This is a genomic window from Alcanivorax sp. HI0007 (assembly GCF_001635525.1).
Classification (GTDB): domain Bacteria; phylum Pseudomonadota; class Gammaproteobacteria; order Pseudomonadales; family Alcanivoracaceae; genus Alcanivorax.
This window is the reverse complement of the sequence record NZ_LWEJ01000243.1, coordinates 1-57671: the sequence shown is the minus strand read 5'-3', so window position 1 is coordinate 57671 and position 57671 is coordinate 1. Positions and strand designations below refer to the sequence as shown.

Annotated in this window: 52 protein-coding genes, 1 tRNA gene and 1 other RNA gene (1 of these 54 running past the window's edge); 22 read left to right on the top strand and 32 right to left on the bottom strand. The window is 60.0% G+C overall.

Annotation, left to right across the window (positions count from 1 at the left end):
- Window positions 1–1504, bottom strand: partial view of a DNA gyrase subunit A gene (gene gyrA / locus A3714_RS12655; protein WP_063509412.1) — the 5' portion only. It extends 1253 nt beyond the left edge of the window; only the first 1504 of its 2757 coding nucleotides appear in the window; the start codon lies at window positions 1502–1504; its stop codon lies beyond the left edge, outside the window.
- 326 nt (window positions 1505–1830) lie between these two features.
- Between gyrA and A3714_RS12650 the strand changes: the two genes are divergently transcribed.
- The 7 genes from A3714_RS12650 to A3714_RS12620 all read left to right on the top strand — a co-directional run bounded on the left by A3714_RS12650 (window position 1831) and on the right by A3714_RS12620 (window position 9514).
- Window positions 1831–3174 carry a TRZ/ATZ family hydrolase gene (locus tag A3714_RS12650; RefSeq protein ID WP_062817693.1) on the top strand — a complete coding sequence of 448 codons (1344 nt, stop codon included), beginning with the start codon at window positions 1831–1833 and terminating at the stop codon, window positions 3172–3174.
- 13 nt (window positions 3175–3187) lie between these two features.
- Window positions 3188–3886 carry a bifunctional 2-polyprenyl-6-hydroxyphenol methylase/3-demethylubiquinol 3-O-methyltransferase UbiG gene (gene ubiG / locus A3714_RS12645; protein ID WP_062817725.1) on the top strand — a complete coding sequence of 233 codons (699 nt, stop codon included), beginning with the start codon at window positions 3188–3190 and terminating at the stop codon, window positions 3884–3886.
- Between the two features lie 162 nt (window positions 3887–4048).
- Window positions 4049–4729 carry an HAD-IA family hydrolase gene (locus tag A3714_RS12640; protein ID WP_063509411.1) on the top strand — a complete coding sequence of 227 codons (681 nt, stop codon included), beginning with the start codon at window positions 4049–4051 and terminating at the stop codon, window positions 4727–4729.
- Window positions 4726–5502: a YciK family oxidoreductase gene (locus tag A3714_RS12635; protein WP_063509410.1), complete on the top strand. Its 777-nt coding sequence runs from the start codon at window positions 4726–4728 to the stop codon at window positions 5500–5502. The genes A3714_RS12640 and A3714_RS12635 overlap by 4 nt, the downstream gene beginning before the upstream one ends.
- A gap of 329 nt (window positions 5503–5831) precedes the next feature.
- Complete coding sequence (locus A3714_RS12630; RefSeq protein WP_063509409.1) at window positions 5832–7001, top strand: putative solute-binding protein; 1170 nt, start codon at window positions 5832–5834, stop codon at window positions 6999–7001.
- Between the two features lie 110 nt (window positions 7002–7111).
- Window positions 7112–8194 (top strand): putative solute-binding protein, encoded by a 1083-nt coding sequence (locus A3714_RS12625; protein WP_063526734.1) that lies wholly within the window; start codon window positions 7112–7114, stop codon window positions 8192–8194.
- Between the two features lie 144 nt (window positions 8195–8338).
- Window positions 8339–9514, top strand: coding sequence for a putative solute-binding protein (locus tag A3714_RS12620; protein WP_062817688.1), 1176 nt, complete (start codon window positions 8339–8341; stop codon window positions 9512–9514).
- 232 nt (window positions 9515–9746) lie between these two features.
- Here A3714_RS12620 and A3714_RS12615 read toward each other — a convergent pair whose 3' ends face one another.
- Window positions 9747–11108 (bottom strand): AarF/ABC1/UbiB kinase family protein, encoded by a 1362-nt coding sequence (locus A3714_RS12615; protein ID WP_082810925.1) that lies wholly within the window; start codon window positions 11106–11108, stop codon window positions 9747–9749.
- Window positions 11109–11283: 175 nt separating this feature from the next.
- Between A3714_RS12615 and A3714_RS12610 the strand changes: the two genes are divergently transcribed.
- The 6 genes from A3714_RS12610 to A3714_RS12590 all read left to right on the top strand — a co-directional run bounded on the left by A3714_RS12610 (window position 11284) and on the right by A3714_RS12590 (window position 17334).
- Complete coding sequence (locus tag A3714_RS12610) at window positions 11284–12312, top strand: hypothetical protein (RefSeq protein WP_062817687.1); 1029 nt, start codon at window positions 11284–11286, stop codon at window positions 12310–12312.
- Window positions 12313–12374: 62 nt separating this feature from the next.
- Window positions 12375–13388 carry a putative solute-binding protein gene (locus A3714_RS12605; protein ID WP_063525765.1) on the top strand — a complete coding sequence of 338 codons (1014 nt, stop codon included), beginning with the start codon at window positions 12375–12377 and terminating at the stop codon, window positions 13386–13388.
- A 206-nt stretch (window positions 13389–13594) separates the two neighbouring features.
- Entirely contained in the window at window positions 13595–15907 is a 2313-nt protein-coding gene (locus A3714_RS12600) for a TRAP transporter large permease subunit (RefSeq protein WP_369799178.1), read from the top strand.
- Between the two features lie 188 nt (window positions 15908–16095).
- On the top strand, window positions 16096–16248 hold the full coding sequence (locus A3714_RS17745; RefSeq protein WP_156478304.1) for a hypothetical protein: 153 nt from the start codon (window positions 16096–16098) through the stop codon (window positions 16246–16248).
- Window positions 16249–16253: 5 nt separating this feature from the next.
- Window positions 16254–16616: a PilZ domain-containing protein gene (locus tag A3714_RS12595; protein WP_062817683.1), complete on the top strand. Its 363-nt coding sequence runs from the start codon at window positions 16254–16256 to the stop codon at window positions 16614–16616.
- The gene (locus tag A3714_RS12590; RefSeq protein WP_062817682.1) at window positions 16609–17334 is read left to right on the top strand and encodes a class I SAM-dependent methyltransferase; all 726 of its coding nucleotides are present in this window, start codon (window positions 16609–16611) and stop codon (window positions 17332–17334) included. The genes A3714_RS12595 and A3714_RS12590 overlap by 8 nt, the downstream gene beginning before the upstream one ends.
- Before the next feature lie 132 nt (window positions 17335–17466).
- On the opposite strand, the gene A3714_RS12585 is transcribed toward A3714_RS12590, so the two are convergent.
- The 5 genes from A3714_RS12585 to rnd form a co-directional block, all read right to left on the bottom strand.
- Window positions 17467–17922, bottom strand: coding sequence for an HIT family protein (locus A3714_RS12585; protein ID WP_062817681.1), 456 nt, complete (start codon window positions 17920–17922; stop codon window positions 17467–17469).
- Entirely contained in the window at window positions 17919–18266 is a 348-nt protein-coding gene (locus A3714_RS12580) for a hypothetical protein (RefSeq protein ID WP_231866072.1), read from the bottom strand. Before A3714_RS12580 ends, A3714_RS12585 begins: the two co-directional genes overlap by 4 nt.
- 77 nt (window positions 18267–18343) lie before the next feature.
- Window positions 18344–18796, bottom strand: a complete 453-nt coding sequence (locus A3714_RS12575) for a YcgN family cysteine cluster protein (RefSeq protein ID WP_063508793.1) — start codon at window positions 18794–18796, stop codon at window positions 18344–18346.
- Complete coding sequence (locus A3714_RS12570; RefSeq protein ID WP_062817678.1) at window positions 18789–19094, bottom strand: YcgL domain-containing protein; 306 nt, start codon at window positions 19092–19094, stop codon at window positions 18789–18791. The genes A3714_RS12575 and A3714_RS12570 overlap by 8 nt, the downstream gene beginning before the upstream one ends.
- Window positions 19094–20167, bottom strand: a complete 1074-nt coding sequence (rnd, locus tag A3714_RS12565; RefSeq protein WP_062817677.1) for a ribonuclease D — start codon at window positions 20165–20167, stop codon at window positions 19094–19096. The genes A3714_RS12570 and rnd overlap by 1 nt, the downstream gene beginning before the upstream one ends.
- A gap of 235 nt (window positions 20168–20402) precedes the next feature.
- On the opposite strand from rnd, the gene gpmA reads away from it, so the two are divergent.
- Window positions 20403–21149 (top strand): 2,3-diphosphoglycerate-dependent phosphoglycerate mutase, encoded by a 747-nt coding sequence (gpmA, locus tag A3714_RS12560; RefSeq protein ID WP_062817676.1) that lies wholly within the window; start codon window positions 20403–20405, stop codon window positions 21147–21149.
- 245 nt (window positions 21150–21394) lie between these two features.
- Here the strand turns inward: gpmA and A3714_RS12555 are convergent, their stop codons facing one another.
- Genes A3714_RS12555 through A3714_RS12530 form a run of 6 tightly spaced genes read right to left on the bottom strand, consistent with a single transcriptional unit; the run spans window position 21395 to window position 30284 of the window.
- A complete protein-coding gene (locus tag A3714_RS12555; protein WP_063508792.1) occupies window positions 21395–24679 on the bottom strand; it encodes an efflux RND transporter permease subunit in 3285 nt (1094 codons plus the stop codon).
- Entirely contained in the window at window positions 24676–25839 is a 1164-nt protein-coding gene (locus A3714_RS12550; RefSeq protein WP_063508791.1) for an efflux RND transporter periplasmic adaptor subunit, read from the bottom strand. The genes A3714_RS12555 and A3714_RS12550 overlap by 4 nt, the downstream gene beginning before the upstream one ends.
- Window positions 25836–26795, bottom strand: a complete 960-nt coding sequence (locus A3714_RS12545; protein WP_063508790.1) for a hypothetical protein — start codon at window positions 26793–26795, stop codon at window positions 25836–25838. Before A3714_RS12545 ends, A3714_RS12550 begins: the two co-directional genes overlap by 4 nt.
- Window positions 26792–27883, bottom strand: a complete 1092-nt coding sequence (locus A3714_RS12540; protein ID WP_063508789.1) for a hypothetical protein — start codon at window positions 27881–27883, stop codon at window positions 26792–26794. Before A3714_RS12540 ends, A3714_RS12545 begins: the two co-directional genes overlap by 4 nt.
- A complete protein-coding gene (locus A3714_RS12535; protein WP_063508788.1) occupies window positions 27880–29496 on the bottom strand; it encodes a GH3 auxin-responsive promoter family protein in 1617 nt (538 codons plus the stop codon). Before A3714_RS12535 ends, A3714_RS12540 begins: the two co-directional genes overlap by 4 nt.
- Before the next feature lie 14 nt (window positions 29497–29510).
- On the bottom strand, window positions 29511–30284 hold the full coding sequence (locus tag A3714_RS12530) for a hypothetical protein (RefSeq protein WP_231866073.1): 774 nt from the start codon (window positions 30282–30284) through the stop codon (window positions 29511–29513).
- 295 nt (window positions 30285–30579) lie between these two features.
- Here A3714_RS12530 and A3714_RS12525 point away from each other — a divergent pair, with 295 nt between their 5' ends.
- Together A3714_RS12525 and A3714_RS12520 are read left to right on the top strand one after the other, a co-directional pair.
- Complete coding sequence (locus A3714_RS12525) at window positions 30580–31500, top strand: AraC family transcriptional regulator (protein ID WP_231866074.1); 921 nt, start codon at window positions 30580–30582, stop codon at window positions 31498–31500.
- A gap of 113 nt (window positions 31501–31613) precedes the next feature.
- Window positions 31614–32606 (top strand): putative solute-binding protein, encoded by a 993-nt coding sequence (locus A3714_RS12520; RefSeq protein ID WP_063508114.1) that lies wholly within the window; start codon window positions 31614–31616, stop codon window positions 32604–32606.
- A gap of 149 nt (window positions 32607–32755) precedes the next feature.
- Here A3714_RS12520 and A3714_RS12515 read toward each other — a convergent pair whose 3' ends face one another.
- From A3714_RS12515 to ffs, 5 genes are all read right to left on the bottom strand, one after another.
- A complete protein-coding gene (locus tag A3714_RS12515) occupies window positions 32756–33898 on the bottom strand; it encodes an acyl-CoA dehydrogenase family protein (protein WP_063508115.1) in 1143 nt (380 codons plus the stop codon).
- Between the two features lie 236 nt (window positions 33899–34134).
- Window positions 34135–34734 (bottom strand): recombination mediator RecR, encoded by a 600-nt coding sequence (recR, locus tag A3714_RS12510; RefSeq protein WP_063508116.1) that lies wholly within the window; start codon window positions 34732–34734, stop codon window positions 34135–34137.
- A 13-nt stretch (window positions 34735–34747) separates the two neighbouring features.
- Window positions 34748–35065, bottom strand: a complete 318-nt coding sequence (locus tag A3714_RS12505) for a YbaB/EbfC family nucleoid-associated protein (RefSeq protein WP_063508117.1) — start codon at window positions 35063–35065, stop codon at window positions 34748–34750.
- Window positions 35066–35108: 43 nt separating this feature from the next.
- Window positions 35109–36968 carry a DNA polymerase III subunit gamma/tau gene (dnaX, locus tag A3714_RS12500; RefSeq protein WP_063508118.1) on the bottom strand — a complete coding sequence of 620 codons (1860 nt, stop codon included), beginning with the start codon at window positions 36966–36968 and terminating at the stop codon, window positions 35109–35111.
- Between the two features lie 155 nt (window positions 36969–37123).
- Window positions 37124–37220, bottom strand: an RNA gene (ffs, locus tag A3714_RS12495) — signal recognition particle sRNA small type.
- A 171-nt stretch (window positions 37221–37391) separates the two neighbouring features.
- Between ffs and gap the strand changes: the two genes are divergently transcribed.
- Window positions 37392–38408 carry a type I glyceraldehyde-3-phosphate dehydrogenase gene (gene gap / locus A3714_RS12490; RefSeq protein WP_063508119.1) on the top strand — a complete coding sequence of 339 codons (1017 nt, stop codon included), beginning with the start codon at window positions 37392–37394 and terminating at the stop codon, window positions 38406–38408.
- A gap of 91 nt (window positions 38409–38499) precedes the next feature.
- On the opposite strand, the gene A3714_RS12485 is transcribed toward gap, so the two are convergent.
- From A3714_RS12485 to A3714_RS12465, 5 genes are all read right to left on the bottom strand, one after another.
- Window positions 38500–39018 (bottom strand): hypothetical protein, encoded by a 519-nt coding sequence (locus A3714_RS12485; RefSeq protein ID WP_063508120.1) that lies wholly within the window; start codon window positions 39016–39018, stop codon window positions 38500–38502.
- 233 nt (window positions 39019–39251) lie between these two features.
- Window positions 39252–39701 (bottom strand): Hsp20 family protein, encoded by a 450-nt coding sequence (locus A3714_RS12480; RefSeq protein WP_062817964.1) that lies wholly within the window; start codon window positions 39699–39701, stop codon window positions 39252–39254.
- A 164-nt stretch (window positions 39702–39865) separates the two neighbouring features.
- Window positions 39866–41917 carry a carboxypeptidase-like regulatory domain-containing protein gene (locus A3714_RS12475; RefSeq protein ID WP_063508121.1) on the bottom strand — a complete coding sequence of 684 codons (2052 nt, stop codon included), beginning with the start codon at window positions 41915–41917 and terminating at the stop codon, window positions 39866–39868.
- Complete coding sequence (locus tag A3714_RS12470; RefSeq protein ID WP_062817966.1) at window positions 41866–42531, bottom strand: 2OG-Fe(II) oxygenase; 666 nt, start codon at window positions 42529–42531, stop codon at window positions 41866–41868. The genes A3714_RS12475 and A3714_RS12470 overlap by 52 nt, the downstream gene beginning before the upstream one ends.
- A gap of 24 nt (window positions 42532–42555) precedes the next feature.
- Window positions 42556–43023, bottom strand: a complete 468-nt coding sequence (locus A3714_RS12465; RefSeq protein ID WP_062817967.1) for a YbjN domain-containing protein — start codon at window positions 43021–43023, stop codon at window positions 42556–42558.
- 170 nt (window positions 43024–43193) lie between these two features.
- Here A3714_RS12465 and A3714_RS12460 point away from each other — a divergent pair, with 170 nt between their 5' ends.
- The 5 genes from A3714_RS12460 to A3714_RS12440 all read left to right on the top strand — a co-directional run bounded on the left by A3714_RS12460 (window position 43194) and on the right by A3714_RS12440 (window position 47054).
- Window positions 43194–43880 carry a hypothetical protein gene (locus tag A3714_RS12460; RefSeq protein ID WP_063508502.1) on the top strand — a complete coding sequence of 229 codons (687 nt, stop codon included), beginning with the start codon at window positions 43194–43196 and terminating at the stop codon, window positions 43878–43880.
- Between the two features lie 279 nt (window positions 43881–44159).
- Window positions 44160–44708 (top strand): PadR family transcriptional regulator, encoded by a 549-nt coding sequence (locus A3714_RS12455; protein ID WP_062817969.1) that lies wholly within the window; start codon window positions 44160–44162, stop codon window positions 44706–44708.
- Window positions 44705–45511, top strand: coding sequence for a DUF1853 family protein (locus tag A3714_RS12450; RefSeq protein WP_063508501.1), 807 nt, complete (start codon window positions 44705–44707; stop codon window positions 45509–45511). The genes A3714_RS12455 and A3714_RS12450 overlap by 4 nt, the downstream gene beginning before the upstream one ends.
- Complete coding sequence (locus A3714_RS12445) at window positions 45508–46542, top strand: DUF2804 domain-containing protein (RefSeq protein ID WP_063508500.1); 1035 nt, start codon at window positions 45508–45510, stop codon at window positions 46540–46542. Before A3714_RS12450 ends, A3714_RS12445 begins: the two co-directional genes overlap by 4 nt.
- Window positions 46536–47054, top strand: a complete 519-nt coding sequence (locus A3714_RS12440; RefSeq protein WP_062817972.1) for a DUF4282 domain-containing protein — start codon at window positions 46536–46538, stop codon at window positions 47052–47054. Before A3714_RS12445 ends, A3714_RS12440 begins: the two co-directional genes overlap by 7 nt.
- A 145-nt stretch (window positions 47055–47199) precedes the next feature.
- On the opposite strand, the gene A3714_RS12435 is transcribed toward A3714_RS12440, so the two are convergent.
- From A3714_RS12435 to A3714_RS12395, 9 genes are all read right to left on the bottom strand, one after another.
- Window positions 47200–49353, bottom strand: coding sequence for an acetyl-CoA hydrolase/transferase C-terminal domain-containing protein (locus tag A3714_RS12435; protein ID WP_063508499.1), 2154 nt, complete (start codon window positions 49351–49353; stop codon window positions 47200–47202).
- Window positions 49354–49375: 22 nt separating this feature from the next.
- Window positions 49376–49705 (bottom strand): multidrug efflux SMR transporter, encoded by a 330-nt coding sequence (locus tag A3714_RS12430; RefSeq protein ID WP_062817974.1) that lies wholly within the window; start codon window positions 49703–49705, stop codon window positions 49376–49378.
- An 8-nt stretch (window positions 49706–49713) separates the two neighbouring features.
- Window positions 49714–50712, bottom strand: coding sequence for a GTP-binding protein (locus A3714_RS12425; RefSeq protein WP_231866003.1), 999 nt, complete (start codon window positions 50710–50712; stop codon window positions 49714–49716).
- A 3-nt stretch (window positions 50713–50715) separates the two neighbouring features.
- Window positions 50716–51750, bottom strand: a complete 1035-nt coding sequence (gene pyrC, locus A3714_RS12420) for a dihydroorotase (protein ID WP_063508497.1) — start codon at window positions 51748–51750, stop codon at window positions 50716–50718.
- Between the two features lie 265 nt (window positions 51751–52015).
- Window positions 52016–52105, bottom strand: a tRNA-Ser gene (locus tag A3714_RS12415).
- 103 nt (window positions 52106–52208) lie between these two features.
- Window positions 52209–52397 (bottom strand): carbon storage regulator CsrA, encoded by a 189-nt coding sequence (csrA, locus tag A3714_RS12410; RefSeq protein WP_062817490.1) that lies wholly within the window; start codon window positions 52395–52397, stop codon window positions 52209–52211.
- A gap of 386 nt (window positions 52398–52783) precedes the next feature.
- Window positions 52784–54010, bottom strand: a complete 1227-nt coding sequence (locus A3714_RS12405; protein ID WP_063508496.1) for an aspartate kinase — start codon at window positions 54008–54010, stop codon at window positions 52784–52786.
- A gap of 93 nt (window positions 54011–54103) precedes the next feature.
- Window positions 54104–56704: an alanine--tRNA ligase gene (gene alaS / locus A3714_RS12400; protein ID WP_063508495.1), complete on the bottom strand. Its 2601-nt coding sequence runs from the start codon at window positions 56702–56704 to the stop codon at window positions 54104–54106.
- Between the two features lie 260 nt (window positions 56705–56964).
- Window positions 56965–57671 (bottom strand): sulfite exporter TauE/SafE family protein (locus tag A3714_RS12395; RefSeq protein ID WP_063527188.1); only part of this gene is annotated, 707 nt, incomplete at its 5' end.

Below are 57671 nucleotides of genomic sequence, written 5' to 3'. Positions count from 1 at the left end.
CCTGCATCAGGCGCTGCGGGTCCGCCAGGATCAGCATCAGCTCGGCAATCTGCTCCAGCAGCTCCTGATAATCACTGATCAGTTTTTCCCGCTCCAGGCCCGTCAGCTTCTGCAGGCGCAGATCCAGGATCGCCTGGGCCTGTTCCGGGCTCAGGTAATACAGGCCCTCACGCAGGCCGTACTGCTCGTCCAGGCCATCCGGACGGGCCGCATTTTCACCACCGGCACGTTCCAGCATTTGCATCACGTCGCCGGGAGTCCAGCCCTTGGCCAACAACTTCTCTTTGGCTTCCGCGCCGCTGGGAGAGCCCTTGATCAGCTCGATCACCGGATCGATGTTGCTCAGAGCGACCGCCAGACCTTCCAGCAGGTGGGCCTTTTCCCGGGCCTTGCGCAGTTCGAATACAGTACGACGGGTCACCACTTCCCGGCGGTGACGGATAAAGGCATCCAGCAATTCGCGCAGGTTCAGGGTCTTCGGCTGGCCATCGACCAATGCCACGGTGTTGATACCGAAAACCGTCTCCATCTGGGTCTGCTGATAGAGATTGTTCAGCACCACTTCCGCGTTTTCGCCACGTCGCAGCTCGATCACGATGCGCATGCCTTCCTTATCGGACTCGTCACGCAGCTCGGTGATGCCTTCGATCTTCTTGTCTTTCACCAGCTCGGCGATCTTCTCGATCAACCGTGCCTTGTTCACCTGATAGGGGATCTCGTGAACAATGATGGCTTCCTTGCCACTCTTGTCAGTCTGTTCGATTTCGGCGCGGGCGCGCATGTACACGCGGCCACGGCCGGTGCGGTAGGCCTGCACAATCCCGGCGCGGCCATTAATGATGCCGGCGGTGGGGAAATCCGGGCCCTTGATGTATTCCATCAGGTCGTCCGGCGTCAGGCTGTCGTCATCGATCAACGCCAGACAGCCATCCACCACTTCGCCCAGGTTATGGGGCGGAATATTGGTGGCCATGCCCACAGCAATACCGGAGGAGCCGTTTACCAGCAGATTGGGCACCCGGGTGGGCATCACATCGGGAATCTTTTCCGTGCCGTCGTAGTTGTCGACGAAATCCACGGTTTCCTTGTCCAGATCGGCCAGCAGTTCGTGGGCGATCTTGGCCATGCGCACTTCGGTGTAACGCATGGCGGCAGCGGAATCCCCGTCAATGGAACCGAAGTTACCCTGGCCGTCCACCAGCATATAGCGCAGGGAAAACGGCTGCGCCATCCGCACGATGGTGTCGTACACGGCGGAGTCACCATGGGGGTGGTATTTACCGATTACGTCACCGACCACACGGGCAGACTTCTTGTAGGGCTTGTTCCAGTCGTTGTTCAGCTCGTGCATGGCGAACAGCACCCGGCGGTGCACCGGCTTGAGGCCGTCGCGCACGTCCGGCAGTGCCCGTCCCACAATCACGCTCATGGCGTAATCCAGGTACGACTGCTTGAGTTCGTCTTCGATGTTGACCGGGGTAACTTCTCTGGCGAGATCCGTCATAGCGATCCTTACTTTCCACAAGTATCGGAAAAGCCCCTGCGGCTTTCCCAAGCCGGCCCCGGATCGGGGCCGATTTCACAGCGTGCCCATGGCACCCTGTGCAGTCTGTTCTTATAGCAGCCCGCTCGCTGCCGACAGCGGCGGACCGGGCGTACATTCCCGCTTCTGGCACGAAGCCCGGAAAAGCCCCGGATGATAGCACACCCGGAGGGCTTCGGCGCCATAGTCAGACGCCATTGATGCAGAGGCGACCAAACAAGGGCAAGAGCGCCTCTGACACGCTATACTGCGGCGAAAATTGCCCCACCCTCTTCAAGGAGTTGTGCATGAGCGACAATCAGGCTGACCTGATCGTCCACGCCCGCTGGATTGCCCCGGTTGCGCAGAATCAGGCGCCCCATGCCGAGGTACTGGAACACCATGCCCTGGTCGTCCGTGATGGCCAGATTGTCGACCTGCTGCCCAGCGCACTGGCCAATGAGAAGTGGCAGGCCGAGACAGTCCAGCGGCTGGACAGTCACCTGCTGATTCCGGGCCTGATCAATGCCCATACCCATGCGGCCATGAACCTGCTGCGTGGCATCGCCGATGACCTGCCGCTGATGACCTGGCTGGAAAAGCATATCTGGCCGGCGGAAGGCCAGTTCGTCAGCGAACAGTTTGTCTTCGACGGCACCCGGCTGGCAGCGGCGGAAATGATCCGCTCCGGTACCACCTGCTTTGCTGATCAGTACTTCTTCCCGGCCAGCGCCGCCCGCGCCACCGTGGAAGCCGGGCTGCGCGCCAGCCTGTTTTGCCCGATCCTGGATTTCCCCACCCCCATGGGCGGCGGCCCGGAGGACTACCTGCGCCTGGCCACCGATGCCATGGACGAGTGGCGCCATGATCCGCGCATCCAGATCGGTTTCGGCCCCCATGCGCCCTATACCGTGTCCGATGGCCCCCTGCAGAAGGTGCTGACCCTGGCCGAGGAACTGGACGTGCCGATGATGATGCACGTGCACGAAACCGCCGGAGAGATCCAGATGGCGGTGGGCAACACCGGTGAGCGGCCACTCACTCGCCTGAAGAATCTGGGCCTGCTGTCGCCGCGCCTGCTGGCGGTGCATATGACCCAGCTTACCGAAGACGAAATTGCGCTGGTGGCAGAAACCGGCACCCAGGTGGTGCACTGTCCGGAATCCAACCTGAAGCTGGCCAGCGGTTTTGCACCGGTGGAAACGTTGCGCAGGGCCGGTGTCAATGTGGCCCTGGGCACCGACGGTGCCGCCAGCAACAACGACCTGGACATGATCGGCGAGGCCCGCACCGCCGCCTTTCTGGGCAAGGGTGTGAGTCTGCAGGCGGATGCCCTGCCCGCCAGCGAGATACTGCAAATGGCTACCCTGAACGGCGCCCGAGCCCTGGGCCGGGACGACCAGCTCGGTTCACTGGAAATTGGCAAGCAGGCGGATATGGTGGCCGTGGATCTGAACCGTCTGGAGACCCAGCCGGTCTATGATCCGGTGGCACAACTGATCTATGCGGCCAGCCGCGATCAGGTAACCCATACCTGGGTTGGAGGCCGTTGCCTGATGGACAACCGCAAACTCACGACCCTGAACGAAGCCGTGATTCTCAAGAATGCCCAGCAGTGGCAGGAAAAAATTGCCGGAGCCAACAGTGACTGAACAACAACCGCAGATTCCCAATGTAGACGCTGGCGAGATCGCCAAATTCAACGCCCTGGCGGAACAGTGGTGGGATCCCAATTCCGAGTTCCGGCCGCTGCATGACATCAATCCGCTGCGATTGAACTACATCGACGAACGCGTCAGCCTGCCCGGCAAGAAAGTCATCGATATCGGCTGCGGTGGCGGCCTGCTTTCCGAGGGCATGGCCCGGCGCGGCGCCGAGGTGACCGGCATTGATATGGGGGAAGCGCCCCTGGCAGTGGCACGCATCCATGCCGAACAGGCCGGCGTGCCCGTGGAATACCGGCAGATTCCCGCGGAGCAGATCGCCCAGGAGCGGCCCGCCCAGTACGACGTGGTGACCTGTCTGGAAATGCTGGAACACGTGCCCGACCCGTCATCCGTGATTCGCGCCTGTGCGGCTCTGGTGAAACCCGGCGGACAGATTTTCTTCAGCACCATCAACCGCAATCCCAAGGCCTTCCTGTTTGCCATCGTCGGTGCCGAATATGTGCTGCGATTGCTGCCTCGCGGTACCCACGAATACGCCAAGCTGATCAAACCCTCGGAGCTGGCGGGCTGGGCCCGGGACGCAGGCCTGGAAGTGAAAGACACCACCGGTATGGTCTACAACCCGCTGACCCAGGTGTACAAGCTGAACCGGGATGTGTCGGTGAACTACCTGATGCACGCTGTCAAAGGCGAATAAATTTCTCCCTGCAGGAGCGCCGCTTGAGGCGCAAAGCGAGTAACGAGGTTCGAGTTGCGAAAAGCAAAACCGGTTGCGCTTTTCGCAACTCGTTACTCGTACCTCGAAACTGTTTTTTCGCGCCTCAAGCGGCGCTCCTACAGGGGGCTGTAGAGAGAATGTATGAACAAGCTTGAAGCCGTTTATTTTGATCTGGACGGTACTTTAATTGATACCGCACCGGATTTTTATACGGTGCTCAATACCCTGCTGAAACAACATGGCCGGCCTGAGGTCAGCTATTCTGCGGTACGCGCCAATGTGTCCAATGGCGCCCGTGCCCTCACCGAACTGGGATTCGGCGTGGGACCCGAGGATGCGGAATTCCCCCCGCTACTGGAGCAACTGCTGGACGCCTACGAACAGCACCTGGCCGTGGACACCTGCCTGTTTCTGGGCATGGCGGAAACCCTGGACTGGCTTGAGGCCAATGGCTTGCCCTGGGGCATTGTCACCAACAAGCCTTCACGGTTCACCGGGCCGGTGCTGGCCGGGCTTGGCCTGGCACAACGTGTCGGCGCGGTCATCTGCCCGGACCATGTCAAACAGCGCAAGCCGGACCCCGAGGGTCTGTTAATGGCGGCCCGGCGGGACGGGGTCAATCCGGCCCATTGCCTCTACGTGGGCGATCACCTGCGTGACATCCAGGCCGGCCAGAATGCCGGCATGGCCACCGCCGTGGCAGCCTTTGGCTATATCGACGCGGACGATGACCCCCACGGCTGGCAGGCGGACTATTATCTGGAACAGGGCAGCGATCTGCTGCCCCTGCTACAAACCATGAACACTGGGAGTACGGCATGAGCGAGCTGTCATCCGTGAATGCACAGGCACTGGCTTACCAGTGCCCTGCCGATGCCTTCAAGGACCGCATCATTCTGGTTACCGGCGCCGGCGCCGGCATTGGGCGCTGCGCCGCCCTGACCCTGGCCCGCCACGGCGCCACTGTCATCCTGCTGGGTCGCACCCCGGAAAAGCTGGAAAAGGTCTATGACGAGATCAAGGCCGCGGGCGGCCCGGAACCGGCCCTGGCGCCAGTCAACCTGGCGGTGGCCCGGCCGGAGGACTTCCAGGAACTGGCGGGACTGTTCGACAAGGAATTCGGCCGCCTGGATGGCATCCTGCATAACGCTTCCGTGCTTGGGGACATCACTCCGCTGGAGCGCTATGGCGTCGGCACCTGGGACTCGGTCATGCAGGTGAATGTAAACAGTGCCTTCTACCTGACCCAGGCCATGTTGCCGCTACTGCGCGCCAGCGACGATGCACGCCTGCTGTTCACCTCCTCCAGCGTGGGGCGTAAGGGGCGGGCCTTCTGGGGCGCCTATGCGGTCTCCAAGGCCGCCACCGAAAACCTGGCCCAGGTCTTCGCCGAGGAGCTGGAAAATACCAGTAACATCCGCGTCAACACCGTCAACCCCGGTGGCACCCGCACGGACATGCGTGCCCAGGCCTACCCGGGCGAGGATCCTCAGACACTGAAAACACCGGACGAGATCATGGCTCCCTACCTGTTCCTGCTGGGCCCGGACAGCCGTGACATCAACGGAAAGTCCATCGACGCGCAGCCTAAGTAACAGGCCGTCCCGTAGGAGCGTCGCTGGCGGCGCGATTGAAGAATTGACGAATCACGAGAAGCGAGTCCCGAAAGGCATAAACTCGACATTCGGGAAGGCCCGGTTTTCGCTTCTCGCAACTCCCACCTCGACACTATGCTACGGGCCACCAGCGACGCTGCTACGGCAAACGTCTTACTCTATGCCGAATACATTTCCTTGCGACCATTGACCGTTTTGCCGTCGCTGGCCGTAACGCGGCCACCCCCTGCGCCAAAGCTCTCCCCTATTCTGCAAGCGCGTGTTAAACGTATTGCTCATAACAAGAATGCGGCACCAGGGAGATCACCATGCGCAGCCCGATTACTCTTTTCTTTCTGCTTGGTCTGTTGTGCTCATCGCTGAGCGCAGCCAATCTGACCCAGGCCCAGAAACAGCAACTCCAGACCCTGTTACCCGGAGTGACGCTGAATGATTCCACTCTGGAAAAACTCGAGGACGTGTTTTACACCAGAGAGATGCCGGTTCGCAGCCGACTAAAAGCCATCAGCCAGATGGTGGGACTGGACCAGATGCCCGCCGGCAGCACGCTGAAACGCACTATCTGTATCTGGGATATTGGCGGTCGCAACGGGCCTGTGTTCAACGCGGCCATGGAACAGCGGGCCCTGGCCGTGGAATACGGCATCAATCTGGACATGGTGCCCTATACCAACGAAACCGTGATGGTCGATGAATTCAAGGCCGGTCGTTGCGATGCTGCCCTTATGAGCGGACTGCGTGCCCGCCAGTTCAACCTGTATAGCGGCAGTGTGGATGCCATCGGCGCCGTGCCTTCCCAGAAGCATATGCAAACCCTGCTTCAGGTACTGTCGCATCCGAGGCAGGCCGGCCATATGGTACAAGGCGACTATGTGGTGATGGGAATCTTCCCGGCGGGCGCCGCGCATATTTTTGTCAACGACAGAAGCATCAGCTCCCTGGCCAAAGCCGCCGGCAAGCGGGTTGCGGTGCTGGATTATGATGAGACCCAGGCGGAAATGGTGGCGGCCATTGGTGCCACGCCGGTGACTACCGATATCGTCAGCGCCCCCAACAAGTTCAACAACGGTCAGATTGATATTCTGCCCGCTCCCCTGGTCGCGTATGAACTTCTGGAACTCTACAAAGGCATGAGCCCGGATGGCGGCGTGGTGGACTATCCGCTGACGCAACTGTCCATGCAGTTGATCGGGCGCCTGGACAAGTTCCCCAATGAAGTGGCACAACTGATTCGTGAAGCCTCCTATGAGGCCTACCCGGAAGTGATCAAACGCATCGAACAGGAAACCCGCCGGGTTCCCGATCGCTGGATGATTGCCATTCCGGACAAGGACAAGCGGGAATACGAAGTGATGATGCAGGATGCCCGCGATGCATTGCGCGCCCAGAAATATTACAGCGCCGACATGCTCAGCCTGCAGCGCAAGATCCGCTGCAAATTCGACCCCGCACGCTCCGAGTGCAGCATCACTGAATAGGTAATGACGCGGCGTCATGTTGGCGCCGCGTACAATTGTCATACAGGCGGTAAAACTTCCCTTCTCTTTCGCATGCTATAAGCATCAAAACGAATGACAAAGGAAACGTCATGGGGAAGTACCGCACATTTTTCGCCGCGCTTGCGGGCTCTGCACTGCTCACTTTCGCCAGCACCAGTCAGGCCCTGACACTGACGCCCAAACAGCAGCAGCATCTGGCCGAGGCACGAGAGGAAATGGGACTGGGCCCGGATGAGATGCTCAAGCGTCACATCTGCTTGTGGGATCTGTCCGGCCGCTCCGGCCCCATTTTCAATGGGGCCACCAACCTGCGCCTGGATTTGCTGCGCTATAAAATTGATATCAGCCTGGAAGCCTTCACCAACGAAGGTGCCATGGTCGCGTCATTGAAAAATGGCCAATGTGACGCCGCCTTGATGAGCGGTTTTCGCGCCCGCCAGTTCAATCGTTTCAGTGGCACCATTGATGCCATCGGCGCTCTGCCTTCACTGAAGCATATGGACATGCTGATGAAGTCTATCGCATTGCCTCAGCTCAGTGAAAACATGGTAAGCAATAAATATCTGACACTGGCCGTCACACCAGCCGGTGCCGCCTACCTGTTTGTCAATGACAACAAGCTGAATTCGCTGGAGCGGGTTGCCGGCAAAAAAATCGCCGTACTGGATTTTGATCCCGGCCAGTCGAAGATGGTTGCCCAGATCGGCGCCACCCCGGTGGCCACCACGCTTGCCACCGCCCCCAACCAGTTCAACAACGGCAGCGTGGACGTATTGCCCGCCCCCCTGGTTGCCTATCAGGTGCTGGAACTTTACAAGGGCATGGAGCCGGACGGCGGCATCGTTGACTACCCCATCGTGCAGCTCACCGCCCAGCTGATTGGCCATACCGATCGTTTCCCGCCGGCGTTCGCCGCCGTCATTCGTGAAGTGGCCGCCGACAGCTTTTCGTCTATCCAGAAGGCACTGGAAAAAGAAGCGGGCAACATCCCCGAAAAATGGTGGATCCAGGTAGACCATAGCGAAAAACAGGAATATGACAGCATGATGCGTGCCGCCCGCATGAAACTCCGGGAAAGCGGGTACTACGACGCCACCATGTTGAGAATCATGAAGCGTATCCGCTGCAAGCTGGACCCCCTTCGCCCGGAGTGCAGCCAGGAGACGGAATAACTCTCACCCAGCCCCCTCAGTTGGCATCGCGGCCAGCCACCCCGGCTGGCCAGCCAGCGACTCACCGGTCACGACTGTCACAATGGGCTATCAATCTGAAGTTGTCGCTTCGGAATCAAACAAGAAAATGCCCATGGAGGCCCCGTGACATTCTTTCGCCATCTGCTCATTCTCCCACTGCTGATTGGCGCTTTCTCCGCCAACGCAGACAACGCCCTGAACCTGACGCCGGCGCAACAGGCCGAACTGGAAAAGTTCGCCCCGGGGGTATCGCTCACCCCGGAACTGGCTGACAAGCTGCGTGCCATTGCCTACGACCAGGACCGCAGCCTGGACGATCGTATCCAGGCCATGCAGAAAGTGGCTGGCTTCAGTATGGGCGAACCCCTCAAACGACGTATTTGCATCTGGGATATTGCCGGCCGTGCCGGACCGATCTACAAGGCCGCCGAAGACCAGCGTACCCGTCTGCTCGAATATGGTGTGGATCTGGATATACAGGCTTACACCAATGAAAGCGTGGTGGCAGAAGATCTGAAAGCCGGCATCTGTGATGCAGCGCTGATGAGCGGTCTGCGTGGCCGCCTGTTCAACAAGTATACCGGCACCATTGATTCCATCGGCGGTCTGCCCAGCGACGAGCACATGAAGATTCTGCTGCAGGTTATGGCCAGCCCGAAATCCGCTGACAAGATGGTCAGCGGTGAATATGTCGTCCTGGGTCTCGCATCTGCCGGCGGCGCCTATGTCTTCGTCAACGACAGGACCATCAACACCCTGGCCAATGCTGCAGGCAAGCGGGTCGCGGTACTGGACTATGACCCCACCCAGGCGGAAATGGTGTCGCAGATCGGCGCCACGCCGGTTGCCTCGGATATCGTCTCTGCCCCGAACAAATTCAACAACGGGGTCGTCGATGTATTGGCAGCGCCGTTGGTGGCCTATGAAATCCTGGAATTGTACAAAGGCATGTCACCGGACGGCGGCATCATCAATTATCCGCTGGCGCAGATCACCATGCAGCTGATTGGTCGCAAGGACAAATTCCCCAATGAAGTGGCCCAGCTGGTGCGCGAAGAGTTCTTCAACAGCTATCACCTGATCAAGGAACGCCTGGACCAGGAAGCGGCCAAGGTGCCCGATCACTGGTGGATCGAAATTCCCGCAGCGGATAAGCGCGAATACGAAACCATGATGCAGGAAGCCCGCCTGACCCTGCGCGAAAAAGGCTACTACGATGCCGAGATGCTGACGCTGCAACGCAAGATTCGCTGCAAACTCAATCCATCGAAAGGGGAATGTGCCAATCCGGTGGAATAAAGGCAGTTGCGAGTGGAAAGTTTAAAGTTGAAACGCGAGCGGGCTCGGAGCTAACCGAAAACCATCGACACCGCACCACTGTGCAGAAACAGAACGGGGAGCCTGGAGGCTCCCCGTTTTGCTTTTCGCTTCTTTTAACTCGTCACTCGACACTTGGGACCGTGAACAGAGCTATAGTTGTTTGGCATGGCCCAAGCTCGCACCTTTCAACTTTGAACTTTGAACTTTCAACTCAGTGCAGTAACCCGCCCGGCATATCATCAATGGCCCCGAACATATCCACACGGTTATCACTGAACATATCCATTTCCGGCGCCAGCACCTGCACATAGCGATCGAAATAAAGGAATTGCTTGAGCAACAGGGCAAATTCGCGCGGGAAGCGAATCCCGTGGCCTTCACCAATCTTCACCAGATCCATGAGCAGGCGATTCACTTCCTTGTCATTGCGATCCGCCTGCACCAGAGCGGACGGGTCAACCTGGCCCAGTGCCCCTTGCAGGCTTTCGATATCCCGTGCCAGGGCGGCCACATCCACTTCCTCGCGGGTCATGCCGATGATCGCCATGGCCTCCGCCATTTGACGGATATCGCCTCGGCCAATGGCGTCAAAGAACTTGGCCATGCCGTCCCAGGCTTCACGGCGAATTCGACCGACAATCCCGAAATCGATGAATCCGACCCGACCATCCTCCAGTAACATCAAATTGCCAGCATGCACATCCGCATGGAAGAAATCGCACAGCATCAGGCTGGAAAACCAGGTATTCAGGGCAGAGATCAGGGTTTCCGCCGGATCATCGGTATATTGCCGCAGGACGTTCATGTCCGTCAGAGGCACCCCGAAGAAGCGCTCCATGGTCAGCACCTTGCCGGTGGTGTGGGTCATGACCGGGTCCGGTGCTACCGCTGACGTGTTGCCGGTATCTCGCAGGAACGCATTGAATGCCTGCAGGTTATGGGCTTCCTTGATGAAGTCGCACTCCTCCAGCATGCCGGCCTGCAACTCCTCGATTACCCCGGAAATGGCAGAGCGGGACAGCCCGGGAGCCAGACGTTCGGTAACCCGGGCCGCAAAGTAGAGGAAATTGAAATCGGTCAGCAGCACATTGCGCACACCGGGGCGCTGAACCTTGATCACCACATCCTGTCCGTTTTTGAGCTTCGCCGCATGAACTTGCGCAATGGACGCACTGGCCAATGGCTTGGGGTCCACGGATTGATATAGCGACTCCAGGGGTTTCCCCAGCTCTTTCTCGACCGTTTCACGGATATAGTGAAACGGCAGTGCCGGGGTACGGTCCAGACAGCGCTGGAATTCCACTACATACTCTTCCGGGAAAATCGATGGGGAACTGGCAATAAACTGGCCCAGCTTGATGTAAGTGGTACCCAGGGATTCAAAGGTAGTACGCAGCAAAGCCGGTACTGGCGGGCGATCGCCGAGCATCCAGTTAAGCCCCTGGCGCCCCACCACCCCGAGGGTTTCCAGGATGCGCAGGCCGCCACGGGCAGTATTCATCGCCAGAGCGACGCCACTTCTCTCGCCCGCCAGCCAGCTTTTCATGTCTTTGATATCGGTATGATCAGTCATAATAAAGTCTTACTTTCCCGGTGGGTGCGCAGCACAACGTTACGTATTCCATCATAAAGCAAATTTATTGTTTGTAATTGCTTGCAGGCTTTTTTGTAATTGCCGCTTGTGCCAATTGGCAGACTTTCGTACCTTTGATCGCGCTAATCCGAGAACAATAACAAGGAGCTTTCGAATGGGTTCTCTGACCTTGACAAAAATGCTACGACATTCCCGTCTGGCCCTGGTAGGGGGCGCCATCATGGCTCTGCAAGGCTGTGGCGTCATCTACAAGACAACCGGGGACGTGCTGATCAGCTTCGGCCGCTCCGAGATGCTTCCCTACATGCTGACCTTCGACGATGTGCGCATGGCCTGTGTCACCGGCGAAGCGCAGACCCCGCTGCTGATGGCATTTGAACGCGTCGGCTCGCATCCCGAGAAGCTGGGCGCCATGGTTTACACCACTGCCGCCACCTGTGCAGAACAAATCGCCATTGACGCCGAGCTCCGCTACATGCGTGGCGTCAAGGATGGCAATGTGAATGAAGCCCAGGACGCACGTATTGAACAGAAACGCTGGTCTGCCATTGCGGCCAAGCGCCAGTACACCGCCTACCAGAACATGAAGACCGCCTTCGGTGAACAGAAAGAAGGCGAATGTCCCAAGCTGAAGACCGACTTCGACGAGCTGGTGTGGATGATCGGCAATATCTCCGGCGTGCAGGCCCTGCTCAATGATGGCGCGTCTGACGGCGCGGTGGGTGTCCCCCGCGATATCGCCGCCAAGGTAGAGCGCAACATGAAGTGCCTGGAGAACGACAAGTGGTGGGGCGTACCCCGTGGTGCCCGTGCCGCAGTCTGGAACCTGCTGCCGATGCTGGCTCCGCCCAACGCCGAGCCGTGGAAGGAACTGGAAGCCTCTGCCAAGGCCGGCTTCGATGGCGGTGTTCGACTGGGTAGCGCCCTTTACGCCATGAGCGCCTTCAGCAAGGGCGATGACGAGCGTATGCGCAAGGCCATCCGTGACTTTGCCGCCAACGACCAGAATCTGGATCCGGAGTACTCCATGATGGATGCCATTGCCGGCTTCATTGTCACGGGTATTTCCGACCGGGAATGGACAGAAAATACCGGTAAGCGCACCCCCATTGGTGGGCTCGGGACATTCTGGGATGACGCCGCCAAATCCGGGCCGGCGATCAATATTGACGATTTGCTGTAAGCCTGTTTGCGGCCCCTTGGGGCCGCTTTGAATTAGATTAAGAAGTAACCAGGAGACATGCCATGCGCTATTTGAAGGCGTTTACCACAGCAGCGACTGCTGCACTTGCACTGACAATCAGCCCCGCCCAGGCCGCCGAGGAGCGGTCCATGTGCGTGTTCGATATCATTGGCGCCAACGGTGATATCTACAACATCATGAAGGACTACAAGACCGCCGCTCTTGGCTGGGGTGTAGACCTGGAGCTGAAGCCCTACACGGATGAGAAAATCGCCGCCGAGGACCTGAAAGCCGGCCAGTGTGATGCTGCCGTCCTGACAGGCATCCGTGGCCGCCAATTCAATAATTATACCGGCAGCCTGGATTCCATCGGGGCCATCCCCTCCTATGACGCCATGCGCACCGTGGTCACTGTTCTGGCCAGCGGCAACCCTTCCATCAACGAGAAGCTGGTTTCCGGCCCCTATGAAGTGGGTGGTATTGCCCCCATGGGTGCGGCCTACCTGTTCGTGAAAGATCGCACCATCGATACCGTGGGCGAGCTCTCCGGCAAATCCATCGCCGTACTGGAATACGACAGCGCCCAGGCCAGCATGGCCTCCCGCGTAGGTATGTCTCCGGTGATGTCTGATATCACCAACTTCTCCGGCCGTTTCAACAACGGTTCCGTGGATATCTGCTTCGCTCCCATTGCGGCCTACTCTGCACTGGAACTGTACAAGGGCATGCAGCCGGATGGTGGCATGATCGATTACGTACTGGGGCAATTGACGGCCCAGGTGATCCTCAAAAAAGATCGCTTCCCGGACGGCTTTGCTGACAGCTCCCGCAAATACATGCTGGGTCAGTTCGATCGCGCCATGACCGTGATCGAGAACGCCAACAACGAAGTCGACAAGAAATGGTGGATCCGCATCCCCGAGGCCGACAAGCTGCGTTATGACGAAATGATGCGCGAGGCGCGTATCGCCCTGACCAACGACGGTGTTTACAGCAAGGACATGATGTCCCTGCTGCGCAAGGTGCGCTGCAAGGAAGAACCTTCCCGCGCCGAATGCGTTAATCCGGTCGAGTAAGCGCAGTACTGACAGCGGGGCCCCAGTGGCCCCGTTTTTCCCTAGCAACCTAATTTCTGTCACCCGGCGTAGCTCTGCCGGGTAGTCAAGGTGTTTACACTGCCATAGAATGCGGAGAACAAGGCCTGAGGGCCCGCGGGTAGCCTTTTCCCCGTAATCCAGGCGGTATAACAATAACCGGGTGCACAATGGACAAAACTTCTTCTATGAAAATGGCAAACCGTTCTGTCGGTGAATGGTTGTCATCGTTACCTACCCTGATTCTCCTTTTGCTGACGGTTTTTCTCGCATCTGGGGAAGTGATTCACTCCCAACTCCTGAAGATTGGCGAAAATACCTGGGAAGGCTATTTCCAGTTGCGGGGGGCCGGCATTCTTCAGGAGCCGACCTGTAACCCGGACGCCAATCTTGACGATCAACTGGAAGCCGCCGTCGCCAGGAAAAAACAACAGATGGCGGACGACCCACTGGCCGGGATGTTCGGCACCGAGGTCAACGAAGACGCTCTGCGCCAATCTCTGGAAGCTTCCCAGCAAATCTGCCGTGAGAAGTGGGCCACCTACAACATGGTCCAGGAGAAGGTCACGCCCGGCGTGATTGCTTTCCGGACCCTGGAAGGCGGCGTAGCAAAGGTGGTCACCTCCCTGGGCCACTACAAACGGTTGCTGCTGTGTATTCTGGTGATTATCTGTGCCGCCACCGCCACCCTGACGCGCCACCATATTTCCCTGCGCCCGGCGCAAACCCGCAAGGACCATTTCGTATCCAGCCTTGGCCAGCTTTCCGCCAACGTGATGCTGCTGATGTCCGCCTGGGTTTATCGTGGCGAGGAAGTGAGCGCCATGGCTGACGGTGTACAGGTGAACCATTTCTACCTGCACCAATTCTGGATTGCCGGCTTTGCCCTGCTCTCCCTGGCCGCCCTCTGGCAGCTGATCAAACCGCCCAAGGATCTTGAGGAAGGTGGCAGCTGGGGCAAGGCCCTGCTGACCATTCCGCTGTACAGCTTCATGTGTATCACTGCCGGCATCCAGTTCGTCAGCCAGGGCTACTACCACGGGATCAGTGTCTACCTGGGCATGATGATGGAACTGTCTACCCTGTTCCTGAGCCTGGCCCTGTACATCTGGATCGGTATGATGCTGCGACAGACCAAGATGGCCCACCTGGTGTTTGATGTACTGCGTCCGTGGAAGATGTCCCCGGAACTGATGTGTTTCGTGGTACTCGCAGTGACCGCGATCCCCACCGCCTACACCGGGGCGTCCGGTATCTTCGTTATCGCGGCCGGTGCCACTATTTACAACGAACTGATCCGTGCCGGCGCACGCAAGCAACTGGCTCTGGCCGCTACCGCCATGTCCGGCTCCATGGGTGTGGTACTGCGTCCTTGTCTGCTGGTCGTGATCATTGCTGCCCTGAACAACTCGGTCACCACCGATGAACTGTTCACCTCCGGCCTGAAGATTTTCGGTCTGTCACTGCTTCTGTTCTTTATCTACAGCCAGTTTGCCCGCACCGAAGCGGCCCGAATCGCGCCTTTCTCCGAGGCCGTACCGGCCAGCATCAAGCGCCTGGTACCGCTGCTGCCGTATGTGATAATCATGGGCACCGTCGTGGTATTCTTCCGTGACCTGCTGGATACCGAACTCAACGAAAACTACGCACCGATCATCCTGCCGGTGATGCTGCTTGCCATTCTCATCTTTGAGAAACTGAGCAATAAATCCGTGCATCTTTTCACCCTCGTATTGGTGCCTCTGCTGGCTTACTCCCTGTACAACCTGGTGGGTATCAATGCCGCGCTGGATGCGGGCAACATCCCCACTGGCACCTCTGCCGAGGACCTTGAGGCCTTGTTCTGGGGCCTGCTGTGGAGAAACTTGCTGCTCGGCGCCGCGGTCGTGCTCTACTACGTGTTGAAACAACCCGAAGAAGATCCCGATTACCGTGAGGAGCCCGGCGTCGGCGACAAGCTGGAAAACTCCCTGCGTTTTGCCACCAATGAAACCACCGGCCACATTGGCGCCCTGCTCATGCTGATGGCACTTTCTGTGAGTGTAGGCGGCATCATCGAGCGCTCCGGTGTGATGGAGAACCTGCCGGAAACCTTCGCCAACGTCTGGCTGGCCATGACCCTGCTGGTAGTCACCATGGTGATCATCGGCATGATCATGGACCCCTACGGGGCGGTGATCCTGGTCAACGCCACCATCGCCCAGATTGCCTTCGACAATGGCATCGCACCATTACACTTCTGGATGATTACCCTGGTGGCCTTCGAACTGGGTTATCTGTCACCGCCGGTGGCATTGAACCACTTGTTAACACGACAAGTGGTGGGTGAGGCCGAAGTAGAGTCCGCCAAGCTCAAGGAAGGCAGCTTCTTCCGTCGCTATGAGAAGTTCCTGCTTCCCATCGCGGTCATGCTGACGGCCCTGCTGCTGGTCTCCTACGTACCGTTGCTGTCCGATACAGTGCACGAGTACATGTTCCAGAAGATCGAGATCGGCGGCTAAACATTACGTCGGTTTCACCTCAAAAAAGGAGCCTTCGGGCTCCTTCTTTTTGTCTGCCTTTTCGAGCCAATTCTGAGTAAGCACCCCCTCCCCCCGTAACCCCTCAGGGATCAGCTGCAATACCGGTTTCCTATCGTCGATGAATAACTGATACTGTAAAGTATCCGGATGAAACAGGGAGATGGCTGATGAATAAAACACAGGGGTCCCGGACTCCCCGTGAAACAGAACCCTTGCCGAAAACGGTCAAACCCGCCCTGCTGTTTCTTCTGTTCCTGGCAGGGGTGGTCGCGACCATGGCGATTGCCGCCTACGCAGTCGACAGAATGATTTACGGGTAAATCCTATGGCAACGGCAATGGACAATCGTCGCTTCCCCCGCACCAGCCGTGAAGAAAACCTGGCGCTAACCTTGCTGCCCAGCCAGTCCGGCTCGCTGGACCCGGCCGATCGCCTGTATTTGTCTACCCACGATATTTCCCTGGCCGGCATCAGTGTCGAGCTTCCTGCTCCAATCAAACCGAACACGGATGTGGAGCTGTGGGTGGCGTTGCTGGAAGACCATGGCACTTACCACCTCTACGGCACCGTCGCCTGGTGTGCGGCCCCGGAAGGCCAGCTGTTGGCGGGGATTGCACTGGATCTGGAACGGGCAGATGGCCGCCTGTGGGCCGCCCACTTCGATGACGACGGTTTCTTCAGTGACTGAATCGCTGTTCCAGCGTGGCAGTCAGTACCAGCAGTTTCGTCCCACCTACCCTCCTTCCCTGTTCCAGTGGCTCGCTAACCAGTGCCCCTGTCGTGATCGTGCGATGGACCTGGGCTGTGGCAGTGGTCAGGCCAGTCGAGGTCTGGAACCCTGGTTTCGGCAAGTAATAGGTGCAGATATCAGCCATCCACAGTTACTGGCTGCCCCACCCTCGTCGAGCCACTATCTGGTCAGCGTGGCCCACCGGCTGCCTCTGGCAGACGCCAGCCTGGACCTGATTACTGTTGCCCAGGCCTACCACTGGTTCGATCAAACCGCCTTTCAGGCAGAGGCGGAGCGCACCTTGCGCCCTGGAGGAGTGTTGGCCCTGATCAGTTATGGGATCTGCGAGGTTGCTGGGCTGGAAGGCATGATCCGGGATTTTCATGACGGCCCGCTGGCTCCCTGGTGGCCTGCGCAGCGGGCCCAGGTGGTTGCCGGCTACCCGGATGCCTCCCTGCCCTGGCCGGCACTGACTTACCCCGGCGACAGCATTACCCTGGACTGGTCCGCCACCGACATGCTCGGCTATCTGGACACCTGGTCCGCTCTCGTTCAGGCCGCCCGGGCCGGGGAGTCCCTGCTGGACGACTTCGCACCGAGATTGAAACAAGCCTGGGGAAAGACACAACGCACAGTACGCTGGCCTCTGCGGGTGCGGGCCTGGCGCAAACAGTGAACAGTCTCAAGCTGCGGTCTGAGACAACGCCATCAAGTCTTTTTCTGCTTTTTCAAAAAAAGGCCGCACCCACTGCGTGGGCGCGGCCTTTTGCCTTTCAGATCAAACCCCGCAAACTCGCGACGCTGTTAACTACTTAGCTGCTTCCGGAAAGTGCTCACCCAACAGTCCAGCCAGGCGGTCCAGCCGTTTGCGGCGGCGGGCCAGGCCGAAGACGTTGAGCAGTCGGGTGGCCCAGGTGAAGGCGGTAACCAGGGTGTCGCCACCGCGACGGGGGATCACATGCACGTGCACGTGGGGCACATGCTGATTGGCTTCACGGCCATCGTTAACCACGATATTGTGCGCCTTCACCGCCAGTCCAGCGCGTTTCTGGGCCATGATGGTACGGCGAGCCAGGTCCATCAGATGATGGGTCAGGCTGCTGTCCAGTTGCTCCAGCAAGGGGGCATGCTCCTTGGGAATCACCAGACAGTGGGCTTCGCGGATCGGGAACAGATCCAGGATCACCATGGCTCGCTCATCCTCATAGACCACACTGGCAGGTAATTTGCCGTCGCGGATCTGGCAGAAAATGCACTCGCTCATTGGGTATCAGCCATGGCGGTCTGTTTGCGACGCTGACGCCACAACTCCAGCACGGCCGCAATCAGCGCCACCACCAGCATAGCCAACAAGGGTCCTCCGGCCCGCCACAGACTGACATCGTCCTGGGCCAGGCCATCAAACAGCGTGACTACCCATGCCGGGGCCCACTCATCGTGCTGGGGCGACACCGACCAGGGGGTCAGCAACAATGCCGTCAGCAGGATACGCAGCGGCACCTTGGCCCAGATTGCCAGCGGTCGGGTGAGCCACCACCAGACAAAAAGCACGCCTACGCAACCCAACAAATAGGCCAACCAGCCCCACATATACGCTTGTGTTGTCACAGTGACTCCCAGTTTGATGCTGACAGAGCGACCCGAAGTGGCGGGTAAAAGACCGCGCCTATTGGCTCAGGTCCATCCTACTCTATCCAATGAATAATATGCTCTTCCCAATCATCTTCGTGCACAAGCTGCTCGGAGACGACCCGCCCGGCGACGCTGATACCCGCCTGCCGGACGGTCCCCACCTCCCCGCTGATCAGCGGATGCCAGTCCGCCAGCGGCTGACCATGAGCCCGTAGCCGGTAGGCGCAGCTGGAAGGCAGCCAGTCCGTGTTGCGGGCCACCGCCTCGGTCACCTGGATGCAATCCGGCACCTTGCGAAAGCGGCTATCGTACACCCGGCACTGGCATTTCTGGCTATCCAGATAACGGCAGGCCAGATTGGTAAAGGCCAGCTCGCCGCTGTCCTCGTCCTGCAGTTTCACCAGACAGCATCGGCCGCAGCCATCACACAGCGCTTCCCACTCGGCTTTCGACAACTCCCCCAGGGGCAGTTCCCAGAAACGTGTGCGCAGACCGTTTTCAGGCATCCGGCCCTGCCGGTTTATCCGGGTGACCGTCGGCCATGAACATGTCTTCATCAGGCGGCGGCGGCATTTGCAGATAGAACCCCTGATCACGGATCTTCTCCATCACCTGCGCCACGTCCGCCCGGGCAAGCGGCCGGTCAGGGGACAGGATCATGTCATTCACATGGATGGGGGTGCCGAATTGCTTGAGCAGCACCTCAGGGAGATCCTTGAGGCCTTTCTGGCGATCCACGAACAGATACATCCCCGCCTTCTTGCGGGTCTTGTAAATCGAGCAAAACAGCTTGCCCTTCAACATCAAAGCAACTCCAGCAGGGGCTTGGTCACAATCTCGTTACGCCAGCCGGTGAGCGGCTCGGGCACCTGGTCCGGGTGACGAATCAGGGATTCCAGCCAGCGACGGCGCATCAGCACATCCGGTTTCATGTTCATGGATTCGGCAATCTCGCCGACCCGTTTACGCAGCATCTTGGCCCGTTTTTTCTGCTGGGCATCCGGCGGCCCCGGCAGGGGCTCTGGTGGCGTGCCACGCCGGCCCGCTTCGAGCAGTTCCAGCAGGGTATCACCATCCCGGCGGATCACCTTGGGGTGCAGACCCAGGTCAGAAAACAGGCCCCGGTCGCTGCGGGAGGAGCGGGCCAGATCCAGTAGCTGGGCATCCTTGAGGACAAACCCCTTGGGCAGGTCCCGCTCCCGTGCCATGCGATCCCGCCAGGGAGTCAGCACCGCCAGCACCGCCAGCGCCTGCCCCTGTAGCAGGCCGGCACCTTTCACATTACGCCAGGCTTTTTCCGGAGCGGTCACCGTCCGTGCCTGTTCGAGCAGACGCTGACACTCTTCCCGCCACCAGCTCTCACGGCCCAGATTCACCAGCCGGTCCCGCAGGATATCGGTCACCTCGGGCAGATATTTCACATCGTCCTCGGCGTAGAGCAACTGCTCCTGACTCAGAGGCCGCTTGAGCCAGTTGGTGCGGGTAGCGCCCTTGGGCAATTCCACCCCGAGCAACATCTGCACCACCTTCTGGTAGCCCAGTTGCATGTCCTCACCGGTGAGAGCAGCAGCGATCTGGGTGTCCTCGATCACCGCCGGGTAATCACCAGTAAAGGCGGCGATGGCTTCCAGATCCTCGGAACAGGCATGCATCACCAGAGGGTGCTGCTGGAACAGGGGCGACAGCGTGGGGCCATTGACCTGCGTCGTGTCGATCAGCCGGATCTGCTCACCATCATGGACCTGAACCAGGGCCAGTTGTGGCCAGAAGGTGCGCTCGCGCATGAATTCCGTGTCCAGGTACAGGGGCGTTGCCGCCGCCAGTCCGGACTGCCAGGTGGAGATGTGGTCGCTGTTGTCGCACCAGAGGTAAGCCATGAAGTCGCCTGAGTCTGAATTGGCGACGATTATACGGGCTCCGGGCAGCCTTTTTCAGCATCGCAGGCCGCCGATTGGCCATTTATCCCCCCTTCGCCATGATAACCGCCGGCAACACTGTGAAAATTTGCACTCAAGGAGCCGATTAACCGTGAAATATCCTGGCCTGCGCTCAATTTCCCGGCGCTTTTCTGCTACGCTTTGCGCCGCACTGAAAACCGCACAGGAATAACCCATGAGCACGAAACTGGTACTGGTCCGCCATGGCCAAAGCGTTTGGAACAAGGAAAACCGTTTCACCGGCTGGAAAGACGTGGATCTCACCGATCAGGGCCGCGAAGAAGCCCGCACGGCTGGCGAATTGCTGAAGGAAGCAGGCTTTGAGTTCGATGTGGCTTACACTTCCGTGCTCAAGCGCGCCATCCGTACCCTGTGGACCATTCTGGACAATATGGACCAGATGTGGATTCCGGTGATCCGCGACTACCGCCTGAACGAACGCCACTATGGCGCCCTGCAGGGCCTGAACAAGGCGGAAACCGCTGCCAAATATGGCGACGAGCAGGTGCATATCTGGCGCCGCAGCTACGATACCCCGCCGCCGAAGATGGAGCGCGACGACGAACGCTATGCCGGCAACTTCCGGGTATACCAGGGCCTCAGCGACAGCGAGATCCCCCTGTCCGAAAGCCTCAAGGACACCGTAGACCGTTTCGTGCCGTACTTCGAAAGCGAGATCAAACCGCAGATCGAGGCCGGCAAGCAGGTGCTGATCTGTGCCCACGGCAACAGCCTTCGGGCACTGGTGAAGTACCTGGGCGACATTTCCGACGAGGAAATCGTCAAGCTCAACATCCCCACCGGCGTGCCGATGGTGTACGAGCTGGATGACAACCTGAAGCCCATCAAGAACTACTACCTGGGCGATGCCGAGGAAGTGGCCAAGGCGGCCGAGGCCGTGGCGAACCAGGGCAAAGCGTAAGTCACACGGCAACGACCTGACGCAAAAGCCCGACCCGGGAAACCGGGTCGGGCTTTTTTGTTTCTGAGGGCAGATCAAAGCCGGACAGGCTCTGACAGTCGAGTGGAAAGTTAAAAGTTCAAAGTTAAAAAGTGCGCGATGGGTTGATTTTGAGCGGCCATGCCCGCGCCATTAGCGTTAATCGCGGGCACACCATTCCTGCCTTTGACAACTTAGTCCGCGTTTCAACTTTAAACTTTGAACTTTCAACTACGCTGCTCAGACGTATCCCGGTCGCTACTCTGATCCTGCCGACCCGCCTCCCAGGCAGAAGCCAGGACGGCATCCTGGTAGGGGTTGCTGGTCACCCACCAGGCCGTCATGCGACCCCGCTCATAGGCCATGTCCACGCTGTCCTCCTCCGAGGCCTCCGGCGCCCGCCAGCGGGCCAGACTACGCTGAACCAGGCTGCTCACATCATGGCTCACCACCAACAGACAGGGCACCAGCAGCAGGCTGACCAGGGTGGCAAACAACACGCCAAACGCCAGGGACACGGCCATGGGAATCAGGAAACGGGCCTGCACACTGGTTTCCAGCATCAGCGGCGCCACCCCGGCAAAGGTGGTCATGGAGGTCAGCATTACGGGCCGCAGGCGGCTGCTGACGCCTTCGATCACCGCATCACGCAGACGCATGCCATGGCTTCGCAAGGTATTGATGGCATCAATCAGCACCAGGTTGTCGTTGACCACCACGCCACTCACCGCGATGACCCCCACCAGCGACCACAATGTCAGGCTGTAACCCAGCAGGAAGTGCCCCATGAAGGCCCCCACCATGCCGAAGGGGATTGCCGCCATCACCAGTAGCGGCTGGCCATAGCCGCCAAACAGCACGGTGAGCAGGAAAAATATGGCAGCCAGGGCAATCAGGTAGCTGATCGACAGATGATCAAGGAAGTCCTGGATCGCCGCCTGCTTGCCGGCCACCGTCCAGCCCGCCTGGGAATCGGCGGACTCCATGGGGGCCAACACCTGTTGCTGCAGTGCCGCCATCACCTGGGCCGGTGACGTCACATGTTCATCTACGAAAGCACTGATGGTGGCACTGCGGCGGCCATCGTAATGGCTGATCATGGCCGGCACCTGGCGTCGCTGCAGGTCGGCCACTGCCGCCAGCACAGTGATCTCCCCATCCGGCAGTTGCACCGGCAACCGTTCCAGGTCACTGATATGGCGACTGTCGCGGCTGGCCAGACGCAACATCACCGGCACTTCCTGATCCTGTTCAAACCAGCGGTCCAGCTCGATACCGTGGAACGCATTGCGGATCTGCAGTCCCAGCTGCTCCACCCGCAGGCCCGCCAGTTTGCCTTCTTCCCGCAGGCCGATATCAACCAGGGTGCGACGGGAAGACAGGTTGTTGGCCACTTCATGGACCCCCTCCATGTTCGCCAGGGCCTGCGCCGTCTGCGCACTCAAACGTTGCAAGGTGGCCAGATCCGGGTGGAACAGATTGACGTGAATATCCGGCTTCACCTGCATCAGGCTGGCATGGAATTTGACCGACAGGGCATCGGCAATGGGGCCGTGCTGCCCCCGCCACAGACTGGCCAGCTCCCGGGGAGACAAGGCGCTGGTATCTCCGCCAATGGCCAGGGTCACCCGTACCCGGAAGCGGGCGCCCGGGTCACGGGCATTGGAGGTTTTCTGGCGCACCCCCTGCTCGGCAAACACCGCGTCCACGGTGACCGGCTGCTGGTCAGCCTGCAATTGCGCTGATAGCTTGCGGGCGGAGCCTTCCAGTGCCTGCACCTCGCGCAGCAGCCGGGCCTCGCCGGTGCCCTGGGGGAACACCACTTCCGCCATCACCCGGTCGCCCTCCACCCGGGAAAACAACACCATGGTCAGCCAGCCGCTGTTGACCAGGGCGCAGCAAAAAATAAACAGCCCTACAAACACCACCACCAGCACATACCGCCAGCGCAGGGCCCGTCGCAGCAGTGGCCGGGCCCGGTATTCCAGCCAGCGATCCAGCCGGCTATTGATGCGCGTAGAGAGTTGCTCGGACTTTCGCCAGATCCCCCGGGCGGGGCGGTCATAGCTGAGATGAGAGGGCAAAATCCACAGGGACTCCACCAACGACAGCACCAGAATGGCCATGGACACAATGGGGATCACCCGCATCAGCGCCCCTTCCGGGCCAGGCAGGAACAGCAGCGGCGCAAAGGCAATCAGGGTGGTCAGCACCGCAAACAGGATCGGTCGCGACACCCGCTGGGCACCGGCAATGGCGGCCTCCTGACCGGCCATGCCATCCTGGCGGCGCTGGTGATCAATACTCTCGCCGACGATCACCGCATCGTCGACCACAATGCCCAGCACCAGGATAAAGGCGAACAGGGAGATGGTGTTGAAGGATTCGCCCAGCACCGGCAGCAAGGCACAGGCACCCAGCATGCAGACCGGAATCCCCAGCGCCACCCAGCCAGCCAGACGCAGGGTGAGAAACACCCCCAGCATCAAGGTCAGCAACACCAGCCCCTGCAGCGCATTGCGCCACAACAGATGGGAGCGTTCGCGAAACTGGGCCGCATCGTCACTCCACACCTGCAAGGCGACGCCCGGCGGTAACTGCGCCTGCTGCAGATAGCCGCTCACCGCCCCGGCCACGTCCAGCACGTTCTGGTCGCCGACCCGGTAGACATCCAGCGCTACCGCCGGCCGGCCGTCCAGCCAGGCGGCCTGACTGTCTCGGGAGAAACCATCCTCAATGCGGGCCACGTCGCCGAGACGCAACAGATCGCCCTGCTCGGACTGGCGAATCACCAACTGTTGGTAGGCGCTGGCCTCTCCCGGTTGCTGGCCGGTCTGTAGCAGCCAGTCACCCCGGTCGCTGCGCAACAGCCCTCCGGCAACCCGCTCCACGCTTTCACGGGCGGCGGCGGCCATACCTTCCAGGGTGAGCTGATAGCGGTACAGATCATCCCGGGCCACGGTCAGCGCCATTTCCCGTTCCGGCAGGTTTTCGATATCCACACTGGATACCGCATCATGATTGAGCAGCTGCCGGCGCACCTGATGAGCCAGTTGATAGAGATCCTGGCGGGACAGGCTGCCACTGAGCAGCAGCCGCACCACCCGGTTTCGTACAATCAGTTCCTGCACCCGGGGGCGCTCGGCGTCGCCGGGCAAGGTATCAAGGGCTTCCAGGCGAGTGCGGATCTGCTCCAGCACGGCGCGGGTATCGTGCCCCTTGAGCACATCCAGCTGCACCGAACACAACCCCTCCCGGGCTTCACTGATCAGTTCGGTGCCCCCTTCCACATCGTCGATGGCGGTTTCCACTGGCGTGCAGACCAGGGCCTCCACACTTTCCGGTGTGGCCTGGGGCCAGGCCACATAGATACCGATTCGGTCCAGCGGCACGTTGGGCAGGGTTTCCTGGCGGGTGTGGGGGATGGCCATCAGGCCGGCCAACAGCAGGGTGATCATCAGCAGGTTGGCCACCGCGCTGTTGCGGGCGAACCAGGCAATACTGCGGTTCACAGCGCTGTCTCAGTGGCAGAACGATCCGCCAGTCCGCTGGCAGGAGGACGGGGGTCGATACGCATGCCCTCCAGCAGCTGCAAGTCTCCGGCCAGCACCACCCGGGAGGAAGCGGTCACACCGTCGTGCAGATACAGGGAGTCATCATCGTGGTGCAGTATCGCCACGGATTGACGTCGCAACCGCTTGTCCTCATCCAGAACCCAGACAGCGTTCTCGCCAGCCTGGGCTGCCCGGGGCAGCACCGCCACATTTTTCGTCGGCGCGCCGCGCAGCTCCGCCTGCACCAGCACCCCGGGCTCCAAGGGCAAGCCGTCCTCGCTATTGGTGACCTGAACGATCAGGTGCATCATGCGGTTCTTGTTCAGGCCACCTTCGCGGCGCACCACCCTGCCCGACCACTGGCCGTCCCGGCCGGCAAAGCGGCCACGCAAGGTAACGTTCACCGGCTCCAGGGTGCCTTCATCACCGGGCATGATGCCCAGCAGTGCCAGCCACTCATCGCGAACCGGCAGCCGTACCTCCACCTGATCTTCCTGATACAAGCGAGCCAGAATGCTGCCGGCCTGTATCTGTTGTCCGGCCATGACCTGGACGGCTTTCAGGCGACCACTGATCGGCGCCACCAGCTCCGTCTGTTCCTGATTCCGTTGGGCCTGGCGCAAGCCGGCACGGGCCGAGGCAAGACGGCTGTTGGCTTCGTCCAGTTGCGGTTCAAAGCGACCCAGCGCCGAGGAACGCTTGGCGGATCCCGAGACCCGTGCCCGCGCCCGGGTTTCCTCCAGATGCAGCCGCGCCGCATGGACGGCGTTCTGCTGGGCAGTAACGTCCAGCGCAAAGGGCTCCGGATCCAGCTTCAGTAATACCTCGCCGGCCGTCACCCGCCCCCCGTCTGCCAGTAGCGGCGATACTTCCTGCACCCGGCCGGACACTTCCAGACTCAGCGGCAATTCATGACGGGCACGCACCAGTCCTTGACTGTGCACCGGAATGACCACGTCCTTCCATTCCACTTGCCAGGTGTCCAGAGCCAGAATCGTCTCTTCGCTTTTCACCGCCGGCGGTGACGGCGGCACCAGATACAGGGCCGCCACCGCCAACGCCATGGCCAGGGCGGCCAGCAGAGCCACCAACGCGCGCAGACTGACAATCCGTTTCATGCCGTCACTCCCAGTCCCTCAACCCAACATTGCAGACATTCGCGCACCGCTGACTCCGGGGCGCCCAGGGACGGGTGCAGCTTCAGCGCCAGACTCAAGCTGCCATTCACAATGATCATGCCGTTGGCTACCGGATGGGTGGGACTCCCGGGGCCACAGCAGGCGAATACCGTGTCGGGCGCCAGGCCTCCTGAAACGAAATCCATCTGCCACTCACCCAGGTTGGAGAAGGAGCCGCCGTGGCGGGCACCGTTGAGCAGACGGCCACATAGCCAGTCCACCCCCCGCTGGCCAACCAGCCGACCAATTCGGGCAAGGTGCCAGTAGCGCCAGTGAATATTGGCTTTCAGATAGCGACGAATGGTGAGGTCCAGGTGTGTCAGCGAATCGTCACTGTCCACTGTCATGTAAAAAGCACTGGACAGATTCATATCCGGCTTCGCCATGGGGACCACGCCGCGCATGTTCACCGGAAAGCACCAGCTGATGGGCACTGCATGGGTCATCAGGGTTTGCACCACGGCCCGATGCAGGGCCTGCAACAACAGGCTGTTGAGAGAGACCTGCAGCGCCTCGGCCCGCTGCCGCAGGGCAAGGGTTTGCCGTGGCGTCAGCCATTCCACCAGGGGCGCATCCGCCTGCTTTTCGGCCGTGGAGGTGAAGACCCGCCAGGGGGGGGATTGCGGCTGGCGTCGCTCCGGCCGTGCCTGCCAGCGACGCCAGAACGCGGGCGGCCGGGTCTGGCGACTGAGGGGCATGGGCGGCTGACGCACGCCCATGCGCTTGAGGGATTCGGCGATGCCGCCCACCCCGTCATGGTCACGGTGCCGCAACGCCACGGTATGGCGCTTCCCAGACGCCGGATGGATGAAGATAAACTCAATCCGGTCATCAATACCGAGCCGGGCACGGGCTCGGTACCACATGCCGATATAGTCGGTTGCACTGGCACTCACAGGCGCGCGACCTCCACGTAGGGCAAACGCCCATCGAGCTGGTCACGAGGATCGCCATCGTAGCTGACCAGAAAATGCTGGCTCAGCAATAGCCGACGGCGATACCGGGCCGGTACCTGCGCCAGTGGGTCCTGGGCAAAGAACCCGCAAACCAGCGCGTCATAGTGGCCATGGAAGCGACTGATCACATCGTCGAGCAACAGCTGCAACAGCTCCGGGCGATTATCCTCGACCACCAGGCTGTGCAGTGTCAGGTAGGACAACACCCCACCCGGTGGCGGTAATTTCATGCCACCCCGCAGCAGGCTGTGTGTGTTGTATAGATGGCGCATGACTCCCATGCCACGGGCATAGCCCAGCACCCGGGTCTGCTTGATCCCCTTCTGATCCCAGAAACCCAGCAATCCTTTCAGAACGCCACCGATCCAGAGACCGATAAAGTTCCGCGGGCTGAGCCCGTAACAGTAGGCATCACCCCGCACCCGGGACACATCCCAGTAGGGGAAAAACTGTTTCTGTGCCCCCTGATATCGCAACAGCTGTGAAATGGCATCCAGGTCGGCCTCGCCGGTCTGGCGAATCACCACGTCATCAGGCAATCGCCGACGGCGGGCCCGGGTATAGAGCATGCTGGTTTCGATGGTGCCGGAGGGATAGTAGGTGGGCAGCCCGGCGCGGCCACTGGCCACGGTAGACAGGGATGCCAGGTTGTCATGCAGCACCGTGGTCTGCATCCACTCGCCGTCTGACAGTTGCTGGCGCAACTGACGAAACAGCCGGTGCAGGATCATGCCGTTGCGATATTGCGGCGCGATGCGCAGATCGTGGGCGTAACGCACTGGTCTGACCTGGCCGTTGACCCAAACATGGCGCCAACCCACATTGTAGACGGCCCCGATTTGTCCCTGACCATCCCGTGGCTCTGCCACCCACACATCTGGTTCTTCACAGGTCACCCGGGCGCCCCGAAAATAATCCGGGTTCCGTTCAAAATTCAGGGTAACCGCTCCTGCCTGGGGCGTACCTTGCAGCAAGGACAGGATGGCACCGTTATCTTCTTCCCGGGCCTGGCGAATACGGTAGCTCACAACGCCACCTCCCGGGCCGATACCGGCGGCTCACGGAGCCACACCGGCAATGCACCCGGCCAGTACTGCAGGGACTCCATCTTGATATTGCCTTCAATCATGCCCCGCTCACGGCACTGATGCAGGTAGCGCTCGCGCATGTCCGGGCGAATGACGCAGCGCAGTGGTGCCAGCTGTTCCAGGTTACGGGCCAGCTGGTAGTGGAAGTGTTGCTGCAGCGCAGCATCAAGGGCCTTCGCCACGTTATCCGTGTTTGCACTCTCCCCCTCCAGCAACAGAAGGTACCCGGGAGTGCCGTCACCGGTATCTTCTACGGCCACGGTACATACCGGCAGGGTTTTCGGTGGCAACGTCACCTGCGACAGGGAGGCATCCAGCGCTGCTGCGGTAAGCTTTTCGCCAACCAGATCCGTGGTGCCGGCACGGCCGAGAAACGTCAGTGCCGGAATACCGCCTGGCAGCCCATCCACCCGCACCAGATCCTTGAGCCGGTAACGGAGCAGACCACTGCCGGTACTCAGCAGCGGCATCACCTCCTGCCCCTGCTCCAGTTCCCAGGGCGCATAAATGGTGCCATCAGAGGGGTCCTGGAATTCATAGACATGGCTGCGATAAGCCAGCGCGTACTGGCCCTGATAGGGAATGGTGACGACCCCTTCCGTGGCCCACAGGCCCTTGCCCTGAAACGCGGCCTGCGGCAACAGACCGTGCAACTGCCGGGCCCAGGGGCTTGATGCGGCGGTATCCCAGGCGCTCACCAGTGCCAGCGACGGCCACAGGGTCATAAAGAAATCCGCACTCAAGCGGCCATCCCACTGGCGCAGTAACGCCGCTGCGCGCGGAGAGCGCGGGCAACACTCGGTATGACTTCCTTTCATGCGCTGGCCCCAGGAACCGCTCGCCAATACCTCCGCCAGTTCCTCTCGCCACAGGGCCATGGACTTGAGCAGACCCAGGCCAAAGGTGGGACTCCAGATGGACATCATCGCCAGGGAGTCATCACTGACCAGGTAAGCCAGGGTGGCAAACAGGGAATCCTCGGAAGTCCGTGCCAGGGACACATCCTGAGGGACCGCCTGGGTGGCCCCGGCCAGCAGGCGCTTGCCCATGGACATGAGCTGAATATCGTCGTTGATGTCCTCGCGCATGTTGTCACGCAATGACGTGGGCACCCAGGACATTGACCAGTAATGGCGCCCCCCGCTCAGGCGGGGAAACTGGCGGTACAGGTCCACAATCCAGGGACTGATGGCGCTATCCAGTTCCGACAGAAACTGACGCGTGTAGGGAATCCACTTTATCGCCGAGGTGGAACCGCTGGTGGGCTGATAGCGAACCACCGGCGACTGAATCAGGGCATTGCCACCGGACTCGCGGGCGCGATCGACCGGATCCCGCCAGTCGCCGTAGTCGCTCACCGGCACCTGCTCAGCAAAGGTTTCCCATTGCCAGTCTGCTGCGACACCCCGGCGCTGGCCGACCTCACAGGCCGCCACCTTGCGCAACAACAGTGCCAGCTTGTCTCTCTGAACACGCTCCAGGTTTTCCCGCCCGGCGGCAAAGCGCCGCTCACCCGGCCAGGCGGCCATTTTGAGCAAACGATGTCCGAACATGGTCACCCCGGTTTTTATTCGCAGGCCACAGCTGCAATTTGTGTTTTCGTTTTTCTGCGTTGTTTTCGCCACAGGGAAAACGGGTAACTCACCAGAAGGGAAAGATTGATTTCGCCGATACACGGTAATTCGGTACCGCGGTTCCAGGTTGGGTTACAGGTTTCGAAAAATTGAATTTTTTCGTTTTTCTGACGCATTTCTGCGGTAATGCCAGCCACATTGGATTTCAGATGGGTATACCCCTCACCGAAATCCAGTAATTTATTTTCTTCACAGTAAGCGTCGGAAAACAAACGGTCGCAGTAATAATCCACCAGGAGAGCAAGCTCCGGATTCTTCCCGTCCGGATGCGGGTAGTAGGTATGGAAGTTATTCGCCATCAGCAAATATGTTTTATAGCCTTTTGATATCAGCAACCAGAAGAGCGGGCGGAACGGGTGGCGCAATTTCTCACGGATCATCCGGAAGAAGAATGTGACCTGTAAGGCCCGGCTACCCCAGTATTTTTCTTCTATGATGGTATCGCCGCTAAAAACACCCTTTGCCCGGCGCCCACCCACATTCATATCCAGGGTTTTCATGGTGGAAAAACCAACCACGCGCTTGGTTGCTTTTTCCATCACCAGAATCACGCCGCTTTTTTCCACCATGTCTGTACAGAACACTTCGAGACTTACATTTTCGTAGTACCCGGAGTAAATCTCATACATTCTTCGCATCAAAGGAACTGAGACTTTGGAAAGGGGTAGATAACGCGCTTTAAGGGTTTCAGTTTTTTCCCTTTGCATTTTTCTGCTCCATGATTATTTTTATGCACAAAAAAGCGGGGCTCATCATGTCCATGGAAGGTGACCGACTTAATAGTTAAATCGGCCATTTTTTTGTTAAAAAGGGCAAGCGGTGTTTAAAGTCCGAAAGATACACAGCCAAATGAGAGTCCCATCACACGAATAACAACAACTACATCAGGCATAATAAAAAATGAAAAACGATGGAATGGCACTCGACGTTCCTCTTATCTCTGGCCGTTATGCCCGCCGCTTTTTGCGGTTCGTACAAAAACATGGAATAACTGGAACGATAGTGCTCGATGGTTCCGGCATTGACAGCGACATGCTCGATAATCCCGACGCCTATCTTTCCATGCGACAAATCCAGCATCTTCTTCATAACGGCAACCGGCTGCTCAACGATCCGACCGCCCCGTTCCGCTTTGGGCAGGAGCTGGATCTGCACGGACATGGTCTTTTCGGTTTTGCGCTTCTTCGGCAACGGGACTACCGAAAACTGGTCACCATGGTGGTGCAGTATCTGCGTGTTTCCCTGCCACTGATGGATATGGAAATCCACTGCACTGGCGAACTGATTTCCATCCGCCTGCATGACAACTGGGATCTGAAAAAACTCAAACCCGTGGTTGCCAATATCTACATGGGCAGCATCCATGCCCTGGCATCCCTGGTTTGTCGAAAGTTCACGTTCGAATTTGATTTTGACTGCCCCGGCAACAGCCTCGCCTGGCAAAGACTGGCCGACGGCGTGGAAGTGAAATTCAACCGCCCACATAATCAGGTTCTGATGCCACTCTCCGGGCGTCAGGCAAAGGACGATGATGCCAGCGTGGCGACCTACCTGGCCGCCGCACGATCAAGGGAGCAGATTCAGGGCGACGCCAGCCTGAAGGTGGTCATCAAGGTACGTCACGAAATCATGAATTCTCCGGGTCGGGACAGTACCCTGGAGCGGGTATCCCAGAAGTTGGGAATGAGCCCCCGCTCGGTCAGGCGTCACCTGGGATTGGCGGGGTTTGCCTTCAGCGGTATTCGCAATGACATTCGTGAAACGTTTGCCAGCCGCTACCTGTTGGAAACAGACATGCCCCTGGAAAAGATTGCCGACCAGCTTGGCTACAGCGATCAGGCCAGTTTCAGCAAGGCCTATCGGAGCTGGACCGGTCGCACCCCGGGGGAGGTTCGTCGCACCAGCCGCCCTGACCGCAACTGATGGAAATTGACCTAATCGCTCCGGGGCAAGGCGCTAGGGTTTTTCCCTTTCAGGATCATTCCCACTAGTATCGGGGTTGCCCCCATACAAGCAATAACAAGCAGGATACACCCATGAAGAAGCTGATTACCGCCGTCACTACGGTTCTTGCTCTCACCGTTTCTCTGACTGCCCAGGCCGAACCGATCAAACGCAAGGTCTGCGTCTTTGACATTGTCGGCAACGTTGGACCGGTCATGGGCGCCATGAAAGATTGGCAGGCCGCAGCCCTGGGCTGGGACCTGGAAGTGGAACTGATTCCCCATACCAACGAAGCCATTGCCGCTGAGGATCTCAAGGCTGGCGTCTGCGATGCCGCCCTGATCACCGGCATCCGTGGCCGTAACTTCAATAAATATGCCGGTACCATCGACTCCATTGGCGCCATACCCTCCATGGAGCACATGGAAGTGGTACTGAAAGTGCTGGCACATCCACAAACTGCAGACAAACTCTCCCAGGGCTCCTATCAGATCATGGGGGTAGCTCCGGCCGGTGCCGCTTATATCTTTGTCAACGACAGGGAAATCAACTCCCTGGCCAAGGCAGCCGGCAAGCGAGTTGCCGTTCTGGAGTATGACGAAACCCAGGCCATTCTGGTGTCCCAGGTCGGCGCCACCCCGGTGGGGTCCGATGTGACCAACTTCTCCACCAAGTTCAACAATGGTGTGGTCGATGTGATTGCTGCGCCGCTGGTGGCTTACGATGCCCTGGAACTCTACAAAGGTCTTAGCCCGGATGGTGGCATCATCGATTATCCGCTTGCCCAGCTGACCATTCAGCTGGTGGCCAAGAAAGACCGTTTCCCCGCGGATATGGCACAAAAATCCCGCGAGTATTTCTATAACAACCTGAACCGAATCACCGAGCAACTCGACAAGGAAGCACAGAAAGTCGATCAGAAATGGTGGGTCCAGATTCCGGAAGCGGACAAGGGCGAATACGAAGTGATGATGCAGGAGGCCCGCGACCAGCTGCGTGAAGAGGGCTATTATGATCCGGACATGCTCGGTCTGCTGCGCAAGGTGCGTTGCAAAGTGGACCCGGCTCGGGCGGAGTGCACCTGACAGCTACAAGCAGCAAGCTACAACACGGGATAGTGTTGGTGGTGTTTGAAACGCAAGAGGCCGCGTCCAAACCTATGGACGCGGCCTCTTTGCTTTCATGCGGCTACCAGCTTCAATCGTGTTGTAGCTTGTAGCTTGTAGCTCGCCCCTCAAAGTCCCAACTGCTTGGCGATCACCTCATTCATGATCTCGTGGGTGCCGCCACCGATGGAGAGGATACGGTTGTCACGGTACAGGCGTTCGACCACGGTGCCGCGCATGTAGCCGCTACCGCCGAACAACTGCACCGCGTCGTAGGTGACCCGGTCAGCGCAGCGGGTCGCCACGTTCTTGGCCATGGACACATCCAGCACGCAGTTTTCGCCGGCGGCAATCCTGGCAGCCACCCGGTAGGTGAACTCGGTGCTGGCTTTCACGTCGGTGGCCATCTCCGCCAGCTTGTGGCGGGTCACCTGGAATCCCGCCAGGGGGCGGCCAAAGGCCTCCCGCTCTTTCACGTAGCGCATGGCCTCATCCAGAGCCAGCTGGGCGGTACTGTTGGCGGTCACCGCCAGGATCAGGCGCTCCATCTGGAAGTTGCTCATGATGCAGTAGAAGCCACCGTTCTCCGGACCGATCAGATTTTCCGCCGGCACCCGGCAATCCTCAAAAAACAGCTCCGCGGTATCGGAGGCCCACCAGCCCATCTTCTTCAGCTTGCGGCCCACGGAAAAGCCCGGCGTACCTTTCTCGACCAGCAACAGGCTGATGCCACCATAGCCCTTGTCACCGGTACGCACCGCCACCGTGTAATAGTCCGCGCGCACACCGCTGGTGATGAAAGTCTTGGCGCCGTTGACCACATAGTGGTCGCCATCGCGCACCGCGCGGGTGCGCAGGTTGGCCACATCGGACCCACCATTGGGTTCAGTAATGGCCAGGGCAGAGATCTTCTGCCCACCGATCACCTCCGGCACCACCTTCTGCTTCATGGCATTGCTGCCCCACTTCCAGATCGGCGGCAGACCAATATCCAGAGACCCCAGGCTGGCGCACAGCCCCCCGGACGAACACCGCACCAGCTCCTCGCAGGCAGCAATCTTCATGAACACATCTTCGCCGGTACCACCGAACTCTTCCGGGGCATTGATGCTCAGAATGCCGGCATCCGCGGCCTTGTGGTAAAGCTCGCGGGGGAACTCACCGGCTTCTTCCCAATCGTCCACGTGGGGCAGGATTTCCCTTTCCACGAATTTGCGAACGGTCTCACGCACCATCTGGTGGGTCTCATTGAAATAATCCAACGCGCTCACAGGGCCTCCTTCTCGTAGCTAACCTAGCGCTTGCTTGGTCGCTAACATAACAGAGGTGGACCGCAGGGGGCCAGTCACCCGGCAACAATCCGCTTCACAGCATGATGGTTGTCTTTTTGCTGCCGTCGAACCCCACTTCGCAGGCAGCAGCCGCCTGCTGGCGATCCTCTTTCAGACCACACGGTATCCCTAGCCGGCAGGCTTACGGGTATCTGTAACGGAGTAGCGGGAAAGGATTACTGGAAAGGGCGTCGGCCACGCAGAGCCTGGGCCAGGGTCGCGCCATCCACGAATTCCAGATCGCCGCCCATGGGCACACCCTGGGCAATTCGACTGACGGTGACACCGGCTTCCTGGGCCAGGTCCAGCACATAGTGGGCAGTGGCTTCCCCTTCCACGGTGGTGCCGGTGGCAAGAATCAATTCGTTGATCTCACCGTGCTGCAGACGCTGTTCGAGCACATCCAGTCCCAGTTCCCGGGGACCGATGCCGTCCAGGGGGGACAGTTCCCCCATCAGCACAAAGTACTGGCCCCGGTATTCACCGGACTGCTCGAAGGCCAGCACGTCCGCCGGGGTGGCGACGATACAGACCAGGGTAGAATCCCGGCGGCTATCGCTGCACACCGGGCAGAGTTCTTCTTCCGCGTAGTTACGGCAACGCTGGCAGTGCTGCACGCCGTCCATGGCCGCGTGCAGGGCATCACCAAGACGCCGCCCCTCTTCACGACCGCGATCCAGCAGCGCATAGGCCATGCGCTGGGCAGAACGGGGGCCCACACCGGGCAGGCAGGTAAAGGCGTGGATCAACTGGTCAACCAGCGGCGCATGCTTCACAGACGAAGGCCCCTCAGGGTTTGAAGCCCGGCGGTAAGGGAAAACCACCGGCCATATTCTGCATGTTGTCCTGTTGCTGTTTTTCCACCCGACGCACGGCGTCGTTGACGGCAGCCGCCAGCAGGTCTTCCAGCAATTCCTTGTCCTCGCTCATCAGCGAGGCATCAATGTCCACACTCTTGACGTCGTGGCGACCGTTCATGGTCACCTTGACCAGACCGGCACCGGATTCACCGGTCACTTCCGCGTTGGCGGCCTCGTCCTGCATCTTTTTCATCTTCTCCTGCATGGCCTGGGCCTGCTGCATGAGAGAGTTGATATCGAAATCCATCATTATCTCCAAATTCGCGTCTGACGTCTGACGTCGAGCCCGCTTATTCCACCGTTTCCTTGGGCATTATGCTGTCTTCGTCAAGCCGTCCATCAAAGGTACTCACCAGCTGCTGTACCACCGGATCGTCATGCAAGGTCCGGCTGGCATCGACCAGCAACTCCTGGCGACGGGCTTCGGCCATGGCTTCCGGGGTGTCGCCAGCCTTACGTTCGTACTCCACCTGGATCTGGATACGCCGCTGGAAATAATTCTCCAGTGCCCCGCTCAACTCGTCCAGCCGTTCCCGGTTGACCAGGACCTCGTGTCCGGTACTGATACGCAAGGTCCAGACCGGGTCTTCCCGGCTCACCAGCACCGCGTTGCGGGCGATGTTGCGCACCGTGCCGTCCAGGTCCAGGCGCAGCAGCAATGCGGCCCACCAGGTTGCCACCTCTGATTCGCTACGCGGCTCCGACAGGGGCGCCAGTGGCGGTTCGTCCGCCGCTTCCTGTTTCTGTGGTTCCACGACCGGTTCCGGCATGGGCTCCGGTTCCGGCTCGGGCGCTTCGGCTTGAACAGTCTCGGGCGCGGCCTGCTGATTCGAGGGCGACGGCGAAACCTGCGCTTCCGCCCGGGACAGGGCGGCGGAAGCTGTCCCCCCTTGCGGCGCCGGTTCCGTTACCGGGGTAGCAGCAGGCGGCTCCGGGGGTGGAGCAGAAGGTGTTGGCGGTGCCGAGGCAGCGGCAGGTCGATCCAGCAGGGCTCGCAAATCCGGTTTCCCGCCGGCCTCAGCCGACGACGCTGCCGCTTCAGGCTTTTTTGCGCCGGCGTGTTCCCCCCCGGCCGGCAACACTCCTTTGGGGGTAAACAGCACCATACGCAGCAGCAGCATTTCCAGTGCTGCGCGGCTATCCGGGGCATCCTGCAGATCCCGGCGGCCACGTACGGCCACATCGTAATAGAGTTGCACCTGCTCGGCACTGAGGGCCGCCGCCAGCTGGGTCATGGTCTCGTCATGACTGCCCGGCACCGCCTGGCACACCGCCAGCTGATGAAGCTGACTGATCAGCTCGTCCAGCAGTGCCAGTTCACCGGGGCAGTGCTCACTGACAGTGGCCAACGCCTGCAGAACGCCTGCCGGGTCCTGCTCCGCCAGCGCCACCAGCAGGGTGAGCACGTGGTTACGGTCCACGGTGCCCAGCATGGCATTCACGGCCTCGCTGCTGAGCTGCTCACTGCCAAAGGCAATGGCCTGGTCGGTGAGGCTGAGGGCATCACGCATGGACCCCTGGGCCGCCTTGCCCAGGGCCAGCAGGGCGGGAGCCTCGTAGCGGATCATTTCCTTGTCGAGCAGGGCCTGCAGATGGCCGGCGATCTGCTCCGCCGGCAATGCCTTGAGGCTGAACTGCAGACAGCGGGACAACACCGTCACCGGCAATTTCTGCGGATCGGTGGTGGCCAGCAGGAATTTCACATGGGGCGGCGGTTCTTCCAGGGTCTTGAGCAACGCATTGAACGAATGCGCTGACAGCATGTGCACCTCATCGATGAGGTAGACCTTGTAACGGCCCCGTGTGGGCGCGTACTGCACGTTGTCGAGCAGCTCGCGGGTATCTTCCACCTTGGTGCGGCTGGCCGCATCCACCTCGATCAGGTCCACAAAGCGACCTTCGCCGATTTCCACACAGGTGGGGCAAACCCCGCAGGGTCGGGCACTGACGCCCTGCTCGCAGTTCAGACAGCGGGACAGGATGCGGGCGATGGTGGTCTTGCCCACCCCCCGGGTACCGGTGAACAGATAGGCATGGTGAAGGCGATCCTGATCCAGCGCATGCATCAGAGCCCGCGAGACATGCTCCTGCCCCACCAGCTCATCAAAGGTGCGGGGACGGTATTTACGGGCAAGAACCTGATAACTCATAGCACTCCAACCAACAGGCATCGACACCGGTATTCAGCGGAAAAGGGGTGTCTCATGAAGGGCTTAATGCTAACGAAGTTCCCGCGGGGAAGACAGTGCAGAAGGCGAGTTCGGTAAAAGCAGCCGGGTATCGGCGGGAAGAAGATTGGAGGTCTTCCCGCCAGCCGCACCCCGGCACACGAGTCCACTGCTACCGTTGCTCCCTTCCGGGCCTGGCGGAGTTCACAGTCTGTCGTTGCGGGGGGACCGACGGGTCGACCATTACGCGCCTGCAACCGGGGCCGCAGAGCGAGGGCGCATTGTGGCCAAAGCGACCGGCCATTGCAAGATACCCCCTGCCCATCTGCCTAAAGCTTGATCAGACTGGCCGAGATAGTCCCCACGGGACTACACTGAAAGTCTATGGTGGACGGAGAGTGTGCCATGACAAGCAGCAAGAAGATTCGCATTGCCATCAACGGTTTTGGCCGCATCGGTCGCTGTCTTGTCCGGGCGATCAGTGAGCATCCCGCCGGCGACCGTTTCGAGCTGGTCGCCATTAACGATCTGGCCGATTTTCACGTGCTCGCCCACTTGCTGGCGTTCGACACCACCCATGGACGCTGGCCACACTCCGTGCATTACGACGGCAGCCACCTGGAGATCAACGGCCACCGCATTCCCTGCTTTGCGGAAAGCCGACTGACGGACCTGCCATGGCAATCCCTGGGACCGGATCTGGTGATCGAATGCGCCGGCAAGTACAAAAGCCGGGACGCCCTGAAAGATCACCTGAAAGCCGGCGCCCCCCGGGTACTGGCCAGTTATCCGGTGGATGATGCAGACGCCACCGTGGTCTACGGGGTCAATCATTCACTGCTGGGCAGCGACCACCAGATTGTCTCAAACGCCTCCTGTACCACCAACTGCCTGGCGCCAATGGTGGCCGTGCTCGACCAGGCCTTTACGGTTCGCCAGGGCCTGATGACCACGATCCACAGCTATACCAACGACCAGAATCTGGTGGATAAGGCCCACGGGGATCTGCTGCGTGCCCGGGCGGCGGCGGTGAACATGATTCCTACCAGCACCGGGGCGGCAAAAGCCGTGGGCCTGGTGCTGCCTCATCTGCAGGGCCGGCTGGATGGCCTCGCGGTGCGCGTCCCCACACTCAATGTGTCGCTGGTGGATTTCACCGTCACCCTGGAACAGGTGGAATCCCTGGAGCAGGTCCACGAGGCTCTGAGCAATGCCGCCCACAGTCATCTGCAAGGTGTCCTGGCGGTCAATCATCTGCCGCTGGTATCCAGCGACTTCAACCACCTGCCCTACTCCTGCGTGGTGGACACCAACCACAGCCGATTACTCGGCCAGCAACTGAAGCTGCTGGCCTGGTACGACAACGAGTGGGGATTCAGCCACCGCCTGCTGGATGTGGCAGCCTACTGGATGGATGCCTGATCACAGGCATCAGCATTATCAGCCCCGTTGGAGCCTTGCTTGCAGGACGAAGGGTTCCGTCACGCCTTTCGCCTTGTGAGCCAGGCTCCAATTAATCAAACGGACTGAAATGCTCCTCACGGCCGGCCTCTTCGGCTTCGTGACGATGCCCTTGCATGACCTTTTGCACCTTGCTGGCCTGCACCTCATCATCCGCGTCTACCATCATCAGGTAATCGCCCTGCTCCACCCGATCCAGATAGGGGGTCAGATGGTGGCTGCGGGAAGAGACCCCGCGCAGGCCACCCAGCCAGGCGCCAAAACAGGTACCAAAAAGCGTCACACCAATGATGGCGCCGGTGTCCAGCTGCATGCCCCAGGGGTCGGCACCGGCCAGCAGAAAGCCCAGCAGCAGGCCTATTGCCATACCGCCCAACGCACCCACAAAGCCGGAATGCATGATATCGGTTTCTTCCCAGGGCGTGGTGGTGTGCACATGGGCCCGGGCCATTGCCGAGCTGTCATTCCCCATCACATGCAGGCGATTTTCGCCGATGCCCGCCTGGCGCAGATCCGAGGTAATCCCCTGAACGGAGGTCAGTGATTTCGCGAAGTAATAAAGACGTTTCATTGCATGCCGCTCCCTGTGGCTGATGACAATGGAGTTGGGGTTGCAGAGTTCCGGCCGTCCTGGCCGGGTTTAAGTACGACCCTGCGCTGATCCGGTGAGCATGATCAGTATCCGGTTAAGACCCTTTGGTTATATCGGGCCGATGCCGTCAGGCATCACCCCTAAATTAGCAAAAAGGGGCCTTATCGGCCCCTTTACTATGTCACAGAAATCGCGTCACAAAGTGCAGCGATTTAATTACGATTTGTTGGTGATTGTTCGCCTTCCACAGGGATGACGCGGGGCTTCTTTTCCTCGGGAACCACCCGATTCAGGGTCACCGTGAGCAACCCATCGGTCAGACCCGCGCCGTCCACTTCCACGTGGTCCGCCAGCTTGAAGGTGCGCTCGAAGGCGCGCCGGGCAATACCCTGATGCAGCCAGGTACGCTCGCCGTCATTCTGCGGCGGCAGACTGCCACGAATGCGCAGCTCGTTTTCCTGGACCGTGATTTCCAGATCATCGCGGGAAAAACCGGCCACGGCCATCACGATTCGGTAGCGGCCATCACTCTCGCGAATGATGTCATACGGCGGGTATCCATTGGACTGATCTGCACGCAGGGCGGCATCCAACAGTTCATCGAAGCGGTCAAAGCCCACGGAATGGCGAAACAGGGGCGCAAGGGAAAATCCGGTATTCATCACACATATCTCCATACTCTTCAGCAGACCCACCACTGCGGCATCCACTGAAAAAAGGTTGATTGAATGGTGCGTGACAGGGAACCACTGTCATTCAGAATGCCAGCAAGGCTCCAACCGGCCGGGTCGTCACAGTGAAAGAAATGGGGATACTGGAAATACTTTCAAGACCCGGGAAGAATTTTTACCGCGCTCTGCTGGGGCGTCATCACAAAGCCGGCAGGCCCATTGTGGGGCAGTGTGGTAGCTGTCACCGGAATGCGGGTTGGCTGGCCATCAAAACGCACCGGCACCCTCACGCACAAACGCTCCCCGGCGGTCACCGGCCAGTCCGCATTCTGCCCACGTTGCCATTGTTCGCTATCACCGGAGCAAGCCCGATCCATCAACAACCCCCGCACCGCCGGGTGATCACTGTGGAAACGCACCTGACCGGTGACCGGAGCCTGATATTCAAAAGCCAGCACGGCCGTACTGCCCGGCGCCAGCACGGTGTCGTCCGGCGCCTGCCAACCCGGTTCCGCGATCACGCCCAGTCTCAACGGGCCGGTGTGACGATCGGGGACGGCCCGCACCGGCCAGCGAATCTGCTCGCCACGCAGTTGGCCTGCCTCCCCATTGAGTAACGGCAGCGTCGGCAATCGCCACCCCTCGGGCAACATCAGCGACAACCATAACGTCTGGCCACGGCTTTGCGCTTCCGACAAACGGAACTGGAAAGCCCCGGACGCACCGGTAAGGGTGGTTTTTTGCCAATCGCTGGCCGGGTCCTGAAGGGTCACCGTGAGGCCGGGCAAGGGCGACTCGTCACCCTCACGCCGCAGATTGAATGCCTGCCCGCCACCGGCGCCGTTATCCTCGAACAGCACGCCGGTCAGCCAGTGACCGGCAGGGCGACAACGAAAGCCGGCCTCGGCCCCCGCCAACCGCAACGAATGAAACCCCGGCCAATCGCGCTGGCCCCTTGCCAGTCGTTGGCCGTCACCTCCCCGCCCGCCGTCTTTGGCACCGGCGCCCCCGGCATGCTCAATGGTGACTGCCAACGCATCGATGACCGGCAGATCCAGCCACAGGGTGCCGCCGCTACCGCCACCTCCGCCCACTTCGCCGGCCGGGCTGCCGGGCAGACCGCGCAGGTCCAGGGCCCCACCTTGCAGGCCCGCGGCCCTGATCAGCAGCAGACCACCCCCGTCACCGCCCTGGCCGCCGTCTCCCTGGCGCCGTCCAGCGGCACCGCCGCCGCCGCCCAGCACCATGGCCCGTGGCGCGTCATGGCCGCCCCGGCCACCCCCTTCCTGTGGCAAGCCATGCTCCCCGGCGGAGCCGTTACCTCCTCCTCCGCCGTTGCCCAATCGCTGGTGGGCCAAATCCAGGCCATTCCCTCCACCGCCGGCGTTCGCCGGCGCACCGCGCCCCATGTCGCCACCGGGATACCCCTTGTCCGCTCCCAGCAACAGGGCCGGCGTACCGGCCAGCCCCTCCCCCTTGCTGGCATGGTGGCCATATCCCGCCTGCCGATCCTCAACCGTCGGTGCCGGATAGCGCCAATCTGTCGGCCGTCCCAGCGCGCCCAGCAAGGACAGCGCCGGGCCACCACGAAAACCGGCACCCGCCACCGACAACCGGTGCCCGTTCAGGGTTACCTTGCGTCGCACATCCAGCGCCAGTACCCCACCGGTGTGACCATCCCAGGGCAGAGCCCGGGCATCCTGCTGTAATGAGAAATGCTCGTACTGGGGAACCCGCACCAGCTGCCAACGACGGCGCCCTTGCTCGCCACTGGCCGGGGCATTCACATAGTGGTAAATCAGCCCGCCGGCCGGACCGCCACCTTCAATCCATACCTGCTGACCTTCCACCCGGTCCACGCGCACCCATTCGGCCACCAGGTCATGCCCCTGGAGCTGGCCATAGCCGCTACGGTTGGTGGTATTGATGGAGGCACTCTGCACTTGCATCAGCAGGGCCAGATCGCCGGCACGCAGTGGCGTCTCCCCCCGCTGGCGGGTCAGGGAAAAGGTGCGGCTGCCCGAGGAGAGCGTCTGACTATCCGGGCCGGTGAAATAGCTGTTGAAGACAGCCTTACTGCCACCCTGGCCATCGCGACCCGGGTTGGCACAGAGCGACGCCCACGCACCGCTCTGCCCCAGTAGCAGGACCAGAATCAGCGTGGCGGATCGAGCCAGTCGGCGGTGGTGTTGTTGCAGCGAAACCATCCGGCAATACTGTAGCGTTCCCGGGTGGCTGCCAAGACTTCGTGGGGAATTTTCTCGCTGAGAAACGCCACCAGGGTGCCGGCACGGGGCTCCACCTCGGTGGCCACGCCCTGGGCATCGGGGTCCGGCCACAGACGCAAACGCCCGCCCCACTGGCTTTGCCAGCCTTCATTCAGGTACAGCACCACGGACAGCAGACGGCCGTTATTGCCATTGAAGGCATCCAGATGGCGCTGGTAATAGTCACCCGGCCCGTAAATGGCAAAATGGGATTCCAGCTCAAACAGTCCCATGAACAGGGACCGGTTCACCGCCACTCGCAGGCTTTCCAGCTCCTCCAGAAACTGGCACTGGGCCAGGGTTTCCCCTCTTAACCAGCAGGTTCGGTCGCTGCGGATGCGGGTATCTTTCTGATGCTCTTGCCGGCGACCGATACCGGCCAGCTGAAAGGCACCCTGCTGGTCACGGTGCTGGGCCTCCTCACGCAGGGCACGGACCAGTGACAAGGGGAGATAACCGGGAGCAATGGCATAACCATGCTGAACCAGCCCGTCGATAAGGCCGTCCAGTCGATCGCCGCCGACGCCACCCAGTGAATCCGCATTGTCTTGCACCGCAGTGCCTCCCGAAGTGAATCGTTAGTGCAGCGCCTCTCCGGCACCGCTGTCCATCTCATCCGGCCAGATCAGCCAGTGATATTCCTGGCCCTCATCCAGCAATTGCACCGTGGCATCCACGGTGGCCTGGACAAAGTAGATGAACTGTTCGAAGGACACACCATGGCGGCTCAGCAACAGATCGCAGGCCACCAGCCGGGGCAGGGAATCGTCGCTCACATCCAGAAACAGCTTGATGGACGGATACGCCATGTTAAGCCGGGTCAACTCTGCCTGCACCGCGAACAGGGCCGACGGACGCAATTCCAGCTCAGTGGTCAGCAGGATGCCATCCTCTTCCACGAACACACGGGCATCCACCACACCATCTCGCTCCTGCAGCTCGGACAGGTGCAGGCCGTGGCAATGCTCACAGATGTAATGTCGGATATTCGCTTGCTGGAGCCATTGCTTTACCCGCTCCGCATCCGCATTGACGACGCCTAACATGCTCTCTCCTCGCCTATTCCGCAGGGCGCGAATCATCTTCCATTGGAACACAAAAAGGAATACCCGGAGTCGCGCCGGGCGGAAAAGTCATGCCGGCACCCGTTTCGGTCATTTGAGCCCCCGGCCAGGCTGGGTATGATCGGTTCATCCATGGCCTCAGGACTCGAATAATGACAATACCGCATGTGGCTTTCCGTTCCAGCGATTCCCTGCACCGGAAAACCGATGGCTTTATCCGTCGCATGCAGGACGGCGCCACCCGGCCGGAGCCGCAAGAGCTGGAGGCGATCATGAGCCTGTTTATTGATGAAGCGCTCACCGCTTTCCTGACCCGGGCCGCCGAGGCGGCCCGGCTATCCCCCGGCATGATGAAAGTGGTGGGCATGACCACCCAGACCATCAACAAGACCACCCACCTGGTGGTGAGTCGCAGCGTCAAGAAACTGGACCTGCAACAAAACCGCGATGCGGCCAGTTACATGGATCAGGTCCGCCAGCCCGCCGCCGGCGAGGACTTCTGGTATGTGGCGTTCCCGGTGGATGAAGACATGGCCGCCCTGGGAAAAAGCCTGCCACAGCTGTGCGAGGAGAATCCGGAAAAGGCGCGCAAGGAGCTGGTCCGCTACCTGCTGGCCCTGACCGATCAGGCGATTGAATGGTACTTCGAACGTCCCATGGCCCTGCTGCAATTTGGCCCGGTGCTTCGCAAAGTGGCTAGCATGGGGGTGGAGACCACCCGCAAGGCTTCACGCAGCCTGATCAACACCCTGGTTCCCAAACTGAACGCAGAACAACTCAAGGCTTCTGCCGAGTTTCAGGCCAGCCAGCTGATAGCCCTTCCTGCCCGATCCCACTGACGGGCAAGCGGCCCGGCACCCTTCCCGGATCACGGGATGCCGGGCCAGTCTGCAATCCCCCAATCAATGTAATCCCGACAGAAACATTCTTTTCCTTTCTGCCCTTTTTGGCCAACAGAGTGCATCCCTTTTGATAACAATTACTTACATTGCTCTTGGACTGTGGTGTAAGTTCACCAAGTTTTTACAAAACTACTTATTCAACGGATTGCGCAGCAATAACACGGCTCTCTACTATCAAAATGGTATTGCATCACATAATAAAACGAGGAGTGAGCCGTGTCTTTGCGCCATGCCATACTTGTCCTGCTTCAAGATCAGGAAGCCAGCGGTTACGACCTCGCTCGCGAATTTGCTAACAGCATTGGGCTGGTATGGAACGCCACCCATCAGCAGATTTACCTGGAACTGGGAAAATTGAATGACCAGAATATGGTGAAGTTTCGCCATATCCCCCAGGATGGCAAACCGGACAAAAAACTGTACCGGATCACGGAAGAAGGCCGCGACGAGTTGATTCGATGGCTTCGAAAACCCGCAGCCCCACCGCGCATTCGCGATGCCTTTATGGTAAAAATTGCCGGTGGCGCCCTGTCAGATTCCTCGTCCATCCTGCGTGAGCTGGACGACCAGGCGGATCTGCGTCGTGAACGTCTGCATACCTTCGAGGCACTGGCCAGGAAACTGGATGAACAGGGTCGCGACAAGGATCTGTTCACCTACCTGACCCTGCGCCGGGGCATCCTGGATCAACAGGCCTGGCTGCACTGGGCTGACGAGGTGAAAACCGCATTAAACAAACGCGAGATTCTATCCACTTCAGCATGACCTCACCTCCACCAGCCGGCCTGCTGCGCTGGCTGGTGGAGGCCCCTCCCCTGTTGCCTTGCCCTTCGCCCAGCCGGGATGCCGGCGAGCTGCTAAAACGGGAATATCAACTCGACCCGGACCTGCTGGAGCGGGCCGCATTGCGACTGCAGGCCCACACGCCAGCACGACGACTGGGGCTGATATTCGAGCAATGGGTGTCTGCCCTGGTGGATGCCAGCCGCAATCTGGAGCGCATCGCCAGCAACCTCCCCTTTCGCCACCAGGGCCGCACCCTGGGCGAACTGGATATGCTGGTGCACGACCACCTGGAAGGAAAACTGTGGCACTGGGAGCTGGCGCTGAAGTTTTACCTGGGCACCGCCCAGGCCTGGTTTGGCCCTAACAGCCACGACACTCTGGACCGCAAGGCCCGCCACCTGTTCGATCAGCAGCTGCCCCGTTCCACCATGCCGGAAGTCCGCGAGCAGCTCGCCGAGAAGGGCTGGCAGCCAGACGGCACCGCATTGCTCAGCCGCGGACGGCTGTTCTACCGGCAACACACCCCGAGCGACGGTGTGCAACCATACCCCGGCCATGAAAGGGGCTGGTGGTTGCCCAGTGACGCCCTGGACGAGGGGGAATGGTCAATTGTTGAGCGGCCCTGCTGGCCTTGCCCGTTTATGTCGGACAAAAGTACCACTTTGATTGCGACCCCCACCTTGATTGACTATGTTGAAAGTCGTCAACGCCCTCTCATGGTGACCCAACGCCACCGTGACACTCCGGGCTTCATTGTTCCTGTCAGCTGGCCAAACACATGAACTTTCAGGCTCAACCCCAGGCACTGGTCGATAACCAGGGCCAGGTCGCCCATGGCGTATTCCCCGACACCGTCACCACCATCAATGGTCGACAGGCGGATTACCGCACGCCCATGGGGCAGCCAGCGTCCCGTTACGCCCGCCATTTCCACTACAAGCAATTCCAGTATTTCGGTGTGATCAGTCAGGAATTGCTGGCCGGCTGCGCCCTGGCCCATACCGCCTACCTGGGTATGGCGTTTTTTTACATCTTTGAACCCCGCAGCGGTCGCTTGCGGGAATATACTTGGCGATCGCCGCTGGGACGTGAGCTGGTCATGTCCACCTCCCCGCGGCAGGGGGACAGTGTTTTCCAACGCCGTGGCGTGGATATCCGTCTCGGCTACCAGGATCAGGGAGCCGGCCTGAGCAAGACCCTGGCAGTGAACCTGAAGGATCTGTCACTGAACGTGCGGATGGATGAAGGCCCGGACTACCAGCCCATGTCCTTGTGCACCCGCACTGGCGTCAATGGCTGGGTCTATGCCAACAAGGTCGCCGGCCGTACCGTCACCGGCACCCTGGAGCAAGAGGGAAACCGGCAGGATCTGGCCGGGCTGGATGCTTTCGGGCACCACGATTTTTCCGCCGGCTATATGCGCCGCGAAACCTTCTGGAACTGGGCCTGCCTGTCCGCCCGCGTGGGGAAAACCCGGGTGGGGCTGAATCTGTCCTGTGGCGTCAACGAAACCACATTTTCAGAAAACTGCCTGTGGGTGGATGATCAGATGATCCCCACCGGCGGCGTGATCTTTGAATACAACCGGGATGATCTGATGCAACCCTGGACCCTGCGCAGCCAGTGCGGGCAGGTCATGCTTCGTTTCACCCCCAATGGCAATCATCGCGAACGGATGAACCTGGGCCTGTTTGCCAGCAATTTCAACCAGCTGTTTGGCCGCTTCGATGGCGAGCTCCGACTCAAGGACGGACGCTCCCTCACCATCGACGGGCAATACGGTTTTGTCGAGGAGCAGTACGCAAAATGGTAGAGAATAATCAGCAAAACGCGCCGGAAAAACGCCCCGAAAAATTCGGTATCCGTATGCGCCGGGCCCTCTTCTGGGTGGTGCAGTACTGGCGCGAACTGTTCAATTTCAAATTCGACAAATACATGATCATTCAGGTACTGCCCGGCGTTTATGGTATTGCTCTGGTGGCCCTTGCCTGTGGGCTGATCTATGTCTGCGTGGAAGCCTTTATGGCGTCGACCTGGCGCGGGCTTTTCTACTTTTTCTTTGCCGCCCCACTGACGTTCCTGGTGTTGGCCTCGGTACTGCGTGCCCTGCTGGAATTCTACATGGTGGTGTTCAAGATCTCGGAGCACGTGGACGAGCTGGTGGGCCTGAGAGACACCGTGGATCGCCTGTCCGGCATCGGTGACAGCGTGGACGAAATGGTGGCCGTCACCCGGCGCATTCCGTTCTGGCGGGTGCTATCCAGCAGCCCGGGCAAGGCGCGCTCGAAGAAAGCGGACCAGGGAGAAGAAAGAAAAAGCGCTTAGGATGGACCGTTCTTTCCCCGGGAACGGCCCTTCGGTCTCTTCAGGAATGGGCGTCAAACAACCGAAGTCGCGAGGTAGGAGTCACGAGGAGCGAAAAGCTTTTCGAAACGCGTACCTCGCTTCTGATTTCCGCCCTGGAACCATTTCAGGGCCGTGTGGCTTCCAGTGCCGTCAACAGCAGACGTTGGTAAAGGTGCGCCCGGATTCCGTGGGGATCCGACAGGGACATGCGTTCCAGCTCGGCAATAAAATCGCTTTCACTGCCCTCTTCGAACAACGCCTTGCGTCCAAGTTTCAGGTATTCCTTCTGGCTGACCTTTTCCTTCAGCCAGGTCAGCGCCTTGAGCAGCCGCTGCTCCACCGGGTTGAAGTCTGAACCCAGCGGGAACATGGGAAATGCCTTGTCCGCATGGCGCTCGGCAATCTCGTGCAGATGCTCCGGGTTGTTGCGCCGATAGGGTTCCGGGATCTGATAATCCTTACGCAGTTTGCCCGCAGCCTGGGCCTCTTCCATAAGATCAATCTGGAAGCGGCTGTCAGCCACATTGAGCATGGCCATGACCACTTCCTCATCGGTCTTGCCACGCAGATCCGCCACCCCGTATTCCGTCACCACCATATCGCGCAGATGGCGGGGAATGGTGTTGTGTCCGTAACGGAAGACCACATTACTCATGGCTTCGCCGGCCCGTTCACGCCAGGCTCGAACCATCAGAATGGAACGGGCACCCTCCAGTTCATGGGCCTGGCTGACAAAGTTGTACTGTCCGCCAACGCCACTGAGCACCCGGCCGTCTTCCACCTGATCGGCCACCGCCGCGCCCAGCAGAGTCACGGTAAAAGCGGTATTCACAAAGCGGGCATCCTGGCGCTGCAGACGCTTGAGTGTTTCATCGCCGTAGAGATGATTGATGAAACTGATGTGGGTCATGTTGATGGCCGCACGACTGGCCGGGTCCAGCTCACGAAGGCGTTCATAGAACGCCTGGGGCCCCAGGAAAAAGCCGCCATGCATGACCACGCCACCAGCCAGCTCCTCGCCGAATACTGCCTTGAGGGCTTCCCGGGTAGCCCGGTCATCCAGGTCGTTGGCCACGCGGATATCATTGGGCAGCACCAGTTCGTCACCGTGCTTTTCGATATCACTTCGGAAAATACCGAACCGTTTCAGCTGACGGAGATGATCGTGATTGAGACGACGGCGGATAGCATCCTGTTCGCGCAAGGCATCCAGCAACGCCAGCCCGGGCTTGGCCGGATTGTGCATTTCCAGCTGTTGCAGGGGCGCCCAGTCATACACCGGACGGCGGATAATGCCATCATCAATCAGCGTGAGCAGGCCATGGGTCATCATCTCGCTGCAGCCATAGAGGCCTTCACGGAACACCCCCATGCCCCCTTCCCTGTCCACCAGCTGTTGGTGGCTGTCAGGCAGGGACCATGCCTCGAGCAAGGAGCGGTAGAGCGCGTTATCCTGCTCGCGCAGACGCAAATGATGGACCAGCGCGTCCCCCAGGGCACCAATGCCGATCTGCAGGGTACCGCCATCCTTCACCAGAGTACTGGCGTGAAGGCCGACAAAGTGGTCCTGGGTATTCACTGGCATATTCGGTGTGCTGAACAGGCGCGTGTGACCTTCGGGGTCATCCAGCAGGATATCCATGTCCGCCAACCAGTCGTCCACCCGGGCATCGTTTTCCATAAAGGGGAGATCCCGGTGCACTTGCCCCACGGAGACAATGGTCTCACCGGCCTCCCGGCGCGCTTTGAGTAGAGGCATCAAATCCAGGGTCACTTCCGGATTACAGGAAAAGCTGTAGCGATCCGTGCCGTCTTCCTCCCGGTGCGCGAGCATCTGCGCCACCACATTGATTTGGCGTGCGTTGAGATCCCGGGCTACATGGGTGTAGTTACTGCTGATGTAATGCTGCTGGGCACTGTCGCTGCCCAGCATGCTGCCCGGCTGCACGAAGAACTCGAACACGCGGATATTGGCCGGCAACGCGCTGCGCTTCTGGGGTTTCAGGTAGGCCAACTCTTCATAGTCACCGAACAGACGATCGGCGAAGGGGTTGAGAAAACGTTTCTCCAGATCACTGCCGGCAGCGGGCTTGCCCAGGGACAAGGCCGTATAAATATCCAGGGACAGGGAGGGGTCTTTTTCCACCCGGGCATAGAGGGCATTCACAAACCGGTTCGGCTTGCCCAGCCCCAGTGGCATGGCCAGGCGAATATCACCATCGGTCTGTTTGATCACATAATCCACAGCCTGCTCGGCATTCTGCATCCGCTCTGTCACGGGAACTCCTTGTCTCGTTGGTTCAGTGTCCGCTGGTCTGTGACACAAACGTCACCAGCACCACGCCGACCACAATGAACGCCATCCCCACCACCGCAGGCAGGTCTGGCTGCTGACGGAAAAACAGCGCTCCCACCAGCGCAATCAATACAATACCGACACCGGCCCACACCGCATAGGCTATGCCCATGGGAATGGTGCGCAAAGTCAACGATAGTGCATAGAAAGCAATGCTGTAGCCCACCACGGTGACCACAGATGGCCATAGCCGTGAGAAGCCCTGGGAGGCGTTCAGTGCACTGGTCGCCACCACTTCAGCAAGGATGGCCACGGCAAGGAAAAGATAGCCCATCTCTGGTCCTAGGAAAGCTGTGTCAACAAGGTTTCCCAGTGTGCCAGTTGTTGCTGCGCAAAGTCAGCCTGTGGATGGCGGACAATCAGTACCAGTCGGGTGACGGCATCCTCGTCAGGCCATTGCTTGAGCGGGGTCAACTCGGGTTCCTGCGCTTCCACCCACTGCACCAGCAATGGGCCATCCAGGCCTTCCACGCATAGCAGGCCCTTTACCCGGATCAGGCTATCGCCGCATTGCTTGGCGAGTTGCTTCAAGGCCGCCTGCCAGAGGGGCCATGACAGCCCTCCCTCCCAACGCAGGGAGGCGCTGTACAGCTGGTGACGGGATGGCTGAGTCTGCGGATGGTGGGGCGACAGCAGAGAGCCTCCCGGTGCAACCGGCGCAAAACTGCCCGTCACGCGGCAGCGGCGGGTAAAGGACTGTTCCAGCAGGTCCACCGGTGCCGGTTCCGGATAAATATGGGCAGTGGGATTAAGCGCTGTCAGTTGCGCCTGCAAAGCCGCCAGGGCTTCCGGCTCACACTGTGCTGTCTTCGACAGCAGCAAGGCATCGGCGGCATGAATCTGTTCCAGCCACTCCGGATGACGTTCCAGGCTGCGAGTCCCGGCCAGCGCATCCACCACCGTCAACACCGACTGGCAGAAGAAGCGTTTCTGCAACCAGGGGTCCTGTTCCAGCGGGGCGGTGACACCAAAGGGATCAGCGGCACCGGTGGTTTCCAGCACCAGGGTGGAAAACGGCGGCAGCTCACCGTTTTTGCGGGCCATGAAAAGGTTGCGCAGGGTGCTCGACAGGGTTCCCTGTATCACACAGCACAGGCAGCCACCGGACAGCAGGGTCACCGGAACGCGGCTCTCGCCGGTGAGATGCTGGTCGATACCGATATCGCCAAGCTCATTGATGATTACCGCCAGATCCTGACGCTCACTGAGCCAGCGGTTGAGCAGCGTGGTCTTGCCGCTGCCCAGAAAGCCGCTCAGGACAACAACCGGCAAGCGATCCATCAATCAGGCCAGGGACCAGGGCAGTTGCTGGCCGGCGTAGAACGGCACCATGGCCTCCCCGGCCGCATCAATCACCTCCGGCACGGACCAGGGCTTGCGCACCAGGGTCACGGTGTCGGTATGGCGGGGCAGCCGGTAGAAATCTGCGCCGAAGTGGCTGGCAAAGCCTTCCAGTTTGTCCAGGGCGTTGTACTGTTCAAGAAAGCTGGCATACAGGGGTAACGCCGCCCGGGCGGAATAACAGCCGGCGCAGCCGCAGGCCGCCTCTTTCTTGTTGCGTGGATGCGGGGCGGAATCCGTACCCAGGAAAAAACGGTCATGCCCTTCCAGCACCGCCTGCTGGATGCTCTGCTGATGCTGGCGCCGCTTGAGAATCGGCAGGCAGTAGTTATGCGGGCGCACCCCGCCCACCAGCAAATCGTTCCGGTTCATCAGCAGGTGCTGTGGCGTCACGGTGGCGGCGGTCAGCTCGCTGGCCTCACGCACAAAGTTAACCCCCTCTGACGTAGTCACATGCTCAAAGACAATGCGCAAACCGGGAAACTGGCGACGGATATCATTGAGGTAACGGTCAATAAAGACTTTTTCCCGGTCAAAGATATCAATGTCCGCATCAGTGACTTCACCATGAACCAGCAGCGGCACATCGTGTTTTTCCATGGCCGCATACAGATGGGTAATCTTGCCCGGGTCGGTCACCCCGCTATCGGAATTGGTGGTAGCCCCTGCCGGGTATAGCTTGAAGGCATGCACGAAGTCACTCTTCGCGGCCCGCTCCACCTCTTCCACCGGCGTGGTATCGGTCAGGTACAACACCATCAGTGGCTCAAACGTCACTCCCGCCGGCACCTGGGCGAGAATCCGCTGCCGGTATTCATCCGCTTGCGCCACGGTATTCACCGGTGGCGTCAGGTTGGGCATGACAATGGCACGGCCAAACACGTTCGCCGTGGCTGGCACCGTCTCAGCGAGCAGCTCGCCGTCGCGGAAATGCAGATGCCAGTCGTCGGGGCGGGCGATGGTCAGGGTGTCAGTCATGGCGTCACCTTGGGTCGATGTTCTTCGGGGCGCATAGTGTAGCGTAACTGGGAGGGCGCGCGGGTTGAAAATGTTTGCGCGTGACTATGAGCGGATCTCGTTAGCGCCTTTTTTGCAGGAGCCTGCCTGCAGGCGAAATCAGTGAGGCGTCATAAATAACCAAAAGAGGAGCTTGCAGGGCAGCGCTGTGCCAACTGGAGGGCTTCGCCTTGCAAGCAAGGCTCCAACGAAAAACGCCCCGCAGTGCGGGGCGTTTTTGGATATATGGCGGAGAGGGCGGGATTCGAACCCGCGATACGGTAACCCGTATGGTTCCTTAGCAGGGAACTGGTTTCAGCCACTCACCCACCTCTCCGGAATGCGGTCATATTGTCAGTCTGGAATCTGGGCTCTTGCCGGCCTGTTTCCAAACTCGCCGCGCATCATAACGATTTTGCGGAGAAAATACAGCCCAAAAATCAGGCAGACTCACCGTCTGGTGATTTTTCGTGCTGTATACGCTGGTAGATTTCTTCCCGATGCACGGCAACCTCTTTCGGCGCGTTCACACCGATGCGAACCTGGTTACCTTTTACACCCAGAACAGTCACGGTGACTTCATCACCTACCATCAGGGTCTCACCAACTCGACGCGTAAGAATTAACATAATGATCCCTCCTGGGGTCCTTCAATTTCCGTGAGCGCATGCCGTACCCGGGGCTCGCGGGTTGTCGTCCGTGACGACTCCTTGGTGCGGGACCATTTACCCACCCCTGGTACGGGGGCGGTAGTATGCCTGAAGCGTATTCGTAAGTCTCGCCGTGAAGGGGGGCGAGACCAACCGGTCGTCGCCCCATACCTACCTGGCAGTATGTGGCTGAGCCCTGCCTTCAGCCTGAAGCTGAGCTGTGGTTTCAGCGTGGTGCCTGGCGCAAGAATTTGTTGTCACAGGGCATTTTCTGAGGAAGCGCCGTATCAGGAAATACGGTCGACTGAAGAAAATGTTCTGTGGCGGCAAAGGCTCGTGCCAGGCACCACGATGAAGCTACGGGCTCAGCTTGAAGGCTGATCCAGCTCGAACGCGGAGTGCAGAGCACGCACCGCCAGCTCCAGATATTTCTCGGCCATGACCACCGATACCTTGATTTCCGAGGTGGAGATCATCTCGATGTTGACCCCTTCCTTGGCCAGGGCTTCAAACATCTTGGATGCCACGCCGGCGTGGGAACGCATGCCCACACCCACCAGGGACACCTTGGCGATCTTGTCGTCACCAATGATTTCCGGGTTACCCAGCTCCTCGGAAGCCTTGCGCAGGGCTTCCTGGGCACGGGCAAAGTCGTTGCGGTGCACCGTAAAGGTAAAGTCGGCGGCGCCGTCCTTGCCCACGTTCTGCACGATCATGTCTACTTCGATGTTCTCTGCACTCACCGGGCCGAGGATCTTGTAGGCAATGCCCGGAGTATCCGGGGCGCCACGCACGATGATTTTGGCTTCATCACGGGTAAAGGCAATTCCGGAGATTACCGGCTTTTCCATATCAACCTCGTCGTCGACGGTAATGAGAGTTCCAGGACCATCCTGAAAACTGGACAAGACACGCAGCGGCACATTGTACTTGCCGGCGAATTCCACAGAGCGAATCTGCAGGACCTTGGAGCCCTGGCTGGCCATTTCCAGCATTTCCTCGAAGGTAATGCTGTCCAGGCGACGGGCGTTATCCACCACACGGGGATCGGTCGTGTAGACGCCATCCACATCGGTGTAGATCTGACACTCGTCGGCCTTCAGGGCCGCGGCCAGTGCCACGGCGGTGGTGTCGGAACCACCACGGCCGAGGGTGGTAATGTTGCCGTCCGCATCAACACCCTGGAAACCGGCCACGACCACCACACTGCCGCCATTCAGATCGGCGCGCACTTTCTTGTCGTCAATCTCTTCGATACGGGCCTTGGAGTAGACACTGTCGGTGCGCAGGGGAATCTGGCTACCCGTGTAGGAGCGGGCATTGATACCCAGCTTCTGCAGCGCCATGGACAGCAGGGCAATAGTGACCTGCTCGCCGGTGGAAACCAGCACATCCATTTCCCGCGGTGAAGGGTTATCGCTGACGCCTTTGGCCAGCTCGATCAGGCGATTGGTTTCGCCGCTCATGGCGGAAACCACCACGACCACCTGGTCGCCCCGTTTATGGAAACCTGCCACCTTCTCGGCGACGGCTTGAATGCGTTCGACCGTACCCACTGAGGTACCGCCGTATTTCTGCACTATAAGGGCCATAAAGTCGCTTTATCTGCAAAAAAGAGCGCGTAACCTTAGCAGAAACGCGCCCGGATTTCATGTTGAGGGCTGAGTCGCGGTCTTGACCGCAGCTTACGCCCCCTGCTCAGACACCCAGTTTTTCACGCTTTCCAGGGCCGCCGGCAAGGCGGCGGGATTGTTGCCCCCGCCCTGGGCCATGTCCGGGCGGCCACCGCCGCGACCGTCCACCTGCTCGGCCACATGCTTGAGCAGATCACCGGCCTTGAACCGGTCGGTGAGATCCTTGGTGACACCCGCCACCAGAGCCACTTTATCGCCATCCACGGCAGACAGCAGGATAATCGCCGAGCCCAGCTTGTCTTTCAGCTTGTCCATGGTGACCCGCAGGGTCTTGCCATCGGCACCGTCCAGCTGGGTCGCCAATACCTTCACACCGGCGATTTCCTGCACCTCATCGGTGAGGTCGCTGCCGGCGCCACTGGCCAGCTTCTGCTTGAGACGCTCGATTTCCTTTTCCAGCTCGCGCACTTTCTGCGCTTGGTTGCGCACCCGCTCGGCGGCGTTGTCCGGTGTGCTTTTCACCGTGGCCGCGATCTCACTGAGCGCCCGCTCCTGCTGACGCATCACGCTCAGGGCATGCTCACCGGTAACCGCTTCGATACGGCGCACACCGGCAGCGGCGGACGCTTCCAGGGTAATCCGGAACAGGCCGATATCGCCGGTACGACTCACGTGGGTTCCGCCACACAGCTCCTTGGAGAAACCGTCGCTGCCCATGCTGAGCACGCGCACCTGATCATCATATTTCTCACCGAACAGGGCCATGGCACCGGCTTCCCGGGCGGCATCAATATCCATCAATTCGGTAGTCACCGGGGTGTTGGCCAGAATCTGGCGGTTCACCAGAATCTCGATCTGTTCGCGCTGGGCTTCGCTCACGGCTTCACCATGGGAAAAGTCGAAGCGCAGATAGTCGGATGCCACCAGAGAGCCTTTCTGCTGTACATGCTCACCCAGCACGTCACGCAGGGCGGCATGCATCAGATGAGTGGCGGAGTGATTGCGCATGATGGCGCGACGACGCTCCACATCCACGTAGGCGGAGACTTTCTCGCCCACCTTCAGGCTGCCGCTTTCCACCTTGCCCAGGTGCACATGGGCCGCCTGACGCTTCTTGGTATCGGACACTGCGAAACGGTTATCGCCCTGCACCAGGAAACCACTATCGCCCACCTGACCGCCGGACTCGGCATAAAATGGCGTGCTGGCCAGCACCACCATGCCTTCCTCACCCGCCTGCAGGGCATCAACCGCTTCGCCGTCCTTGAACAGGCCGACGATCTTGTCGTCGTCCGCCAGTTTTTCGTAACCGGAGAAATCGGTCACCGCCTCGATATTGAGTCGGTCACTGTAATCATTGGCAAAGCTGCCAGCGCCTCGGGCACGCTCACGCTGGGCTTCCATGGCTTTTTCAAAACCGGCCATGTCCACCGTCAACTCCCGCTCACGGGCCACATCGGCGGTGAGATCCGGAGGAAAACCATGGGTGTCATAAAGATTGAACAGCACCTCGCCGGGCAGCTCCTTGCCATCCAGCTCGGCAATGGCCGCTTCCAGCACCTTCATGCCGGCGGCCAGGGTGCGACCGAACTGCTCTTCTTCCGCCAGCAACGCCTTCTCGATACGGGCCTGTTCTCGAACCAGCTCCGGATAGGCCTCACCCATCTGTTCTACCAATGCACCCACCAGGGTGGAGAAGAACGGCTTGTCCTGACCCAGCTTATGGCCGTGGCGCAGGGCGCGACGGATGATGCGGCGCAGCACATAGCCACGGCCTTCATTGGACGGTATCACCCCGTCACAGATCAGGAAGCTGGCGGAACGGATATGGTCGGCAATCACCCGCAGGGATTTCTCTTCCATATCCTGGCAGCCGGTGGCGTTTGCCGCCGCCTGCAGCAGCGCCTGAAACAGATCAATCTCGTAGTTGGAATGCACGCCCTGCAGCACCGCCGCGATGCGTTCCAGGCCCATGCCGGTATCCACGCTCGGCTTGGGCAGCGGCTTCAGCTCGCCGTCCTGCTGACGATCGTACTGCATGAACACCAGATTCCAGATCTCGATATAACGGTCCAGATCGTCATTCTCGGACCCCGGGGGACCACCGGGCACATCTGCCCCGTGGTCATAGAAGATTTCGGAACAGGGGCCACAGGGGCCGGTGTCGCCCATCTGCCAGAAATTATCTTCGTCCAGGCGGGAGAAGCGCTCGGCGCTGACGCCCATTTCCTTCAGCCAGATATCCGCCGCTTCGTCATCGGACACATGCACGGTGACCCACAGGCGCTCTTCCGGCAGGCCCAGAGTACCGGTGAGGAATTCCCAGGCGAACTTGATGGCTTCACGCTTGAAGTAGTCGCCGAAGCTGAAGTTACCCAGCATCTCGAAGAAGGTGTGATGCCGCGCCGTATAGCCCACGTTCTCCAGGTCGTTATGCTTGCCGCCAGCGCGTACGCAGCGTTGGGAGCTGGTGGCACGGGTGTAATCCCGGGACTCACGGCCCAGAAAGACATCCTTGAACTGGTTCATCCCCGCGTTGGTGAACAGCAGCGTGGGGTCGTTATGGGGCACCAGCGACGAGGACGGCACCTTGGCGTGCCCCTGGCTGGCGAAGTAGTCCAGGAAGGCCTGGCGTAGTTCAGCACTCTTCATAGGAGAAACATTATTGGCTGGCTGTCAGAGAGCGCCGAGTATACCGCCCTCAAGGCCCGGTTGCGATGGGGTTTGAGAGCAGGAGCGAGTTGAAAGTTTAAAGTTGAAAAGCGCGAATCTGGTCCAGTTCCACCCGGGTTCGCCTGAGCCGCGCCGCAATCATGGCAATATGCCTCACCAACCCGGAATCGCGGCTACTTTGGCTGGAACACCACGAAGCCCTGCCCGCGCTTTTCAACTTTCAACTTTGAACTTTCAACTCACCCCTTGATCGCCGCCGCCAGGCACACCGCCAGCACCATCACCAGCAGAATCCGCTTGAGCACTGTCGGGGATACCCGGTGGGCAAAGCCTACGCCCAGGCGCACGCCCAGCAAGGTGCCGGCCGCCACCAGCAGGCCCGGCAGCCAGGCCACCTGGTCCCGGGCCACAAAAATGCCCAGCGCCAGCACGGTGAAGCTGCCGGTGATGGCCAGCTTGAGCGCGTTGCCGCGCAGCAGGTCATAGCGAAGCTGCCCCACCAGCACGGCGATCAGCACAAAGCCCACCCCCGCCTGCACAAAGCCGCCGTAGGCGCCGCAGAAGAACAGTCCCAGCCAGCCGGCCACGGAGTCGTTGGGTTGCAGTGGCACCTCATCCGGAGCCGGTAACATCTGGTTGGGTTTGAACACCATGATCAGGGCCACCACCACCAGGGTGGTCAGCAATACCGGTTTGAGGATGCTCTCCGGCAAATAGGACGCTGCCAGCGTTCCAACCAGGGTACCCAGCAGACAGGGCACCAGAATGGCCGGCAGCGGTTTGAACGGCATGGTCCCGCGCTTGTTGAACTGCCGCACCGCCTCCACGCTCTGTATCAGCACCCCCACCCGCATGGTGCCGTTGGCCAATGCCGCACTCATGCCACTGAGCATCAGCAACGGCAGGATCAACAAGCCACCGCCCCCGGCCAGGGTATTGATAAACC

Bases quoted from the DNA above. Each gene is read 5' to 3' on its own strand.
- A3714_RS12425 (WP_231866003.1), bottom strand. From the start codon at position 50,712: ATGGATCGCTTGCCGGTTGTTGTCCTGAGCGGCTTTCTGGGCAGCGGC.
- A3714_RS12650 (WP_062817693.1), top strand. From the start codon at position 1,831: ATGAGCGACAATCAGGCTGACCTGATCGTCCACGCCCGCTGGATTGCC.
- A3714_RS12635 (WP_063509410.1), top strand. From the start codon at position 4,726: ATGAGCGAGCTGTCATCCGTGAATGCACAGGCACTGGCTTACCAGTGC.
- A3714_RS12575 (WP_063508793.1), bottom strand. From the start codon at position 18,796: ATGCCTGAAAACGGTCTGCGCACACGTTTCTGGGAACTGCCCCTGGGG.
- A3714_RS12485 (WP_063508120.1), bottom strand. From the start codon at position 39,018: ATGAAACGTCTTTATTACTTCGCGAAATCACTGACCTCCGTTCAGGGG.
- A3714_RS12610 (WP_062817687.1), top strand. From the start codon at position 11,284: ATGGGTTCTCTGACCTTGACAAAAATGCTACGACATTCCCGTCTGGCC.
- A3714_RS12445 (WP_063508500.1), top strand. From the start codon at position 45,508: ATGAACTTTCAGGCTCAACCCCAGGCACTGGTCGATAACCAGGGCCAG.
- A3714_RS12595 (WP_062817683.1), top strand. From the start codon at position 16,254: ATGGCAACGGCAATGGACAATCGTCGCTTCCCCCGCACCAGCCGTGAA.
- A3714_RS12520 (WP_063508114.1), top strand. From the start codon at position 31,614: ATGAAGAAGCTGATTACCGCCGTCACTACGGTTCTTGCTCTCACCGTT.
- A3714_RS12605 (WP_063525765.1), top strand. From the start codon at position 12,375: ATGCGCTATTTGAAGGCGTTTACCACAGCAGCGACTGCTGCACTTGCA.
- A3714_RS12615 (WP_082810925.1), bottom strand. From the start codon at position 11,108: ATGACTGATCATACCGATATCAAAGACATGAAAAGCTGGCTGGCGGGC.
- A3714_RS12570 (WP_062817678.1), bottom strand. From the start codon at position 19,094: ATGTTGAAGGGCAAGCTGTTTTGCTCGATTTACAAGACCCGCAAGAAG.
- A3714_RS12450 (WP_063508501.1), top strand. From the start codon at position 44,705: ATGACCTCACCTCCACCAGCCGGCCTGCTGCGCTGGCTGGTGGAGGCC.
- A3714_RS12585 (WP_062817681.1), bottom strand. From the start codon at position 17,922: ATGAGCGAGTGCATTTTCTGCCAGATCCGCGACGGCAAATTACCTGCC.
- A3714_RS12625 (WP_063526734.1), top strand. From the start codon at position 7,112: ATGGGGAAGTACCGCACATTTTTCGCCGCGCTTGCGGGCTCTGCACTG.
- A3714_RS12630 (WP_063509409.1), top strand. From the start codon at position 5,832: ATGCGCAGCCCGATTACTCTTTTCTTTCTGCTTGGTCTGTTGTGCTCA.
- A3714_RS12405 (WP_063508496.1), bottom strand. From the start codon at position 54,010: ATGGCCCTTATAGTGCAGAAATACGGCGGTACCTCAGTGGGTACGGTC.
- A3714_RS12430 (WP_062817974.1), bottom strand. From the start codon at position 49,705: ATGGGCTATCTTTTCCTTGCCGTGGCCATCCTTGCTGAAGTGGTGGCG.
- A3714_RS12505 (WP_063508117.1), bottom strand. From the start codon at position 35,065: ATGGATTTCGATATCAACTCTCTCATGCAGCAGGCCCAGGCCATGCAG.
- alaS (WP_063508495.1), bottom strand. From the start codon at position 56,704: ATGAAGAGTGCTGAACTACGCCAGGCCTTCCTGGACTACTTCGCCAGC.
- A3714_RS12550 (WP_063508791.1), bottom strand. From the start codon at position 25,839: ATGAAACGGATTGTCAGTCTGCGCGCGTTGGTGGCTCTGCTGGCCGCC.
- A3714_RS12460 (WP_063508502.1), top strand. From the start codon at position 43,194: ATGACAATACCGCATGTGGCTTTCCGTTCCAGCGATTCCCTGCACCGG.
- rnd (WP_062817677.1), bottom strand. From the start codon at position 20,167: ATGGCTTACCTCTGGTGCGACAACAGCGACCACATCTCCACCTGGCAG.
- A3714_RS12480 (WP_062817964.1), bottom strand. From the start codon at position 39,701: ATGAATACCGGATTTTCCCTTGCGCCCCTGTTTCGCCATTCCGTGGGC.
- A3714_RS12640 (WP_063509411.1), top strand. From the start codon at position 4,049: ATGAACAAGCTTGAAGCCGTTTATTTTGATCTGGACGGTACTTTAATT.
- gap (WP_063508119.1), top strand. From the start codon at position 37,392: ATGACAAGCAGCAAGAAGATTCGCATTGCCATCAACGGTTTTGGCCGC.
- pyrC (WP_063508497.1), bottom strand. From the start codon at position 51,750: ATGACTGACACCCTGACCATCGCCCGCCCCGACGACTGGCATCTGCAT.
- dnaX (WP_063508118.1), bottom strand. From the start codon at position 36,968: ATGAGTTATCAGGTTCTTGCCCGTAAATACCGTCCCCGCACCTTTGAT.
- A3714_RS12535 (WP_063508788.1), bottom strand. From the start codon at position 29,496: ATGTTCGGACATCGTTTGCTCAAAATGGCCGCCTGGCCGGGTGAGCGG.
- gpmA (WP_062817676.1), top strand. From the start codon at position 20,403: ATGAGCACGAAACTGGTACTGGTCCGCCATGGCCAAAGCGTTTGGAAC.
- A3714_RS12440 (WP_062817972.1), top strand. From the start codon at position 46,536: ATGGTAGAGAATAATCAGCAAAACGCGCCGGAAAAACGCCCCGAAAAA.
- csrA (WP_062817490.1), bottom strand. From the start codon at position 52,397: ATGTTAATTCTTACGCGTCGAGTTGGTGAGACCCTGATGGTAGGTGAT.
- A3714_RS12475 (WP_063508121.1), bottom strand. From the start codon at position 41,917: ATGGTTTCGCTGCAACAACACCACCGCCGACTGGCTCGATCCGCCACG.
- A3714_RS12600 (WP_369799178.1), top strand. From the start codon at position 13,595: ATGAAAATGGCAAACCGTTCTGTCGGTGAATGGTTGTCATCGTTACCT.
- A3714_RS12465 (WP_062817967.1), bottom strand. From the start codon at position 43,023: ATGTTAGGCGTCGTCAATGCGGATGCGGAGCGGGTAAAGCAATGGCTC.
- A3714_RS12530 (WP_231866073.1), bottom strand. From the start codon at position 30,284: ATGCAAAGGGAAAAAACTGAAACCCTTAAAGCGCGTTATCTACCCCTT.
- A3714_RS17745 (WP_156478304.1), top strand. From the start codon at position 16,096: ATGAATAAAACACAGGGGTCCCGGACTCCCCGTGAAACAGAACCCTTG.